General features: G+C 58.3%; 52 protein-coding genes (1 of these 52 running past the window's edge). 18 read left to right on the forward strand and 34 right to left on the reverse strand.

Annotated features, from left to right (window positions below; genetic code table 11):
* The first annotated feature begins 78 nt into the window (after positions 1 to 78).
* A protein-coding gene (locus tag B5D49_RS11275; protein ID WP_144019444.1) for an IS5 family transposase occupies positions 79 to 845 on the forward strand; the annotation gives its coding sequence in 2 pieces (ribosomal slippage) (positions 79 to 454 and positions 454 to 845; 768 coding nt in all).
* On the opposite strand, the gene B5D49_RS11280 is transcribed toward B5D49_RS11275, so the two are convergent.
* From B5D49_RS11280 to B5D49_RS11305, 6 genes are all read right to left on the reverse strand, one after another.
* Positions 811 to 2,805, reverse strand: a complete 1,995-nt coding sequence (locus tag B5D49_RS11280; RefSeq protein WP_078717811.1) for a PAS domain S-box protein — start codon at positions 2,803 to 2,805, stop codon at positions 811 to 813. The genes B5D49_RS11275 and B5D49_RS11280 overlap by 35 nt on opposite strands.
* A 265-nt stretch (positions 2,806 to 3,070) precedes the next feature.
* Complete coding sequence (locus B5D49_RS11285; protein ID WP_078717812.1) at positions 3,071 to 3,409, reverse strand: hypothetical protein; 339 nt, start codon at positions 3,407 to 3,409, stop codon at positions 3,071 to 3,073.
* A 157-nt stretch (positions 3,410 to 3,566) separates the two neighbouring features.
* Positions 3,567 to 4,445, reverse strand: a complete 879-nt coding sequence (locus B5D49_RS11290; protein ID WP_159447214.1) for a FecR family protein — start codon at positions 4,443 to 4,445, stop codon at positions 3,567 to 3,569.
* 217 nt (positions 4,446 to 4,662) lie between these two features.
* Positions 4,663 to 8,151 carry an MSCRAMM family protein gene (locus tag B5D49_RS11295; protein ID WP_078717814.1) on the reverse strand — a complete coding sequence of 1,163 codons (3,489 nt, stop codon included), beginning with the start codon at positions 8,149 to 8,151 and terminating at the stop codon, positions 4,663 to 4,665.
* A gap of 184 nt (positions 8,152 to 8,335) precedes the next feature.
* The gene (locus B5D49_RS11300; RefSeq protein WP_078717815.1) at positions 8,336 to 8,980 is read right to left on the reverse strand and encodes a YigZ family protein; all 645 of its coding nucleotides are present in this window, start codon (positions 8,978 to 8,980) and stop codon (positions 8,336 to 8,338) included.
* A gap of 45 nt (positions 8,981 to 9,025) precedes the next feature.
* The gene (locus B5D49_RS11305) at positions 9,026 to 9,469 is read right to left on the reverse strand and encodes a cereblon family protein (protein WP_144019447.1); all 444 of its coding nucleotides are present in this window, start codon (positions 9,467 to 9,469) and stop codon (positions 9,026 to 9,028) included.
* A 110-nt stretch (positions 9,470 to 9,579) separates the two neighbouring features.
* Between B5D49_RS11305 and B5D49_RS11310 the strand changes: the two genes are divergently transcribed.
* Complete coding sequence (locus B5D49_RS11310) at positions 9,580 to 9,972, forward strand: hypothetical protein (protein WP_078717817.1); 393 nt, start codon at positions 9,580 to 9,582, stop codon at positions 9,970 to 9,972.
* 189 nt (positions 9,973 to 10,161) lie between these two features.
* Here B5D49_RS11310 and B5D49_RS11315 read toward each other — a convergent pair whose 3' ends face one another.
* The 3 genes from B5D49_RS11315 to B5D49_RS11325 all read right to left on the reverse strand — a co-directional run bounded on the left by B5D49_RS11315 (position 10,162) and on the right by B5D49_RS11325 (position 13,803).
* Complete coding sequence (locus B5D49_RS11315; RefSeq protein ID WP_078717818.1) at positions 10,162 to 11,826, reverse strand: NAD+ synthase; 1,665 nt, start codon at positions 11,824 to 11,826, stop codon at positions 10,162 to 10,164.
* Between the two features lie 3 nt (positions 11,827 to 11,829).
* Complete coding sequence (locus B5D49_RS11320) at positions 11,830 to 12,807, reverse strand: glycosyltransferase family 2 protein (protein ID WP_078717819.1); 978 nt, start codon at positions 12,805 to 12,807, stop codon at positions 11,830 to 11,832.
* A gap of 159 nt (positions 12,808 to 12,966) precedes the next feature.
* Entirely contained in the window at positions 12,967 to 13,803 is an 837-nt protein-coding gene (locus B5D49_RS11325; RefSeq protein WP_078717859.1) for a ChbG/HpnK family deacetylase, read from the reverse strand.
* A 129-nt stretch (positions 13,804 to 13,932) separates the two neighbouring features.
* Between B5D49_RS11325 and B5D49_RS11330 the strand changes: the two genes are divergently transcribed.
* The 4 genes from B5D49_RS11330 (at position 13,933) to B5D49_RS11345 (ending at position 17,426) form a co-directional block, all read left to right on the forward strand.
* Positions 13,933 to 14,835, forward strand: coding sequence for a MarR family winged helix-turn-helix transcriptional regulator (locus tag B5D49_RS11330; RefSeq protein ID WP_159447215.1), 903 nt, complete (start codon positions 13,933 to 13,935; stop codon positions 14,833 to 14,835).
* Between the two features lie 174 nt (positions 14,836 to 15,009).
* Positions 15,010 to 16,608, forward strand: coding sequence for an ArnT family glycosyltransferase (locus tag B5D49_RS11335; RefSeq protein ID WP_078717821.1), 1,599 nt, complete (start codon positions 15,010 to 15,012; stop codon positions 16,606 to 16,608).
* Between the two features lie 159 nt (positions 16,609 to 16,767).
* The gene (locus B5D49_RS11340) at positions 16,768 to 17,019 is read left to right on the forward strand and encodes a helix-turn-helix domain-containing protein (protein ID WP_078717822.1); all 252 of its coding nucleotides are present in this window, start codon (positions 16,768 to 16,770) and stop codon (positions 17,017 to 17,019) included.
* 5 nt (positions 17,020 to 17,024) lie between these two features.
* The gene (locus tag B5D49_RS11345; RefSeq protein WP_078717823.1) at positions 17,025 to 17,426 is read left to right on the forward strand and encodes a hypothetical protein; all 402 of its coding nucleotides are present in this window, start codon (positions 17,025 to 17,027) and stop codon (positions 17,424 to 17,426) included.
* Between the two features lie 187 nt (positions 17,427 to 17,613).
* Here B5D49_RS11345 and B5D49_RS11350 read toward each other — a convergent pair whose 3' ends face one another.
* From B5D49_RS11350 to B5D49_RS11365, 4 genes are all read right to left on the reverse strand, one after another.
* The gene (locus B5D49_RS11350) at positions 17,614 to 20,787 is read right to left on the reverse strand and encodes a PAS domain S-box protein (RefSeq protein WP_078717824.1); all 3,174 of its coding nucleotides are present in this window, start codon (positions 20,785 to 20,787) and stop codon (positions 17,614 to 17,616) included.
* Positions 20,788 to 21,270: 483 nt separating this feature from the next.
* The gene (locus B5D49_RS11355) at positions 21,271 to 22,644 is read right to left on the reverse strand and encodes an ATP-dependent 6-phosphofructokinase (protein ID WP_078717825.1); all 1,374 of its coding nucleotides are present in this window, start codon (positions 22,642 to 22,644) and stop codon (positions 21,271 to 21,273) included.
* A gap of 278 nt (positions 22,645 to 22,922) precedes the next feature.
* Positions 22,923 to 23,924, reverse strand: coding sequence for a D-glycero-beta-D-manno-heptose-7-phosphate kinase (rfaE1, locus tag B5D49_RS11360; protein ID WP_078717826.1), 1,002 nt, complete (start codon positions 23,922 to 23,924; stop codon positions 22,923 to 22,925).
* 151 nt (positions 23,925 to 24,075) lie between these two features.
* Complete coding sequence (locus tag B5D49_RS11365; RefSeq protein WP_078717827.1) at positions 24,076 to 24,996, reverse strand: ParB/RepB/Spo0J family partition protein; 921 nt, start codon at positions 24,994 to 24,996, stop codon at positions 24,076 to 24,078.
* A gap of 96 nt (positions 24,997 to 25,092) precedes the next feature.
* Between B5D49_RS11365 and B5D49_RS11370 the strand changes: the two genes are divergently transcribed.
* A complete protein-coding gene (locus tag B5D49_RS11370) occupies positions 25,093 to 25,521 on the forward strand; it encodes a hypothetical protein (RefSeq protein WP_078717828.1) in 429 nt (142 codons plus the stop codon).
* 160 nt (positions 25,522 to 25,681) lie between these two features.
* Here B5D49_RS11370 and B5D49_RS11375 read toward each other — a convergent pair whose 3' ends face one another.
* The 6 genes from B5D49_RS11375 to B5D49_RS11400 form a co-directional block, all read right to left on the reverse strand.
* Positions 25,682 to 26,449 (reverse strand): ParA family protein, encoded by a 768-nt coding sequence (locus B5D49_RS11375; protein WP_078717829.1) that lies wholly within the window; start codon positions 26,447 to 26,449, stop codon positions 25,682 to 25,684.
* 226 nt (positions 26,450 to 26,675) lie between these two features.
* Positions 26,676 to 27,683, reverse strand: a complete 1,008-nt coding sequence (locus tag B5D49_RS11380) for an NAD-dependent epimerase (RefSeq protein ID WP_078717830.1) — start codon at positions 27,681 to 27,683, stop codon at positions 26,676 to 26,678.
* An 80-nt stretch (positions 27,684 to 27,763) separates the two neighbouring features.
* Entirely contained in the window at positions 27,764 to 28,519 is a 756-nt protein-coding gene (locus B5D49_RS11385; protein WP_078717831.1) for a hypothetical protein, read from the reverse strand.
* Entirely contained in the window at positions 28,495 to 29,712 is a 1,218-nt protein-coding gene (coaBC, locus tag B5D49_RS11390; protein WP_078717832.1) for a bifunctional phosphopantothenoylcysteine decarboxylase/phosphopantothenate--cysteine ligase CoaBC, read from the reverse strand. Before coaBC ends, B5D49_RS11385 begins: the two co-directional genes overlap by 25 nt.
* Before the next feature lie 24 nt (positions 29,713 to 29,736).
* Positions 29,737 to 30,240: a hypothetical protein gene (locus B5D49_RS11395; RefSeq protein WP_078717833.1), complete on the reverse strand. Its 504-nt coding sequence runs from the start codon at positions 30,238 to 30,240 to the stop codon at positions 29,737 to 29,739.
* 356 nt (positions 30,241 to 30,596) lie between these two features.
* Positions 30,597 to 31,313, reverse strand: a complete 717-nt coding sequence (locus B5D49_RS11400; protein WP_078717834.1) for a helix-turn-helix domain-containing protein — start codon at positions 31,311 to 31,313, stop codon at positions 30,597 to 30,599.
* A gap of 163 nt (positions 31,314 to 31,476) precedes the next feature.
* Here B5D49_RS11400 and queA point away from each other — a divergent pair, with 163 nt between their 5' ends.
* The 6 genes from queA to aroE all read left to right on the forward strand — a co-directional run bounded on the left by queA (position 31,477) and on the right by aroE (position 36,312).
* Positions 31,477 to 32,556, forward strand: coding sequence for a tRNA preQ1(34) S-adenosylmethionine ribosyltransferase-isomerase QueA (gene queA, locus B5D49_RS11405; protein ID WP_078717835.1), 1,080 nt, complete (start codon positions 31,477 to 31,479; stop codon positions 32,554 to 32,556).
* 20 nt (positions 32,557 to 32,576) lie between these two features.
* Entirely contained in the window at positions 32,577 to 32,813 is a 237-nt protein-coding gene (locus B5D49_RS11410; protein ID WP_078717836.1) for a 4Fe-4S binding protein, read from the forward strand.
* A complete protein-coding gene (locus tag B5D49_RS11415; protein WP_078717837.1) occupies positions 32,810 to 33,871 on the forward strand; it encodes a 3-methyl-2-oxobutanoate dehydrogenase subunit VorB in 1,062 nt (353 codons plus the stop codon). Before B5D49_RS11410 ends, B5D49_RS11415 begins: the two co-directional genes overlap by 4 nt.
* On the forward strand, positions 33,872 to 34,642 hold the full coding sequence (locus tag B5D49_RS11420; protein ID WP_078717838.1) for a thiamine pyrophosphate-dependent enzyme: 771 nt from the start codon (positions 33,872 to 33,874) through the stop codon (positions 34,640 to 34,642). It begins immediately after the preceding gene.
* Positions 34,642 to 35,187 (forward strand): 2-oxoacid:acceptor oxidoreductase family protein, encoded by a 546-nt coding sequence (locus B5D49_RS11425; protein ID WP_078717839.1) that lies wholly within the window; start codon positions 34,642 to 34,644, stop codon positions 35,185 to 35,187. The genes B5D49_RS11420 and B5D49_RS11425 overlap by 1 nt, the downstream gene beginning before the upstream one ends.
* A gap of 318 nt (positions 35,188 to 35,505) precedes the next feature.
* Positions 35,506 to 36,312, forward strand: coding sequence for a shikimate dehydrogenase (gene aroE, locus B5D49_RS11430; protein ID WP_078717840.1), 807 nt, complete (start codon positions 35,506 to 35,508; stop codon positions 36,310 to 36,312).
* 591 nt (positions 36,313 to 36,903) lie between these two features.
* Here the strand turns inward: aroE and B5D49_RS11435 are convergent.
* The 3 genes from B5D49_RS11435 to B5D49_RS11445 all read right to left on the reverse strand — a co-directional run bounded on the left by B5D49_RS11435 (position 36,904) and on the right by B5D49_RS11445 (position 40,443).
* On the reverse strand, positions 36,904 to 37,413 hold the full coding sequence (locus B5D49_RS11435; RefSeq protein ID WP_078717841.1) for a PocR ligand-binding domain-containing protein: 510 nt from the start codon (positions 37,411 to 37,413) through the stop codon (positions 36,904 to 36,906).
* A gap of 245 nt (positions 37,414 to 37,658) precedes the next feature.
* Positions 37,659 to 38,345: a response regulator gene (locus tag B5D49_RS11440; RefSeq protein ID WP_078717842.1), complete on the reverse strand. Its 687-nt coding sequence runs from the start codon at positions 38,343 to 38,345 to the stop codon at positions 37,659 to 37,661.
* Between the two features lie 475 nt (positions 38,346 to 38,820).
* Positions 38,821 to 40,443: a LysM peptidoglycan-binding domain-containing protein gene (locus B5D49_RS11445; protein WP_234990716.1), complete on the reverse strand. Its 1,623-nt coding sequence runs from the start codon at positions 40,441 to 40,443 to the stop codon at positions 38,821 to 38,823.
* A 180-nt stretch (positions 40,444 to 40,623) separates the two neighbouring features.
* On the opposite strand from B5D49_RS11445, the gene rlmB reads away from it, so the two are divergent.
* Positions 40,624 to 41,622 (forward strand): 23S rRNA (guanosine(2251)-2'-O)-methyltransferase RlmB, encoded by a 999-nt coding sequence (gene rlmB, locus B5D49_RS11450; RefSeq protein ID WP_234990718.1) that lies wholly within the window; start codon positions 40,624 to 40,626, stop codon positions 41,620 to 41,622.
* Positions 41,623 to 41,688: 66 nt separating this feature from the next.
* Here rlmB and fliQ read toward each other — a convergent pair whose 3' ends face one another.
* The 12 genes from fliQ to B5D49_RS11510 all read right to left on the reverse strand — a co-directional run bounded on the left by fliQ (position 41,689) and on the right by B5D49_RS11510 (position 53,308).
* Positions 41,689 to 41,958 carry a flagellar biosynthesis protein FliQ gene (fliQ, locus tag B5D49_RS11455; RefSeq protein ID WP_078717843.1) on the reverse strand — a complete coding sequence of 90 codons (270 nt, stop codon included), beginning with the start codon at positions 41,956 to 41,958 and terminating at the stop codon, positions 41,689 to 41,691.
* A gap of 88 nt (positions 41,959 to 42,046) precedes the next feature.
* Positions 42,047 to 42,754, reverse strand: a complete 708-nt coding sequence (fliP, locus tag B5D49_RS11460; protein ID WP_078717862.1) for a flagellar type III secretion system pore protein FliP — start codon at positions 42,752 to 42,754, stop codon at positions 42,047 to 42,049.
* A 129-nt stretch (positions 42,755 to 42,883) separates the two neighbouring features.
* Complete coding sequence (gene fliO, locus B5D49_RS15055; protein WP_234990720.1) at positions 42,884 to 43,795, reverse strand: flagellar biosynthetic protein FliO; 912 nt, start codon at positions 43,793 to 43,795, stop codon at positions 42,884 to 42,886.
* Positions 43,788 to 44,354, reverse strand: coding sequence for a flagellar motor switch protein FliN (fliN, locus tag B5D49_RS11470; protein WP_078717844.1), 567 nt, complete (start codon positions 44,352 to 44,354; stop codon positions 43,788 to 43,790). Before fliN ends, fliO begins: the two co-directional genes overlap by 8 nt.
* 110 nt (positions 44,355 to 44,464) lie before the next feature.
* Entirely contained in the window at positions 44,465 to 44,965 is a 501-nt protein-coding gene (locus B5D49_RS11475; RefSeq protein WP_078717845.1) for a flagellar basal body-associated FliL family protein, read from the reverse strand.
* A gap of 107 nt (positions 44,966 to 45,072) precedes the next feature.
* On the reverse strand, positions 45,073 to 45,801 hold the full coding sequence (locus B5D49_RS11480) for an OmpA/MotB family protein (protein WP_078717846.1): 729 nt from the start codon (positions 45,799 to 45,801) through the stop codon (positions 45,073 to 45,075).
* Positions 45,798 to 46,655 (reverse strand): OmpA/MotB family protein, encoded by an 858-nt coding sequence (locus B5D49_RS11485; protein ID WP_078717847.1) that lies wholly within the window; start codon positions 46,653 to 46,655, stop codon positions 45,798 to 45,800. The genes B5D49_RS11480 and B5D49_RS11485 overlap by 4 nt, the downstream gene beginning before the upstream one ends.
* A gap of 19 nt (positions 46,656 to 46,674) precedes the next feature.
* Complete coding sequence (locus B5D49_RS11490) at positions 46,675 to 47,436, reverse strand: motility protein A (RefSeq protein ID WP_078717848.1); 762 nt, start codon at positions 47,434 to 47,436, stop codon at positions 46,675 to 46,677.
* A gap of 66 nt (positions 47,437 to 47,502) precedes the next feature.
* A complete protein-coding gene (locus B5D49_RS11495) occupies positions 47,503 to 48,231 on the reverse strand; it encodes a YggS family pyridoxal phosphate-dependent enzyme (protein ID WP_144019450.1) in 729 nt (242 codons plus the stop codon).
* 95 nt (positions 48,232 to 48,326) lie between these two features.
* Positions 48,327 to 49,238 (reverse strand): GTPase Era, encoded by a 912-nt coding sequence (gene era, locus B5D49_RS11500; RefSeq protein ID WP_078717849.1) that lies wholly within the window; start codon positions 49,236 to 49,238, stop codon positions 48,327 to 48,329.
* A gap of 475 nt (positions 49,239 to 49,713) precedes the next feature.
* Positions 49,714 to 52,122 carry a type I DNA topoisomerase gene (gene topA / locus B5D49_RS11505; RefSeq protein ID WP_078717850.1) on the reverse strand — a complete coding sequence of 803 codons (2,409 nt, stop codon included), beginning with the start codon at positions 52,120 to 52,122 and terminating at the stop codon, positions 49,714 to 49,716.
* A gap of 118 nt (positions 52,123 to 52,240) precedes the next feature.
* Positions 52,241 to 53,308: a tetratricopeptide repeat protein gene (locus tag B5D49_RS11510; protein WP_144019453.1), complete on the reverse strand. Its 1,068-nt coding sequence runs from the start codon at positions 53,306 to 53,308 to the stop codon at positions 52,241 to 52,243.
* 339 nt (positions 53,309 to 53,647) lie between these two features.
* Between B5D49_RS11510 and B5D49_RS11520 the strand changes: the two genes are divergently transcribed.
* From B5D49_RS11520 to B5D49_RS11535, 4 genes are all read left to right on the forward strand, one after another.
* Positions 53,648 to 54,217, forward strand: a complete 570-nt coding sequence (locus B5D49_RS11520; protein WP_078717852.1) for a helix-turn-helix domain-containing protein — start codon at positions 53,648 to 53,650, stop codon at positions 54,215 to 54,217.
* Between the two features lie 12 nt (positions 54,218 to 54,229).
* On the forward strand, positions 54,230 to 55,876 hold the full coding sequence (locus B5D49_RS11525) for an AMP-binding protein (protein ID WP_078717853.1): 1,647 nt from the start codon (positions 54,230 to 54,232) through the stop codon (positions 55,874 to 55,876).
* 94 nt (positions 55,877 to 55,970) lie between these two features.
* Entirely contained in the window at positions 55,971 to 56,522 is a 552-nt protein-coding gene (locus B5D49_RS11530) for a helix-turn-helix domain-containing protein (RefSeq protein ID WP_078717854.1), read from the forward strand.
* Between the two features lie 121 nt (positions 56,523 to 56,643).
* Positions 56,644 to 57,671, forward strand: partial view of an AMP-binding protein gene (locus B5D49_RS11535; protein WP_078717855.1) — the 5' portion only. It continues 640 nt past the right edge of the window; 1,028 of the gene's 1,668 nt are visible here — the first part of the coding sequence; its start codon is at positions 56,644 to 56,646; the stop codon falls past the right edge of the window.

A 57,671-nucleotide genomic window follows, 5' to 3' on the forward strand; every position in this document is an offset into this window, starting at 1 on the left:
TAGACAGTGTAGTCACGAGATTGTCTAGAGTTTGATTTTGTGGCATACTTTGCTTGTCAAAACACAAGCGAGGATGCAATGCCGAAACCAGCGCATAGACGCCACGACATCTCCAACAAGGTTTGGAAAAAACTTGAACCACATCTCCCTGGGCGCAAGGGGAGTTGGGGCGGACTTGCCCGCGACAACCGCCAGTTTATCAACGCCGTATTTTGGGTAATGCGGACGGGTGCACCTTGGCGAGACCTGCCTCCTGACTTTGGTGGGTGGAGCAATACTCATCGGAGATTCATTCGTTGGCGAGACAAAGGTGTCTGGGAGAAATTGTTAGAAATTCTGATAGATGAACCCGATTATGAATGGCTAATGATTGATGCAAGTCATTGCAAAGTTCACCCACATGCCGCAGGAGCGAGAGGTGGAAACCAAGATATGAGCCGCACAAAAGGGGGCTCAACACAAAACTGCATTTGGCCGTGGATGCGCATGGTATGCCGCTCAGGATCATTGCTACAAAAGGTACAGCAGCAGATTGTTCTCAGGCAATCGCTTTGATTGAGGGATTCTCCGCGCAAAAGCTGCTTGCTGATCGCGGCTATGACTCCGATAAGATCGTCACACAGTCCATGCTACAGGGCATGGAGCCCGTGATACCTCCTCGAAGGCATCGTAAAAAGCCTCGGCATTACGATGCCGAGGCTTACAAAATAAGACATTTGGTTGAAAATGCTTTCCTTTATCTGAAGCAATGGCGCGGCGTTGCAACTCGCTACGCCAAGAATACAGCATCGTTTCTCGCCGCAGTTCATATCAGGTGCATCTTTTTGTGGGCTTCAATCTCGTGACTACACTCTCTAAGACCTTATCGGTCATGCCCACGCCGTTGTCGCCGACATGCAGCAGCACCCGCAGGCGACCTTTTCGCAACGAGGGAAGCGCCTCGGCCCGGACCGCCACCCTGCCGCCCACGGGCGTAAACTTCACGGCGTTGCCCACCAGATGCATCAACAATTGCCGCAGGCGGACTGCATCGCCCACCACGTTTTCGGCTATGTGTTCATCACAATGCACGTGAAAATGCAGCCTGCGATCCCGGGCCGTCGGCTCGTACAATTCCCGGATAGCCTCAAAAACTGTCCGAATTTGGAACGTCTTGTGCTCCACCGAAACCTTTCCGGCTTCAAGCAATGCCAAGTGCAGCACGTCCGCCAGCAGCTGCCCCAGTCGGCGCGTTGAACCGATCGCCTTTTCAACGTATTCTTCCTGATCCGCACTCATCCCCGTTGTTTGCAGCAATTGCAACATTCCTTGAATGCCGTTCAGCGGTGTACGGATTTCATGGCTCATATTGGCCAGAAACTCGCTTTTTGCTGCGCTGGCGGCTTCGGCCGCGTTTTTGGCGCGAATCAATTCTTTTTCTGACTTTTTCCCTTCCGTGATATTTTCCACCAACGAGAGCACGGACACCAACCGTCCCTGCGTATCGCGCAACGCCGAATTATACCAGCGGCAATGCAGTACGCTGCCATCCTTGGCATAATTCCTGTTCTCACTCATGGTCTGGGAAACGCCTCCATGCAAGAGGGACTGAATTCCCTTGCGCACCTCGTCCATGTCCTGCTCATGCGTAAAGAGCCAGTCCTCATTGCGCTTGCCGATCACCTCGGATTCCGTCCATCCGAAAATCGCCTCGGCACGGGGGGACCACCCCTTGACGCGGCCTTCACTGTCCCATTCGATGACGCCCAGCGGCGTGTTGTGCACATGAAAGGTCAGACGCTCCAACGCGTTCCGCAGTTGGGATTCCTGTTCCCGAAGCGCTTGCTCGGCACTTTTGAGCCGTTCGTAATCCTGCCGAATGGTCACGGTCTGCCGACGGACCGTGGCCCGCAGGGATTGCAGCAGCACCCAGAATAAAACGCCGCTGGCCACCACCAGCACGAACGCCGCCCACAAAAAATTCACCGTCTGCTCAGTGAGATGCACATACCCTGGTCCGCGGTACACCCATTCCCGAAACAGCTCTCTGTGCCGATCCTCAGGAATGTGGTCTACTGCCTTGGAAACAATGGAAAAAAGCATGTCATCGGTGCGCGACGTGGCCGCGGACAGGTAATTTATATACCCGCTGTCCCCGGAAAGGCGCAGGTTGGTCAAGGCCTGCTCCTCGATCAGATAGGAAGCGTAGGCCTGATTCACGATCATGGCTTCGTATTTCCCGGAAGCCACGGCCCGCAACCCGGCCAGATTGTCCTTCTCCCCTGCCACGGAGATTTCCGGATACCGCTGCTCCAGGTACTCGTTCACGGCATAGCCGCTTACTGTGCAGACGGTTTTGCCGCGAAGGTCGGCCATGGTCTGCACGTTTGAGGAATCTCTGACCACAATAATGTACGGAACCTTGAGAAACGGCTTGGTAAACTTGAGATGCTTGCGTCGCTCCGCGGTTTCCGCAATGCCGACCACCAGGAATCCGCCGTTTTCCCTGGAATAGACCATCATCTCTTCCCAGGTTTCAAACATGCGGAAACGGATGCTCACCCCGATATTGCTCTCAATCTCGCGGAAATAATCCACCAACAAACCGACATACCGGCCCTTGTCGTCCGTGTAGGCATTGGGCGGCGCCTGATATCCGGAGAGGATTTCCAGTTTATCCCCGTGCAGCCGCAGCCAGTCCCGCTCCTGCGCCGTGTAATCCGGGGCAGGATTTTGCACTCCCAGGAAGAGCACGTAAAGCAACCCCGCCAGCAACAGCGATAAGAGGAAAACGATGACCTTGATTCGCGGTACGATACGCGGCACGCGCCTCTCCCTTGCCGTTTCCTTTCATGTTCCCTTGGCGCAGAAAATTCCTGCTTTGGATATTCATAACATGAAAAGTAAACACTGTTCAACAAATGGAGGGACTTCTCATTGAAATTCGACACCGGGAGTGCTTGCCCCCGGTGCCGGTCGGTTCGGCGGGTCTGGCTATGGCTGTATCCAACAAAAGGAGCGCGGCAGAGCGAAAAGGGACCGAGGCGTAGCGTCCCTTGTCTCGGGATACGCTGTCCGCGACCCTTTTTCCTCACTCAAAAAGCAAGGCCTTTCCGGAGTGGATCTGTAGGTCGCGTACACACACTTCTCTGGCGGATTCACTTGATTCCGGCAGCACGAAACAGCTGTTCCACAACACGGCTTGATCATGGTCCAGAGGCACTTGGCTTTCCAGCGCATGGCGCATGTCCTCGGCCTGAAGGATGGTCAGGGGATGGACCTGCCATCCGGCCAGATGTCCACGGGGATGGGTATAGGCCAGGATGAAGATACCCGGCCCGGACGGCAGGCCCGCACTTTTCGGGTAAATGGAAAACCGGTATTCCTTGCCTGACGCGCCGATAAACGGCCATTCTTGTTGCTTGAACATCGGTGCCTGATAGCATTGCTCGTGCAAAACCCCAAGTGTCCCCCTCCCGAAGCCACGGCTCCACGCTGAAAACAAAACGTTCCAGGGGACGCGCTGATTTGCTGCGCATCACCTGGAACGTCCTGCATCACAGGGCTAATCGCCCATTCCGCCGGTTCTATGGGCCTGTTCCTCCGCCTTGCCCGCCGCCATGTCCGCCGCCGTGACCGGAGCCAGAACCACCCGGGCCGTCGCCGCCGGATCCGCCCCCGGGTTTGTTGGACGCTCCGGGACCGGACCCGTACCCGTCAAACGTGGCGCGAAACGCCTTGGGGGTCGTGGCCGAGGTATGAAAATCCGACCCGGAATACGTATCCCGGTCTCGCTGATTCATGCTCCGCGGCTGCCCGGCTCCCTGTTGTGCGTCCGCATCCAGGGACCGCCCTCTTTGCACCTCCTGCTGTTTGCCGAACAAATCCGTAAACTGCATGGGCCGGTTCACGGAGCCGTTGATATGCGAAATCGTTTGTCTTTGCACGTCCGGGGAGGGTTGATCCCACCCGGTTCCTGCGCTGCCTATGTTTCTATCCAATTGTGGACCGTAGGCCGGATTACCCGCGGGCGCGTGCACGCCCCCCTCGGTTCCGCGAATGCCGATGGTGCCGAGCGGCGTACCCAGCTTGAAGTTGTTCGGCTCAAACCGCGTTATCCTGCCGGTCAAAAACCGGCATGTTCCGGCCACCACATCCGCATCAAACCGTCCCTGATCCGCCTCGCCGGGTTCGTACACAACCTGGTTCACGGCCAGTTGGGTATGAGCGTCCATGGTGATTACCGTGCCGTCAAGGAACATCACCTGGAGAAAACTGTCCGCGCCCGTGGTCAGCAGGTCGGAACGATACAGCGCCTCTCCACGGTCCAGTGGATGAGCGGTTTCGCCACGAACAGCCACAGCGGTCCCCTTCAAACTCTGCACTTCCCCCACCGGTTCCTGCGCCGCTGAAGCCAGGCAGGGCATCAACAGAAACAAGAGGAGAACCAACCATCGGCACCACATGAACACCACCTCCGTAGGGAACAACCATTGTCCCGAGTCCATTGGATTATTCAGTACAGTATCAAGCACACCCTATAGTAGAGACCAAGGCTTCCACGCAAGCCGAATCCCGACATGGACCGGCCGCAACTGCGGCAATTGACCTGTGGATTTGCCCCTGGGGGATGTTCCATGGCGAGAACACCCCACACTTTTCAATGCCCCCCGGAGCAAACACCTACAACGGCTGGTCCAAGCCGCAAAGCGGGTCATTGGGATCGCAGGGCGCTCCCGCCCCCGGTTCCGGTGCATCCTGGCAACTGATGGCCGTGTACCCCCGGCAGTTGCTCTTGGTTCCGCCCGCATTCTTGGTTTGACAAACCACCTGCCCCTGGGAATCCACCAGGGATCCCTGCCAGTTCTGCACATTCCCCTGCGGCTGGGAAGGTGCCGGAGCCTTGCCGAGATCCGCACAGAACCGCGCCGGAACCTTGCCGTCCAGTGCGGAAGTAACCTGTCCGTTCAGCTTGACATAGCGATAGGTACGGTACGGCCCGTCCCGGCCCGAGGAAGAATAGGTCCATTCCAGCGGCCCGGGCGAGTCATCCTGCGAGTCCGCGTCTTCCGGTTCGCATCCGGGATCCCCGGGTTCGCAAGGCGGATCCTCCACCTCACAGGTGATGGACATATACACGTTGCAGGTTCCCCCGTCCGAGTCTCCCGGGCGACACATGACCTTGCCGCCCAGGTCGATGGTTTCTCCGTTGGTCCAGCCCACAAAGGGCGCGTTCTGGCTCTTGGCGGGCCTGCCGCCCACGCTGGAGCAAAACCGGGTCACCACGCGCAGCTTGTTGGCCTGGGTGAAGCCGAACCCCACAATGCCCTCTTCCGGATCCCGGATTCCCGGGGAATGGTATTGGTAGACATTGGGTTCAATCTGCACTTTTTCCGCGTACACGATTTCACCGCCCACCGTGGCCAGGGTCTGGCCCGATCCATCGGTGTCGTCCTGCGGCTCGGGCGGCGGCTCCTTGCGCAACGTCAGGATGATTTGCCGTGTGGCGCCGCCTTGGGCTGAAACAGTGACATTCTTAGATGCTGCAACATACTGATCCGCATCCGCTTCCACCGTATAGAAACCTTCCGTTACGTTATCGAACACTACGCTGCCGCCCTGCTGCATGCCAAAGGGCTTGGCATTGCGCGTGACCACGACCCTGGCACCGGAAATGGTGCCGCCCTCTTCATTGCGCACACGCACCTGGAGCGACGTGAACGGCGCGGCCAGTTGCAACCGAAGCGTCTGCGTGGTTCCATCGGACAGCCGCACCTCGCGCTCCAGCCGACCAGAGCCTGCATCGGACTCCGCAGTGAACACATGCTTCCCGGGCCGGACGCCTTCAAACCGCGCCGCGCCGGTGGGAGCGGCCTGTTCGTTTTCTCCATCCAGCTTGACGCGGGCACCGGCCACGGGTGACCCGTCCGGTCCCAGCACCATGACCCGCACATCCACACCACTCCGCGGCGACAGCCGCACCTTGTGCATTGGTTCCTCTATGGTGACGATAACTTCACGATCTTCCCCGGCCGGAAAATCGCGTGCTTCCGCGTGGAGATAGTACGCACCCAGGGCAAGATCCTGGAGCCGCACGTACCCATTGGCATCCGCCGCATGGCGCCGGGTCTCCCCGTCCGGTCCCTGCACCACCACCACGGACCCGGCAGGAACACGGCTTTGCGCATCGCGCACCACGGCCAAAATCCCTCCGGAAACCACAAACCGCAGAATATGCTCCAACGGCTCCGGGTCCGGTCCGCTCGGCCTGAGCTGGACATTGCCCGTGGCGGGCGGCAGTTCGGAATACACCGCGCTCACGGTCCAGCCCTCCGGCGGAGACGGCGGCATCCCCTCAAACAACGCCACCCCGTCTTGCCCGCTCACGCGCCGCACATCAGCCATGCGCACCTCGGCTCCGGCCAGCGGAGCGCCGTCCAGCCCGAGCACGGTCACCGCCACATCGGTGCGCCACGGTTCCAGCCCAAGGGTCAGCGGAGCGTCGTCCCGCGGCTCCGGGTCCAGGGCCACGTCCCGGAAGTCCCCGGGTTCATGTCCCTCGGCCTGGGCCTCAATACGCACAATAGACCCGGCAGGCACCTGCCGGAATACGGCTCTGCCGTCGTCCCCTGTCAGGGCGGTGAGGGAGGTTCCGGGCAAACGCAGGGTCAACCTTGCTCCGGCCACTGGCGGACCGGCGCTACCGTCCGGGTCGCCCGATCGGACCAGTACGGCATAATCCTTGGGCGGAAGCGGCTTGAGCACCACTTCATATTCCTCCGGCGAGGTGTCGCCCTTTGCCGGCGGCTGGGAAAAAATACGGATGGTCTCCGGGGCGTATCCCGTGGCCCGGGCCTGCACATCATGCCCGCCGTCCGGCAGGTGCAGCCCAGCCAGACCATAGCGGTTCGTGCCGCAGGGCTTGTTGCCATTGGTCTCCATGGAGCAGAGTTTGCCGTCCACGTACAGCGCCGCCCCCTCCAGAGGAACACTGTCGCCCTGTGGCGTGATTCCCTTGACCGTGACGAGCCGCACCCGGGAAAAAGCCGCGAACTGCACGGCCTCACGCTCCAGCACGGCACGAGCCACAGCAGCCCGCTCCCGGAGCACCCGGTCCGCCAGCTCCTGCTGGTAGCGCATGCGGAAGGTGTGGCCGATGTGTTCCAAGGCCTCTTCCCGCAACTTTTTGCCCATGTCCATGCGCTTCATCCGCTCGAACAAAGCGCGAATTTCCTGCTCCACGGCCCGCTCGTCCGATGCGGTCAGCGGCGTGTATCCGGTGCTATCCTTGTACTTTCGCTGGCGCATATCCCTGGAGCTGATCTCCGCCATGATGTCCACCATGTGCTTCTCATACCCCTGGACGAATCCGGCCTTGATTTCGATCCGGCTGGAAATATCTTTTTGCAGGGTAAAGGCGCGGCCATAATACTCCTTGCCGGGTTCGGCCTGGATGTGAATGACGCGCCCGGCAGCCTTGCCCGTGGCAGTACGGGAAGCCTTGGCAAAGTGCTCTGCGTCGAACTTCACGTCCTCGTACACGCCCGGGTCCACGCCATGGCGCTTCATGACCACGCGCAAGGCCACATCCGCTACCACGGGTTCGGGAATATGCGTCAGATTCCAGGCTGCCTCGTGCTCGAAAGTTCCCGCGCCCAGGCGGTGACTCTTGTAGACGTCATAAAACGTATCCGCCAGACCGGGGATAAAAACCCGGTCCCGGAAAAACTTCAGGGATTCATTGTAAAGGGTGAACAGGGTGTTCACCGTGGCCAGGGGCATGTATCCGGCCTTTTCATACTCCGAGGCCAGATAGCCCAAGCCGAAATCCACGATGGTCTTGAGCGCCTTATGGTAGCGTAACGGGTCGGACGGCCCGCTTGTGAGCGTATCCACAAGCACCATCACCGTCAGCGCGTTTTTAAAATGATCCGCACTGTCCGGCAGACTCTTTTCAAACGAAGTCCAGAGTTTGTAGCTCTGATCCACGGCGTCCACCCCAAGCTGGGTGTATTTGGCCGCGTCCGCCAGGGTCACGTCCCGGCTAAAGACCGTATCCCCCTTGCGCAGAACAACCTGCTGCGCCTGGCACGGCGTGGCGGCACAGGCAATGCCCAAAATAAACAAGGCCGTCAGCAGCCAACATCTTTTGCTTTTCGACCAATGATTCACGGCGTGTCCCTCCGGCTTGCGGGCGCGTACTCCCGGTGCAGAATACGTTCTCTTACCCGTCCTGTGGAACAGGGGTCAATGCCGGGGGAATCCGGGAGAATCCCCCATATCGCTCACATGGAACAATGCGGCTTTCTGCATTGCCGGGGTTGCAAAACCCCCTGTGCTCCGCTTGACCAACGAATCATGGGGAAAAACCGGATGCGGACTCCTTTTCGGCCATGGATTCCAAAAGGGCCAGTCCGGAAGTGATGTCCAGCACAGCTCGCTCCAGGGCGGGCAAATGCTCACGGGGGAGGGTGAGTTGATACTCCGCGTCCGCGCCGTACTGCTCCGCCGTGATTTGCGCTTCAAACTCGGGCAAAAGCCGCTGCACCGCATCCGCGTGCTCATAGGCGAGGATCACGCGCAGGGTCACGGTGTCCACCTTTTCCCGGCAGGGCAGATCCTCAAGGACCATCCGGGTCAGATCCGAATAGGCCCGAACCAGTCCCCCGGTGCCGAGTTTGATTCCCCCGAAGTACCGGGTCACCACCACGACCACTTCGCCAACATCGCCATGCAGCAGCACGTTGAGCATGGGTCGTCCTGCCGTGCCGTGCGGCTCTCCATCGTCGCTCTGCCCGATATGCGCGCTGTCGCCGGGCGGTCCCGCGGCAAAGGCCCAGCAATTGTGTGTGGCGTCGGCATGGCGTTCCCGCACGGATGCGATAAACGCTTTGGCCTGTTCCTGGTCCGGGGCATGCGCGGCCGTGGCCAAAAACCGGCTTCGCCGGATGGTCAGCTCCACCTGATGGGGTTGGGAAGGAATGCGATATCGACCGTTCATGCCCGGCACGTAGCCCCCGGGTGCGTTCCGGTCAACCGCGGGGAATCACTCACCGTCCTGTTCCCGGAGCTTTCCGGGCAATAGACCGTAAAACCCGCCACCGGAACGGGCCGTGAACCGCCAGCCCAGATGCTCGCCGCATCGGGCGCAGAGCATGATCTGCCATTCATGCCCGGGAAACCAGCTGAATTCGGAATACCGTTCCCCTTCGGGCGTCAGGCCCGTGGCCAGGGAAAAACAGCCCACTTCAAAGACCACGCCATGCGGATTGCAGAACACATGCATATGCTTGCCATCCACACGGCAACGGGCTTCAGGGCGCGTCACGGCCTGATCACACAGGGCGCAGCACAGAACTCGCCCCGAAAACCCTTCCAGCTCCGCATCGGTCCCGGTTTCGGGGCATTCGGCCCGCTTTCCCCTGACCAAAGGCAGGCCCGGCCTCGGCTTGAGATCCGCCAATCCCGGCCTCTCCGTCGGCATCATCACGGGCTGTCCTCCTCGCGCCAAGGGTCGTTCATGCGGTCCATCAGGGACTAGGCATCCACTCCATTCCCGCCATACCCGATTTATTTCGCGCTGCATAGGCAACAACGTATATGCCGTTGCATGGTCTTGACCCCGTGGAAGGAGCCGAGCACAATGTGATCATGCCCGATACCAACCGCCACACCGCGCGTCTGCGCCTCTGCGACGCTTGTTGCGACAAGGCCGGCATCCTTAAGGAAATGGTCAAAACCGGGGGGTGCACCTGCGATGTCTGCGGTTTCGCGTGCAAATGCTGCGGCTCCGATCCCGAAGCCCGAGGCAAGCAATACATCAACAATATTGCGGTTCACGTCATACCACAAAGCGCCTGGGCGGTGCTGCAGGAACGCAACCAGCGCAGTTTGCAGCCAATGGACTGGCAACGCCTCTTTGCTGAAGGGCGTTCCCATTCGCAGGAAGCCCACGAGCTGGATGGGACCAACAAGAAGAATAGCATGCGATAGAATATGCGGACAGGCCGAACAACGCGCTCTTTTTGCCTGGCACGCCCTGCAATGGGGGAACCGCACCCTTGCCCCCTCGCACCACGCAAAGCATCCCACGGGGAATGAACCGCGCTGATCCCCGCTGGCCATCCACAGGCGTTTGGCCCGCCGCGCCAGCCTCAGGGAGCCGGGAATAGTTCCAACAGGCTACAATGGATTCTTGCAGGCAACAGGCATGCGCCAGCCCGAGCCAAACGAACGGGCCTGGATCTTCACGCCGGGGACGGCCTGGTGCCGCTTGAATTCCGCCTTTTTGACCATGTCCAGCACTTGATTCACGATTTCTGCGTCAAAGCCCTGGCTGACGATCTCCTGCCGGGCGAGCCGTTCCTCAATGTGCAGATGCAGGATGGCATCCAGGGTGGTGTAATCCGGCAGGGAATCCTGATCGGACTGGTCCGGGCGCAGTTCCGCGGTGGGAGCCTTTTCCAGAATCGGCTGTGGAATGGGTTCGCTGAACTCGCGGTTCATCCAGGAAGCGAGGCGATACACCGCGGTTTTCGGCAAATCCGCTATGGGGGCGAACCCTCCGGCCATGTCTCCGTACATGGTGCAGTATCCCACGGACAGCTCGCTCTTATTGCCCGTGGCCAGCACCATGGAGCCGGTTTTGTTGGAAATGGCCATCAACAGATTTCCCCGAAGCCGGGCCTGGATATTTTCCTCGGTCACGTCGGGTTCATACCCGGTGAACGGCTTTTCCAGCGTGGTCTGCATGCAGTCCATGAGGTTGTCGATGGGCAGGGTGTAGGTGCGGATGCCCAGCCGCTTGGCCAGCTCCAAGGAATCGTCAATACTGCCCTGGCTGGAATGGGGGGAAGGCATGAGCACGCCCATGACATTGCCGCGTCCCAGGGCGTGTACCGCAAGGGCGGCGGTCAGGGCCGAGTCCACTCCGCCGGAAAGCCCGATCACGGCGCGGCTGAACCCGCTTTTGATCAGGTAATCGCGCAATCCCGCCACAAGGGCGCGATAGGTTTCGGATTCCGGGCAAAAATCGTCCGAGTCGAGACGGCCTTCCCGGTTGCCGAGATCCACAACCATGGTTTCCTCGTTGAATCCACTGGCCCGGGCAAACAGTTCCCCTTTCTTGTCCAGGGCCATGCTGCGGCCGTCAAAGACCAGATCGTCGTTGCCGCCGACCTGGTTCACGTAGACCATGGGGAAGTGGTGCTTCTTCGCCACCGCGCCGAGCATGGCCTCGCGCATCTGCTGCTTGCCCACGCTGAAAGGCGAAGCCGCCATGTTGATGACCACGTCGAGCGGTTCCTTGCTGATGCGTTCCACCGGATCGTTGTGATAGGTGCGGATGGCGTGAAAGTCCTTGTCGTTCCAGGCGTCCTCGCAGATGGTCACGCCAATGCGCTTATCCATAAACCGGAAGGTGTTGCGCGGGTGCGCCCCGCCGCTACACGACTCCGCACTCTCAAAGTACCGCGCCTCGTCGAACACGTCGTAGGTGGGCAGCAGGGTCTTGCGGAACGTGCGCACGATCTCGCCTTCCATAAGCAGATAGGCGGAATTGAACATGGGCTTGCCCACGCCGGAAAGGTTGGCCTCGGGCGCGCCCACGATCACAGGCACGGCGTCTTCCAAGGCAATGGCAAGGTTGAGCATCACGCGCTGGGCGCGGCGGATGACCTCGGGATAGAGCAGCAGATCACGCGGGGGGTACCCCAGCAGGGCCATCTCCGGGGTCACGCACAATTGCGCGCCCGAGGACTGAGCCTGCTCCACGGCCAGCTGAATACGCTGGGCGTTGCCTTCCAGGTCGCCCACCACGGGGTTGAGCTGCAACAAACCTATTTTCATTGCTTAGTCGTCCTTTTGAGCGGGGTCGGATTCGTGCTGTACGATTTCGCGGATCACGTACGTTTTTCGGTTCATGACCATGTCCAGGGTGTCGCCCAGGGCTTCGAGAATGAATCCCGTGGACATGGCCCCCATGGACGCGATGTAGAGCAGCACGGCACCGAGGAAAGGCGGCCGAGTGCCCATGTGAACGCCGTGGAAAAGTTTTTCATACAACAGCCAGAGCATGACCAGGGAAGCCACGGAAAACAGCAACAGGGCCACTCTGCCGAACAAATACAGGGGACGTTGTTTGAAGGCGTTCTGAAACCAGAGCATGACGATGTCAAAGAGCACGTCCACGCTGCGGCCAATGCCGTAGTGACTCTTGCCAGCAAACCGGGGCGGGGCCGACGTGGGTACTTCCGTGACCGAACCGCCCATGCTGTGGATCAGCGCGGGAATGAGCCGGTGGTGTCCTTCCCGCAACTGCAGGGAACGGGCCAGTTCACCCTTGAGCACGGAAAGACCGCCCATGTCCCGCACGTCGCATCCGCTGCTGCGGCGCAAGAGCCAGTTGGCAATGCGGCTCGGCAAACGGCGGAGGATCAAATTTTCGCTGCGGTCCGTCCGCTGCCCGGAAACCAGATCCCACCCCTTGCGGATGGTCTCAATGAGCAGAGGAACTTCCTCTGGTTTGTGCTGCAGGTCGCCGTCCATGATGACGACGAACTCCCCCCGGCTCTGCTGGATGCCCGCATAGATGGCCGTGCACTGGCCCCTGTTGCGGGCCAGAAACACGCCCTTGAGGTTCGGGTCGGTCCGTGCCAGCTCCCGGATGATTGTTCCGGTCGCGTCCGTGGATCCGTCGTTAACCAGGATAATTTCATGACTTGCGCCCATTCCGGTAAGCGCGGCGCTGATGCGGGTATGGAATTCGCGGATGCACAGTTCCTCATTGTGCATGGGCGTGACGATGCTGACTTCGATATTCTTGCTCATGAATGGTCCGTGCCTGTTTTACTGAGGTTGTGATCCGGAAACCGCGGCAAAAAGGATTTTCGATCCGGCAGGAGCGTGCGCTCCCCGCGATGCCCCGGCCCATGCCCCGGCCGCCGGATCGGGGCGACACGCTGCAACAAGCCGATCATGGTCGGCGCGTCAGGTCTGGAGCTGTCCGTAGTGGACGAGCTGCGCCTGCATGGATTGCAGAACGTCGCTCCACCGCGGGTCGGCCAGACGGTCATATTCCACCCGCCATTGCTCGCCCACACGCAGGGCGCCGAAATCCGCCGGCAGAGGCGGATCGTTTTCCCGGGGCATCCCGGGGTGACAGACAATCTCCACCACACGGTCACTGCTGCCCGCCATATACGCTTTGAACGCTTCGGGCAACAATTGATCCCCCTGGTCCGCGATTCCCCAGACGTGGTCGGGCCAGCGAACCTGCTCGGGACAACGTTGCCGCAGGGAGCAGACCTTGAGAAACTTGATACGCAGCCCACCCTTGTCCATGCGCCATGCCCAGCCCCGCTCCCGCGGCCGCCGGACCCAGCCGATGCCGTGCCTGCGGGCCAGTCGCGTGGCCACGGTCATCATGCCCGGCCAGGCGTGGATGTGCTTTTCGCTATCCAGGTGGGTCGGCCGCACGCCAAGATCCTGAATCCGGCTGATTTGCGCATCCCATTCCGCCTCCACCTCCCGGAGATCCACCTTCCTGGCCAGGTAGCGGGCAAGGAGCCTGCCATAGTCCCCCAGAAACAGCTTCTGGTCCGAAATGAGCGTGGAGACGCGCCCCGGCTCGGACACGGGCTTGCCGCGCAGCACATTGAGATGCACGCCAAGACCCACGCCGCCCAATTGGGATGCCGCTTCCAGATCCGGCCCATTGGCCATGAGCGTGGAAGACGTAACTATCCCGCGTTCCGACAAATCCGCCACGGCCCGGCGTACCGCCGGGTGCAGCCCGAGATCGTCCACATTCACGATGACAAACATGCGGCGCATCCTAGACGTTCCCCGACATGGCGTAAAGCGCCATATGCCCGGGGCGCTCATTGACAGACATGCATGGACCCGGATATGAATATTCTCGACTATAGAAATCTCCAGCGAGCGAGGTTGCGCATGTCGTCGAGCTACGAAGAGTCTCCCTGTGTCCTGGCTGGCACCCTGGCCCGGCTCTATACCCAGGCTCTGCAGGCACGACTCCTGCCCCACCGGGCAAGCGCCGCGCAATACCCCGTGCTGGAACGCCTCTGGCTGCGCGACGGCCAGACCCAAAGCGAGCTGTGCCGCAGTTTGAACGTGGAGCAGCCCACCCTGGCCAACACCCTGAACCGTATGGTTCGCGATCAACTTGTCCGCAAGGTCAAGGACAGCAACGACCGGCGCCAGATCATCATCCGGCTGACCAAACGCGGACGCGAATTGCGCGACGTACTCTCCGGCAGTGTGGCCGAAGTGGGCGACGCCGCCATCGTGGGACTGGATGCCTCACAGCTTCAGATCTTTCAGGATGTGACGCGACAGATCATCGCCAATCTGCGGTCCGATCTGGAGCAACCACCCATCATGCTGGACGATTCCCTGGTGCTGGACGGGTCCGGCTCCTCGGCTACGCAATCCCCCGGCACCCCGGACACGGCATCGGCTCCGGACTCCCCGGCCGGACTGGCCGCGGCCGGAAACGCCGCAGTGCAGGCGGCCCAGACCCTGGGCAAGGTCAATAAAACCCCGGTTCCGGAACCTGCCCCCGCGCCCTCCTCCTCTGCGCCATCCAATGCGGAGAACAGTGTTTCCGATCCGGCTCTGGAGGCTTCCTCCGCCCCCACCACGCCGGAGCAGGAGGCTCCTGCCGTGAAATCTGACGCCCCCCCTTGGGCATCCGACCCCGCAGCCTTGGAGAACGATGCGTCGGATCCGGAAAACGCGTCACACCAGGGCGTTGCAGAGGACGTGAAGGACGAGGGCGTGAAGGACGAGGACGATGTCCTGGTTCTGGACGATCAGTTCGCACTCAAGGATTGACCCGTTTCTCCATAGCACGCATTCTTTTCATTTTTCCCCGCCCTCCCTGCCCGGCAACGCCCTCGCCCTTGCCCGGACTTGCTTTCCCCCGACGGAGAAGCTACTTGAGCACCAATCCGGGCCGCATGGTCCGAAACGTCCAGCTCCAATCCCAGGCACCGGGAGATTATCCGTATGCGCAGCATGTTTCCGGCTTTTGATAAGCGCCCGCATCTTTGGGCCGCCGCGATTATTCTCACTACCTTCTTGATTCGCGTGGTCTACGTGGCCACGGGCCAGATCACCCTTGTCCAGGACGAAGCCCAGTATTGGGACTGGACCCGGCACTTGCAGCTGACCTACTACAGCAAAGGTCCGCTCATCGCCTGGATCATCCACGTCTGGACCAGTGTGTTCGGCGATACGGAACTGGGTGTGCGCTTCGGTTCCATTTTCGGCTCCCTGCTCACGCAGACGGTGCTCTATCTCGGTGTGGCAAAGCTCTGGAACAAACCGCGAGTCGCTTTGTGGTCACTGCTGATCTTTAATACCACCGCCATCTTCGCGGGTCTGAGCATCCTGATGACCACGGACAACCCGTTCATGCTCACTTGGACCTGCTGCCTTTTTCTGCTGTATCTCGGCTCGCGGTCCCAAGCGGATGGGCGCGCCCCGGTCTGGCCCTTTGTCCTTCTGAGTCTTTGTTTCGGCATCGGCATTCTCGCCAAGTACACCATGCTCGGGTTCATCGGGCTTTCCGGCATGTTCTGGCTGGCCCTGCTGTATCAACGGGCCTGCCCCAAAGGTTTTTTCACTCGACTGGCCGCTTCCCTGCTGGTGGGGCTGTTCCTCGGCTTTTTGCCCACGCTGATCTGGAACATTCAGCATGACTTTGTGGGTTACAAGCACGTGCTGCACTTGATCGGCGCTTCCGGCAAAAAGGCCCAGGCTTTTTTCCATCTCAAGCGGGTTCCGGAGCACCTTTCCGCCCAGATCGGGCTGGCCTTGCCCTGGTGGCTGGTCTTTATGTTCCTTGGTGCCTGGCGCGCCGGCCGCACGGCCCTTGAACGCCGCCCCACCACGGACATGGACCGCATCGAAGAACGCCGCCGCAGCGCCCTGTTGTTTCTCTTTTTCGTCCCGGTCTGGCTGTTCTTTTTTCTCTGGAGCTTTCACGCCAAGATCATGCCGAACTGGACCACGGTGAGCTATGTGGCCGGGTGCATTCTTGCCGCGCAGGCCATGGACCGGCTCTTCCAACGCGGCAGCGGCTTTGCCTGGAAAATCCGCAAGCTCTGGCCCGCCCTTGCCGTGGCCATTTTTCTGCTCATGCACACGGCCCAGCTTTTGCCTCTGCCTTTTTCCATGGACCCGACCCGGCGCGTCAAAGGCTGGCGGGAACTCGGAGAGGTCATTGAGGAGCACCGCCTCCACGGGTTTGATGACCCGGAGCGCGTGTTCATCATGAGCAACCTCTACGACATGACCGCGGCCCTCGCCTTTTATGTCCCCGGACAGCCCCGCACGTACTGTGCCTGGGTGGATTCCCGGCGCATGAATCAATACGACCTTTGGCCTGGGCCGGATGCGGACAAAGTGGGCTGGGACGCGATTTACGTCAAAAAACGGCTGAAAAACGGCGTGGTCAAGGATCTTCAGGCCATGTTCGATTCGGTCAGTGAGCCGATTCATGTGCAGACCATGTACAACGGCGTCCCCTCCCGCACGTTCACCTTGTTTCTTTGCAAGGGGTACAACGGCTTTTGGCCGAAACGCCACAACAATAAATTTTAATTCAATCCCCAATATGCACGCATTGACCCCGCAACCCTGCGGGGTCTTTTTTTATCCGCCTTTCTAGACTTTTTTATGACAACGTATGACAGCTTTGACATTCTATGACGAACTATGACAAATGAAGTACAACCATTGCCAGTATGGGATATGCGAGACATGAGCGACACGTCGAAACAACCGCGACTGCTTACCGTGCGCGAAGTAGCGGATACGCTCCGCGTGCATCGACGCACGGCCTACCGGTTGATCACCCGTGGAGACATCAAAGCCATTAAAATCGGAACGCAATGGCGTGTGTTGGAGGAGGCGCTGCTGGATTTCATTGCTTCGGGCTGGAAGGACGCCGCTCATCGGCCCAAGCCGGAAAAGGGACCGCGCCAGCTGCGGTTGCCTTTGGATGAGGAGTAAAGACCATGACGGACAAACCCCAAGACTCGGTGCGTCGTTTTGTGGACGGCCTGCATCTGCGCAATGACTATGGCAAACCCATACCCGTCAGCGGTGAGATTATTGCCGAAAACATGCACTTCAACGACATTTCCGGCAAGCTGACCGTGGAAAAGGTTTACCGTGTGAACGGGGAAACCATCGCCTACAGCGCGATCTCCGCCAAAGAAGACCAAAAGGACCGTCGCGCCTACCTCATTGAACAGACCGATGACCACTACCGCGTTTCCAATGGGAGCGCCTCGCTGGACCTTGATCCCAACGACCTCATCCACCTGCTCTCCCTGGCATTGGCGGAAGACCAGGCCCACGCCTTCACCGATGCCGACATGGACCACATCCAACGCCGCCTGGCCGCCAACGCCTGATCTTCACATTTTGCCACGGAAAAAGGCCAAAGCAACCTGTTGCGGTTCCTTTGGCCTTTTCCGGTTCAAGGCACGGTTCTAGCCGGCGTCACACTCCGGTCAACACCGCTTGATGGCGTCCATTCGTCATCTTCCCGCACTTTCCCGATCCGTTCAAACGGCACTTCACGGGCCAAGTCCCAACACATCATGCACTGAGCAGTTCGGAAATGACGGAATTCAGTTGGTCTACTTCGACAGGTTTCGCCAGGTACCCATCCATGCCCGCCTTGAGGAAGTGTTCCTTGTCCCCGGACATGGCATACGCCGTAACGGCCACTATGGGTATGGAGGTTTTATCCTGTCCTGCCTTCCCTGACCGAATGGCCCTGGCCGCCTCAACACCATCCATTATGGGCATTTGTATGTCCATCAGGACAAGGTCATAGGCGCATTCGCTCAATTCCCGAATCGTCTCCGCCCCGTTTTCAACGGATTTCACTTTGTACCCGGCTTTTCGGAGAATCGTCTGCAGCGCTTTCCTGTTCACCGTCTCGTCCTCGGCGATGAGGATTGATTGTGGACAAGGCTTGCAATATTCCTTGGGTGCCGACGAGTCGATCTCGTATGAGTCCTCAGCATCGACCTTGAACGTCAGACAGAACGTAAACTCCGTTCCCTTGCCTCGTTCACTTGCAACGGAAACGCTGCCCCCCATCAATTCCACCAATTGGCGCACGATGGAGAGTCCAAGCCCTGCGCCCTGGTAGGCTCGCTTGTATCCTTCATCAGCCTGGGTAAATGGCTCGAAAAGCTGATCAAGCTTTTCTTGCTCAATGCCGATGCCCGTGTCGGATACGGAAAACAGGACGCGTTGGGTCTTTTCCGTTTTCTGGGGCAGCGGGTATGCTTCACACCGGATGGAGCCTGCGTCAGTGAATTTTACCGCATTTCCGATCACATTGTTCAACACCTGCTGAAGCCTGATCTGATCGCCAAGGAACTTTTTGGAAAGCGCGGGGTGAATGGCAAAATGGATCTCCACGCCTTTTTGTCCACACGCAGGACCAAACAACTGCTCTGCCAACGCAAACGTTTCTTGCAAATCGACAGTCGTTTCCACGACATTGAGTTTTCCAGCCTCGATCTTTGTTAAATCCAGGATGTCCCCTAAAAGATTCGTCAGCCGTTTGGCTGAATCCATTGCCAAGGAAACATACCCTTCCTGTTCAGCGTTTAAATGGGTCGCTTTGAGAAGTTGCTGCATTCCCATAATGCCATTCAGCGGGGTTCGCAGTTCATGACTCATGTTGGCAAGGAACATGGACTTGGCATGATTCGCCTGTTCAGCCTTGTGTTTTTCTTCCACCAATCCATGCTCATGCCGCGCCCTTTGGATTGCAAGGCCAAAAAACACGGAAATGTTCTTCATAAACTCTTGATCCGCACTGTCATAGTTGCCGCGTGCGTTGGCAACAGCCACCTGGCCAACCAGTTTGTCATTCAACAGCACCGGGTAGCTTAAAAAATTCTCAATCTCTATGTGTCCCTCTGGGACGCCCGTGGACCGGGCATCCTCCTTCAGATCGTTGACCAGGATTGGTTGCTTGTTTTCCAACACCCAGCCCCATAATCCCCCAAACTTCTCAAACACGATGCTCTTATCTGGAACATTGCAGACGTCCCAAATATCCCTTGTCATTGTATGACACACCAGATTCCCCGTGTTTTCATCAATAACGCCGGCATAGCCGAATTTGCTTCCGGTAATTCTCTTTGAAGCATCGAGAATTGCGATGGAAATTGCTTCGATTGTTGTGGGATTGAGCAGCATTGTCCCCAGGTTGGCAAGCTCGGATTCTATTTCCTGTTTTCTCAACAGCTCTGCAGCCCGGCGCTCTGCTTCCTCCTTGGCTTTGACGAGACCTTCCTGATAGGCCCGCTCTGCTGTGATGTCCCGAAACACACAATGCGTCTGGCGAAACGATCCATCCGGTTCCTTGCCTACTTTTCCCGTGAAGGAGACAAGAACGTACGCACCGTTTTTCTTCTTCATCTGAAATTCTACACCAAGGATTTCACCCACGGCTTTGAATTTCGGAAAGTTTTCCCGAAAATGCCCTGCCCAATCCGGGTGAAGAAACTCTGCGAAATTTCTGCCGATCAACTCTTCCGGGGTATACCCCAGCGTTTGGCAGAACATTTTATTCACCGTGATGAAACGACCTTCGGCGTCCAATGACTGGTAGGGCATCGGCGCATCGTCAAACAACATACGAAACAGTTGTTCGCTTTCTTCGAGCCGTTGTTCGGCTTCTTTTTTTTCAGTGATGTCCGTATGAGCGCCCACGATCTTAACAGGCTTTCCAGCGTCATCCCGTAGAACGATTTTTCCCCTGGTAAAAATCCATTTGTAGGATCCGTCTTTGGTTTTGATCCTCAATTCAACGGCATACGTATCACTGGCTCCGTTGAGGTACGAACGAAATGCGTCGTCGAATATTTTCCGATCTTCCGGATGAATATTCTCATCGCAATAGCAACCGAACGAGGGAACCTCGTCCCTGGTGTACCCCAGCATACCGGCCCACCGCTCGGAACAATGAAATTCGCCAGTAGCGAGATTGTATTCCCATATTCCGTCATTGGTGGCTTCCAGCGCTTGCTGGAGTTTTTCCCTATTTTGAACCGCTTCCTGATGGATTGAATTCGTGGCCTCAACATTGGCAAGCCACAAATCCAGCTCGTTGCCCCCATTGTTCTCTGAAAAAAACACCTCCGGGGGAACAAAATACATATTGTGTTTGAATATCTTTGTTCCATACACCATCATGGGATGGGACTGCACCGCCGCCCTGAGGACTTTTTCCGAATATCTGTTCTTGTCGTACACGCACAAGGACATGAACGGGAAATTGGGGAACAGTTCTTCATTGATTATGTTTTCATAGTAAATGATCTTGTCCTCAAGACCATTTCCTCCAAGACAGAATGTTGCCTCGCCCACGGCCCGTACATTATCGAAGCCTTTTCCAACAGCAGCTTCGGTAAGCCCTTTCCAGCCGTTCATGGTTTCATCGGGATTAAATCCATCTCCATGGGAATAATGCTGGTTCACATCAATAAGCGTCAGACGGCCCTCAGCAATCTTTTCCTGAGGCGATACATCAAGTTTTTCCAAATCCTGGAGTACCAGCTTGTGCGAATACGCATCCGTGGCCATGACACAGCAATCATTGGAGGTAAGTCCATCTGCAATGAATCTTGAAGCAACAAACCTATAGTCTTCAATATCCTCATACATCATGAGAATATGCTTCTGTTCCTTCATATAGATAAGAAATTCTTGTTTAAAGACACTGATGTCGGTCAAGTCTTTCATTGCTTCGCCCCCGCGATTCTGACATTCGGTCTTTTTCAATAGCAGTATAACAGATTTATAGAGAAAAAAATACGTCTATTGCATGACTCATTATATCAAGAGATTGAAACTATTTCGGGCGTCTCTGGGTCAGATTGGATTCGAGGGGATGGTCCAGGGGAGGAAATTCCGTCAAAACATCTTCGGCCGTTGCTCCCCTTTTCAGGCCCGGCTTGTTTTCGTGATCATGTATAGCAGGCTGTTGAAAAGCCCTACGATTGCTGCATCATGTCAAAAAGTATTCCATATATAGAGAGTACGTTTCGAGCCTCGCCCCCCCTCACAGCCTGCACACGCTTATTGTACACAGCCTGCAATATATTTCTTTTCTCCCGCGTGAAGAAAGAAACCACGCCCTCGGGTTGTCTCAGCCTATCCAGCACTCCCTAACATTCCGAAGATCCATGCTCGCCCTCTGTGGGTATGTGAGCGACCGCAAACCCCTTAGGATTCGCCTTCCCCGGCACTGAAATGGGGGATCCCGTTCACGGTTCCGCTAGCGCAGGCATAAAGTTCCTGGCCCGTGCTTTCCAACACCGCATGCCAGAAATCAGACCGCACATTCACGGTCTTGCGCTTGCGCGTGACCAGGTGCAACGGGAGATGTACGTAGCGGGATTGCAGTTGCGAAACCACCATGGCGGTTTTCCCGGCCATGGCCGCGTGGACGGCATGCTGACCCAAAAAGCCGCAATAGACCCGATCATTGGCATTGGCCGGAACCGACCGGATAATGTAGCTTGGGTCGATAAACTTCAACGGCACTTTTTTGCCCCGTTCGCCGAAATAGTCCTTGATGCGCTGCTTCAGCAATGCGCAGATATCGCAGAGCACCGGATTGCCGGAGGCATCGGTCTGATTGGAGGACCGGCAATATTCCTGGCCTGCTCCCTCCGCGCAGACGATCACGGCATGCCGGCGCGATTCCAAACGCCGCTCCAGGTTGGCAAGCAGTCCGTCGGGACCGTCCAGGTCGAACGGGCATTCCGGAATGAGCACGTAATTCACTTCCTTGAGGGCAAGGGCCGCCTGCCCCGCGATGAACCCGGACTCGCGGCCCATGACCTTGACCAGCCCGACACCCAGGTCCACGCCCGTGGCCTCCACATGCGCGCATTGGATGGCCTCGGTCGCCTTTTCCACGGCCGTATCGAACCCGAACGAGCGGGTTACAAAGCTGATATCGTTATCAATGGTTTTGGGTACGCCAATGACTGCGATCTTCAGACGACGATCATTGATCTCGCTGACAATGCTCTGGGCCGCACGCATGGTGCCGTCGCCGCCGATGATGAACAGGCAGTTGATATTCCGGCGCTCAAGGGTATCTACTATTTTGGAGGGATCCTGCGGCCCGCGGGACGATCCAAGGACGGTTCCGCCAAATTGGTGAATATTGGCGACGGATTCGGGCGTCAATTCACGGACTTCGTGTCCATACTCCGGGATAAACCCCTGCAGTCCAAAAGGAATGCCCACCACGGACTGGACGGTATAGTTGTGATGAGCCTCCAGGACAATGGCGCGGATCACGTCATTGATGCCAGGACACAGCCCGCCGCAGGTAACAATGGCACAGCGGGTCTTGGACGGGTCAAAGTACAATTTTTCCCGCGGCCCGGCCTTTTCCATGGTGATGGGTCGGCCCGGTTCCTGTTCGGGCAGCTCATCATCCAAATCCTCATCCGTGAGATTGATCCAATACTCTTCACAGGCTCCCACAAAACGGCAGTACCCCACGCGGTTCGTGACCTTTGCCGTACCAAGGGTTGGGATGGCCGTATCCAGCTGCGGATTGTTGCTCGGCGTAGCACTCATATGAATCAGACTCCTTGTGGCGCTGAATGCATGGTATGCCCGGTCCCTTGCGTTCGGGGTCCGGGATTCACTGTCCATGGTACGCCATGGCTGAACCAAGGGCAAAGAAAACCCCGGGAATTCCCGGGGTGATCACGGTTCACTTTGGCGCGAAGGGATTTTGGGGCGTCCGAAGGTCGCCATACGGGAGCAGACTCACGGGATCATCATGAATCCGCAAATTTCCACAAATGGAACCGCAACCATCATCGACCTTTTTTGAATGTGAAATAATCCCATTATTTCATCCAGGTGGTTACTTCAGGCTCCGGCAACGAACGCATGACGTCCACAATAGAATCCAGTGTCGCCACGGCAGCACCGACCTGCCCCACAACAATGCCGGCGGCATAGTTGGCCAGAATACTGGACGTGAGCAGGTCGTTACCGCTGGAAAGACTCAAAGCCAAGGTTGCGATAACCGTGTCTCCGGCTCCTGTCACGTCGAAGACTTTCTGAGCGAATGTCGGAATGTGATACACTTCGTTACTTGATGTAAACAGCGCCATTCCCTTGCCGCCAAGGGTGATCAAAAGATGTTCGCAGTTCAGACGGCGGAAAAGCGCCTGACCAGCGGCGATGATCTCTTCCTGGCTTCCCACCGGCAAGTATGCACCTTCACTGGCTTCTTTGGCGTTGGGCGTGAGCAGATCAACCCCGTCATACAGATCATAGTTACGGGTCTTGGGATCAACCAAAACCAAGGGGCGCTCATCACAGTCATTGAGCAGCTGATGCAAACTATCCATAAAGGCTCGGGACAACAACCCTTTCCCATAGTCAGAAAGGATGATCACCTTCTTGCCGGGCAATTCCCTGGCGATCATGGATAAAACGGCCTGATTGTCCGACTGGTCCAAGAAATCCGTACACTCGTGATCGACTCGGACGACCTGTTGATTATGTGCAATAATCCTGGTTTTTACCGTGGTCGGACGGTTGTTCATGCGGTGTACGCGCAGCTTGATGCCCGCTTGATCACAATGCCCGCAGACACAGGATGCGTGGTCATCATCGCCGGTCACGGCCACCAACGTAGGCATACCGCCGAGTGCCGCAATGTTTCGGGCCACATTGCCCGCCCCACCGAGAAGGTATTCCTCGCGGGAGACCGCCACCACAGGCACGGGCGCTTCCGGAGAAATGCGCTCCACACTGCCCACAAGGTAATGATCCAGCATTAGATCACCGACGATGAGCACCTCGTGCCCGGCCAAACGCTTCACTGCTTCGCTGTTCACGCTTTTGCAACCTTTTTACGAATTGTATGCTGCTTCGTACAACCGCAGACACCACAATCCCCGCAAAAAATCATGACCCCAAGGTGATAATTTCTTGGCGGCCATGATTCCTGATTTGATCAAACGGTGATTGGAGCCAAGATTTCCGACGTCATCCTTGTTCGCCACCAAGCATTTCCGCCAGGCGGCGTAAATCGTCCAATGAGGAGAACGGAAGCGTCAACTTGCCCTTTGAGGCCGTACCACTGACCGAGACTTTTCGACCCAAGGTTCGGCTGATCATGCTCTGCACCTCAGCCAGATCAGGGTCAACATCCTTTTTGCGCTTGCCCGCAGCACGTCGTGGAGCCTGATCCGCGGACTCTCCCTGGCCATGAGAAGGAAGCGTTCCGTGTTCCTTCCAGAATCCGGCTTCGGCTTCCGCCTGCCGCACCGACATACCCTGCTTAAGGATGCGAGCGTGCAATTCATTGGCTACGGTTTCATCCGTCACCGACATGATTGCCCGGCCATGACCAGCCGTAATCCGACCCTGCCGGATGTCATTCTGCACTGGTTCGGGCAGGTTCAGCAACCGCATGGAGTTGGCCAGCGCGGACCGGCTCTTGCCCAGGCTCTTGGCCAACGCCTCCTGATTCACGCCAAACTGGTCCATGAGCTGACGATAGCCCAGCGCCTCTTCAATGGCGTTCAGGTCTTCTCGTTGCAAATTCTCGATCAAGGCGATGGCCAGGCTTTCCTGATCATCCATCTCCCGAACCAGGGCCGGAATCTCCCGCAAACCAGCCAGTTTGGAAGCTCGCAGGCGCCGTTCACCAGCCACAAGCTCGTACTGGTTATTCTCCAGGGGGCGCACCAAAATCGGCTGCAACACGCCCTGTGTTTTGATGCTGGCTGAGAGATCCGCCAACCCCTGTTCCGAAAATTCAATCCGGGGCTGATGCGGGTTGGGACAAATGGAAGCAATAGGCAATTGCCGCACTTCCGAAGGGTTCACGGGTTCATCTTTCTGCTGTGTACCGCCAAGCAAGGCGTCCAGGCCGCGCCCAAGTCCTCTGGAACCTGCAGACATGGTCATCTCCTCTTGATTCTATGCCACACCTAGCCCTTGCCGCCCATGGTGGAGCCGTATATATTGCCGCCACCAATCATCAAAGGAGCAAACTGCATGAGCCAGGATCACGTTATTGAAATTTTCGACGCCGAGGGCAATAGTCTGGGCGCCATTATCGACGCCGAGGCATGGCCCGCCATTAAGCCGATACTTGCCCGCGAATTCGGCTTGTTCTCCGACATCAAGCAGGAGCAGCGCCCCGAGCCGGTCGAAGATTGGGAGAACCTCCTGCAATATTGGGACTTCCCCTATCCGCCGGACTACGATGTCCACTGCGAACAGTGCGGCGAGCGGACCGAAAATTGGTCCAAGGATGAGCCTCGCCGTTTTCGTCTCAGCGCCGCGAGTCTGTCCGGGCTTGTGACCTTCACTTGCGCCAATTGCCAGGCCCGCATCATTAAGAAACACTTCAAAGATGAAATCGTCAGCGAGACACACCCGTACAAGGACGATAAAGACCCCAACAAGGAAGCTCGCTACTAACGTTTTTCACCCCTGCGCCCCGGGGCTTTTCTTCGGGGCGCGGTCTTATCCACGCCCCTTTCCTGCATCGCACCCTCTCATGCCGCCAAGCCCCCGACGAACACGATCGGGGCCGTATCGACCCCGGGCCAGACAGCAGCGGCTCGACACAGCCGGAGCATCACACGGTATGACTGTTTTCCACTTCTTGCGCCAACTGTAAATACGCCTCTGCGCCCTTGGACTTGATGTCATAGGTGATCACCGGTTTGCCAAAGCTCGGTGCTTCCGACAGGCGAACGTTCCGGGGGACCACTGCTTCAAAAAGATGCTGCGGGAAAGCGCGTCGGACCTCGTTCTTCACCTGCCAGGAAAGGCGGTTGCGAGAGTCATACATGGTCAGCACCACGCCAAGCATGGCCAGATCCGGATTCAAACGCTTACGAACCAGCTCATACGTCATCAAGAGCTGGGCGATACCTTCCAGAGCATAGTACTCGCACTGGAGCGGCACTAGCAATTCCTTTGCCGCACAAAGCGCGTTCACAGTCAAGATTCCCAAGGAAGGCGGACAATCCAAAAGAATGTAGTCGTATTCCTCGTCCAGCGGCTGCACCAGATCCCGAACGTAATACTCACGTCCGATTTTATCGGCCAACTCCACTTCCGCACCAGCCATATCCGGGGTTCCGGGAAGCAAAGAGAGGTACGGCAACTCCGTTTTGCAGATGGCCTTGCGGACATTTTCCGGCGAAAAAAGACTTGTATAAATGTTGTCCCGCTGGTCGCTAGGATAAAAACCCAAGCCGCTTGACGCGTTTCCCTGGGGGTCGCAATCCACCAACAGGACTTTCTTTTCCATGACAGACAAGCACGCCCCAAGGTTGACCGCTGTGGTCGTTTTTCCAACACCGCCCTTCTGGTTCGCCATGACAATAATCCTGGCCACTTCAACACCCCCTGAAGATGAAATTTCAGCTGTTTCGCACGCCACCGACTGGAGCCAGACCCGCTTTTACACCTGTTTCACGTGAAACAAATCATGCAACAGATCGTCATACACGCTCTGTTTCACGTGAAACAGAGGCTTTCGCAGTGCAAAACAGGTAAAACGAATGGGAGAGGATTGCAATAGCGTGGAGGCGAAAAACCGCCTCCACGATCAAAAAAAGACGTCAAACGTTGTAGTATTCACGATACCACGCCACAAATTTACGAATCCCTTCATCAATAGATGTGTTCGGCTGAAAATCAACATCGTTGACAAGGTCATCCACATCGGCCCAGGTGGCAGGGACATCGCCCGGCTGCATGGGCAGGAGATTGCGCTCCGCCTTCATGCCGAGCTGTTCTTCCAGCGCTTCAATGTACCTGGTCAAACGGACCTTGTTGTTGTTGCCGATGTTGTAGACGCGATACGGCTTCGGGCTGGACGCCGGGTCAGGATTATTTCCGTCCCAGTCGGGGTTTCCTTCCGGAATGTTGAACATCACGCGGAAAACGCCCTCAACAATGTCATCCACAAAGGTGAAGTCCCGCTCCATGTCCCCATAGTTGAAGACGTTGATCGGCTCACCAGCCAGGATCGCCTTGGTGAACAAAAAGAGCGCCATGTCCGGACGGCCCCAAGGACCATACACCGTAAAGAACCGAAGCCCTGTCGTGGGAAGATCAAAAAGATTGCTGTAGGAATGGGCCATCATCTCATTGGATTTTTTGCTGGCCGCATACAGGCTCATGGGGTGATCCACCCCATCATGCGTGGAAAGCGGCATCTTCGTATTCATGCCGTACACCGAACTGGACGACGCATAGCAAAGATGCTTGACCTTGGTGTGTCGACACCCTTCAAGGATGTTGAAAAACCCAACGATGTTCGAATCAATGTAGCTGCGAGGATTTTCAATGCTGTAGCGCACGCCGGCCTGGGCCGCCAGGTTCACGACAATATCAAACCCTTCATCCGCAAACAGCTGCTGCATGGCCGGAGCGTCGGAAAGATCAACCAGCGCATGCCGAAACGCTTCGCTCTCCTGAAGGATGGACAACCGATCCTTCTTCAGGTTCACGTCATAATAGTCGTTAAGAATGTCCAGGCCCACAACCGTGTGGCCCGCGGCAAGCAGTTTCCGAGACAAATGAAAACCGATGAATCCAGCGGCTCCAGTAACAAGTACTTTCATGCGTACACCTTGATTGGGGTTGATCGATGGAGGTCTCATACGCCAGGCCACCCCGAAGGGCAAGCGCGGCGAACTGCGGGTTAAAATGGTAATTGCTTGAGGCTGTCCAGAGCGATCAAGCGCTCATGCGGCAGCATGGGTTCCAACTCCGCAAGGGTCGGAAGCAAATGGACCTGCGTGCCTCCGACCTTAACGACATCTGTGGCAAAGGTGCCATCCGACACTAAATGCGAAACAGCATCCCGGCCAAACAAGGCCACGTGGCCACATCCCAGCAGGTCCACGCCACGCCAGAACATGTCCCTATTGGGCTGAAGCTGCTCATCCACAAGCTCGGTCATGGGCCAAAACGCAATGGTGCCTTTGGGCCAGCGGAAATAATAAATGATGGACTGGAGAAGCTGGGCAATGGCTTTGTCCGGCTGCCCGGCCATGTGCGCGCCCAGATCATAATACGTCCAAACGATTTTGGGATCATGTGGGGTGCGTAGCCAAAGCTTTTGCCACAATTCGGGCCAAGTGGTGTGGGAATCGTCGGCGACTTTGGATGCGCGCTGGGCGGTCTCCTGTGCGTCGTTCTGGGGCGTGGCGGCCTGTCCTGGGCTGGATGGAGAGGAACTGGGTTGTTGATTGTTCGAACGGGCTGGGACCGAGCATGGGGGCATGGAACGCGCCGCGGTTTGCGTGGGAGCACTTCCAGCACGGATGGACGCGGCATCAGGAGCAGCCTGCCCGGCTTCGCAGCTACGTCCAGGCAGGAAGAAATGATGCACTCCCGCTTCATACCAGCCACGCAGGTGCTCGGGTACGTTCAGATTGCGGCCAGGTGATCCCATATCCGCCACGCTACTTCGGTTTTATCGAGTTGCGGCCAGGACTCATCTCCGCCGCAACGATCAAAAACACGGACTTGATTCGTGCCGGAAGCAAACCCAGACCCAGGAACATTGACCAGATTGGCAACGATCATGTCCAAATGCTTGCGCTGCATCTTCCCTTGGGCGTTGGCGGCGAGATCGTGGCTTTCAGCGGCAAAACCGATCAAGCGTTGATCAGGACGTTTGAGCGTACCAAGACCGGCCAGAATATCCGGATTCTCGTCAAAGGAAACCACAAGACCGGATGCTCCCAAAGCGTCCTTTTTCATCTTGGCATCGCCAAAGGCAATGGGCCGAAAGTCCGCCACTGCGGCCGTGCAACACCCAACATCCATGCTTGGCCATAGATCACGACAGGCGGAATCCATTTCCAGCGCGGTTTGTACATCCACACGCCGCACGCCCGGGGGCAAGGCCACACTACAGGGTCCGGCCACGACCGTCACTTCGGCGCCACGAAGCCAGGCTGCTGTGGCAAGCGCAGCGCCCATGCGACCAGTGGAAGGATTGGACCAAAAGCGAACAGGGTCGAAACGCTCACGAGTTGGCCCAAGCGTCACAAGCACACGTTGTCCGGACAAATCGTCAGGGGATATGGCGCGACAGATATGTGCCAAAATGGCGCTCACAGGCGCGAGACGGCCATTTCCCTCATCCCCGCAGGCCACCTTGCCAGACGCGGGCAAAACCACCTCTACGCCGCGACTACGGAGCCGGTCCACATTCTCTTTGGTGGCCGGGGCTTCCCACATGGCCGGGTTCATGGCAGGAGCCACCAGCACCGGCCCGGAATGCGAAAGCGCCTGGCAGGAGAGCATGTCATCGGCAATGCCATTGGCCATCTTGGCAAGAATGTTGGCCGTAGCCGGAACCACGGCCAAAACATGACTGGTTCGCCCGGGGGCAAGATGCGCATAGGGCGCATCGCCGGTTTGGAACAATTCCCCAAAAACAGGGTCCGCCCCAAGAGAAGCAAAGGTCAAGGGTGTGATGAATTGTGCGGCCGAACGGGTCAACGTGGCAGAAACCGCAATATGACATTCCTGCAGACCGCGAAGCAACTCAACGGCCTTGTAGGCGGCCACACTGCCGCATACGCCCAGATGGGCGCGACGCCCGAGTAAGCCCTTGAACAGCAATGCCGTATCCATCACATTTCTCCGAAAGGCAGCGCCTTATTGCGGCAGTTCCTGCTGCGAGAAACCCTGGGAATCGGACTCCCAGCTCCCTACGTCCTTAAATTCGATGGCAAAGACCGTAACGCGGGTTTTGAATCCGTCCTCAATCTGGATGGTGCAGCTTTTGTTCTGCTTCTCAAAGGCCAGCACGGATTTCTCTGCCTTAAGGGAAAATTTCTTGGTCCAGTTGTCTTTGGCCATATTGTTCACAAAGAAATTGAAGACATCCTCGGCAACAACCCGACCCGAAAAAATACGGAATCCGGCAAGAAAGCGAGGATCGTCAAAGACGTACTTCTCATCATCCACCGGGTCCAACTCACGGGGAATCAAAATATCGTTGAAGTCATAGTAATAATTAGGATTTTCATACGTCTGTTCGTATGCGGTGGGCTGGGATTCGCTGGTGGACTGGGCCGGTTCCGTGCCCGTGGATTTGGTGGCGCATCCGGTGGCGGCAAGGGCCAAGACAAGCAATACAGCGGTAAGGCTACGACGCATGGGAAACCTCCTGACGGAAAGATGTGTGACGGTCAACGCGGTCAAGGCGGCGCACCAGGGCCGCGACCCGACGTGTTGCCTTGGTACAACACCGGAGCACGGACCGCAAACATTACGAACAAGGGGACTTGGGAATCAACGCACAAAAACTTGCGCCCACAGAGGGCAAAGCGCACGGCCAGCAGTGAAGCAAAAATGCCGGGAAGGTGTCTGGCCGATGGGAAAACCCTCTTCAGGCTGCTTCATAAGGCGCACGCGTAAGGCGCGCAGAACAACAAAGCCGACGGGTACTGCCTGTGCGGGAAAACCTGCCAATTCTACGGTAGGCAGCAACCTTGCGTTTTTTCGACAGCCTGCTATTCGTCGTCACGCAGACTGTTGATCTTGGAGGAAAAGAACTTCTCCATGTCGCGCCGATCCTTGCGCAACCGGACCAATTCGGATTCCAAAATTTGCAGCTTGGCCTTGATATCCGAGGTGTCAAAGGAAAGGTTCAGCGTCATTTCCTCAAGCTCGGCATCCTTGCGCAACAGCTGGGCCGTGCGTTGCTCCAACTCGGTCATATCTTGCTCGGGCGGAGCCTCGGCCACGGGCGCCGCGGGCAAACGGCGAAGCCGCTTCTGACTGCGGGAAAGCAGCACAAACGCGGTCTTGAGCTTTTGGATGTCCTCACGCTGCTGCTCAATGGTGGTTTTTTGATCCGCAATGATCTGCAGGCACTGACTGAATTTATCCATGACCTGTTGGAAAGACCGGGCAAATTCATTATCCAGGGCCGGAGCCGCGTTTCCCGATGCAGCCAAGACCCCCTGGAGCACGGGAGAATCGTCGGCAGGCTCGGCCGAGCGGGAATATTCCTGCTTGAGCGCGTCTTCGATCTCCGTGGTGACGTGTCCGTCCTGATACAATTTGGAAATAGCCTGAAAGATCTGAACCGCGTCTTCAGAATATTTTGTGACACGCCCGACTTTTTTGCTCGGCAAAAATTCACGGAACAGCGAGGCGTACCGCCTCGCCGTGGGCGCGGGTATCTGCGTGATCTTGGCGATTTCCGCCACGGACAGCCAGTTCATGACTGCACTATGTATCAGGATTGCCGTTGGAATCAAGTAAAGATACGCATTCGTCCATGGGCGACTTGCCAACAGGCGGCGCAAACCCTAGGATGCTGGTCCGAATTGACCCTGACCACGCGCCCTGCCCGACCCGGACACCCGCGCGACCAGACGAGGAATCATGCATCCAGACCACGCCCTGGCGAGCTACACCTACGAGCTTCCCGAGGAAAATATCGCCCAGACCCCGGCGCAACGCCGCCAGGATTCAAAGCTCATGACCGTGAACCGGGAATCCGGTGCCACCGGAATTCACGGCTTTTCCGCTCTGCCTGAATTGCTGCCCAAGGGCGCGCTCCTGGTGGCCAACAACTCCAAGGTGATTCCGGCGCGGCTCTTCGGCACCAAGCCCACAGGCGGACGCGTGGAATTTTTGCTGCTCACCCCCCTGCCCCTGCTGGAACCGATTCAGGACGCGGACGGTCTGCACATGGCTGAGGCATGGGGACTTCTGCGCGCCAGCAAAGCGCCGAAACCCGGGCAGATCATCACGTTCGGCCCGGAATTTTTTGTACGCGTGCTGGAGCGTGGAGCGTTCGGCCGCAGCCGCGTGAGCCTGTTTTGGCGGGGTAACCTCAAGGAACGCATGGAAAGCCTGGGAAGCATGCCCCTGCCCCCGTACATCCGGCGCGAGGCTGATCAATCAGATATGGCCCGGTATCAAACGGTCTACGCAAAGGACGACAAAGCCGGGAGCGTGGCCGCCCCCACAGCCGGCCTGCACTTCACCCCGGCGGTGCGCACGGCGCTGCAGGAACGCGGCTGTGAATGGGCGGAGGTGACGCTCTACGTGGGCTACGGCACGTTCAGCCCAGTGCGTGAACCCGACATCCGCGACCACGTCATGCACGAGGAATATATTGAAGTTCCACGTGAAACAGCCGAAGCCGTGCAGCGCGCCAAGGACCAGGGCCGCCCCGTGGTTGCCGTTGGCACCACCAGCGCCCGCAGTCTGGAAGGAATGCACCGCGCCCTGGGGCATATCGGACCCTACAAGGGCATGACCGACATCTTCATCAAGCCCGGATATACCTTTCAAGTGGTGGATAACCTGCTGACGAATTTCCATTTGCCAGAATCTTCGCTTCTGATTATGGTTTCAGCTCTCGTCGGTAGAGAAGCCATCCTCAACGCCTACAGTGAGGCGCTCCGTAACGATTTTCGCTTTTTTTCGTACGGCGACGCCATGCTCATCTCGTGAAGCCGCAACAGGAGGGCCACATGTCCCGAATCGAAGTGTTGGAAGACCGGTGCAAGGGCTGTCTGCTCTGTACGACGGTCTGCCCCGTGCAGATCATTGTGCAGTCGCAGCGGTTTAACCAAAACGGCTACAAAGTGGCCGAGGTGCCGGAAGAGAACAAGGAAAAATGTACCGGATGCGCCTCCTGCGCGCTGATCTGCCCGGACCTGGCCATTCGCGTATACAAAACCCCGAAGGCCAAAAAAGGGGGGAAATGATGGCGGACAAGATCTTCATTAAGGGCAACGAAGCCGTAGCCCGGGGCGCTCTTGCCGCGGGATGCAAATGCTTTTTCGGCTATCCCATCACGCCCCAGAACGACATCCCCGAATTCATGAGCAAAGCCATCGTGGACGCGGGCGGCGAATTCGTGCAGGCCGAATCCGAAGTGGCGGCCGCCAACATGCTGCTCGGCGCAGGAGCCACGGGCGTACGCGCCATGACGTCTTCTTCTTCTCCGGGCGTATCCCTGAAGCAGGAAGCCATTTCCTACATGGCGGGCAGCGACATCCCCGCCGTGGTGGTAAACATGAACCGCGGCGGCCCGGGTCTGGGCGACATCGGCCCGGCTCAGGGCGACTACTACCAGTCCACCCGCGGCGGCGGACACGGCGACTACCGCCTGCTGGTCTTTGCCCCGGCCACGGCCCAGGAAGCCTACGACCTGACCATCAAAGCCTTTGACATGGCCTTCAAATACCGCAATCCGGTCATGATTCTGGGCGACGCTATTCTCGGCCAGATGAAAGAACCCATTGAACCATGGGCTCCGGAACTGCCGGGCGACACAGAAGGCGGCGACTGGCGGCTGGATGGGGCCAAGGGCCGGGAAAAGCGGCTCATTAAGTCCCTGTTCCTGGAAGAAGGCGCCCTGGCCGGACAAAACCAGCGCCTCCAGGCCAAATACGAAGCCATGCAGGGCGAAATCCAGTACGAGGCCTTTGAGACGGAAGACGCGGATCTCATCGTCTGCGCGTACGGCTCCATCGGCCGCATTGCCAAAAGCTCGGTGCGCAAGCTGCGTCAGGCCGGACACAAGGTCGGCCTGTTCCGGCCCATCACCCTCTACCCCTTCCCGGCGGCTCCGCTGCTGGAAATGGCCAAGCAGGGCAAGCGGTTTTTGACCATCGAACACAACCTTGGCCAGATGGTGGATGATGTGCGGCTCTCGGTGCGCACGGTGGCGGATTCCGACTTCTTCCCGGTCTATCCCGGCAACCTGCCCACCCCGGACGAATTCGAGGCACCGATCCTCAAGAGCCTGGAGGGTAAATAAATGTCTGAAATGCAAGAAAAACTGGTCTTCGATAGGCCGGAATCGGTCATTGACCGGCCCACCCACTACTGCCCGGGTTGCCACCACGGCGTGGCCCACCGGCTCGTGGGCGAGCTGCTGGACGAAATGAAGCTGCGCGAAGAGTCCATCCTCATCGGCTCCATCGGCTGCTCCGTGTTTTTGTACAATTACCTGGACATCGACGCCGTGGAAGCGCCGCACGGCCGCGCCCCGGCCGTTGGCACCGGAGCCAAGCGCGCCCGGCCCGACAAGTTCGTACTCACCTACCAGGGCGACGGCGACCTGGCCTCCATCGGCATGGCGGAAATCATGCATGCGGCCAACCGCGGCGAACGCATCTGCGTTGTGTTCGTGAACAACACCGTCTACGGCATGACCGGCGGACAAATGGCCCCCACCACCCTGGTGGGCCAGCGCACCACCACCTGCCCGGGCGGTCGCTGCCGCGACAAGGAAGGCCTGCCCATCAAAATGACGGAAATCATCTCCCAGCTCGGCGGAGTGGCCTTTGCGGGCCGTGCCTCCCTGGACAGCGTGAAGAACATCCGCACGGCCAAAAAGTACCTGCGCAAGGCCTTTGAGTGTCAGACCCAGGACCGTGGATTCGGATTCGTGGAGCTGCTCTCTGCCTGCCCCACGAACTGGAAAATGCCGCCGGTCCAGGCCAACGAGCGCATCCGCGAGGAAATGATCCCCTACTTCCCGCTGGGGGTATACAAGGACGTGACCGAGGAAGGAGGTGCCTGCTGATGTCCACCTATCTCGACGCGATCATCGCCGGTTTCGGCGGCCAGGGCGTCATGCTCATCGGTAACCTCCTGGCCTACTCCGGCATGAACCAGGGACTGAACGTGACCTACATCCCGGTGTACGGCCCGGAAATGCGCGGCGGCACAGCCAACTGCACCGTGGTGCTTTCCGACGAAGACATTGGTTCGCCCATCATTCACCGGCCCAAAAGCCTGATCATCATGAACCGCCCCTCCCTGGACAAATTCCAGCCCCGACTTGAGGACGGCGGCGTGCAGATCATCAATTCCTCGCTGGTGGACGCGGAACTCGCCGAGACCGACAGGGTCAAAAGCGTGTTTGTTCCCGCCAACGACATCGCCGATGAAATCGGCAACACCCGCATGGCCAACATGGTGGCCATCGGCGCATTCCTGCAGGCAACGGGCGTCATCCCGATCCAGGCCGCCATCGACAGCCTGGAAAACGTGATCTCCGCCCATTACAAAAAGCTCATTCCCATGAACGCCAAAGCCATCCAAGCGGGCGCAGCCCACGTGGGCTGACCGGGCTGAAAGCGTACCTTCCGACAGGGCCGGGGCAGGCGTCCCGGCCCTTTTTCGTGTACAATCACAGCAGGCAATGGATACCACAGACTGTGCAACGAGCTGGTAAGGAAAAGGCACCCTGTGACCGCTCTCCCCGGCTTGGAACAAAGATAAGGCAACCGCGCCCACACCCTGCCAGCCAGTGGTGACGTACGTCACATGCAGGTGACAAATGCAGTCCAGACTGGATAACCGCAAACAGGTCCGATAACGTCCCCCGGATCACTGTATCCGAAAACAACAAGCGGCCGCAACGCACGACGCCGGAGGAATGTCATGGAACAATACGGAATCATCGGTCATCCGCTGGGGCATAGCCTCAGCCCGGCACTGCACAACTGGGGATTCGCCCGTTGGAGCATGGACGCGGTGTACGACTTTTGGGACACCCCGCCGGATTCCCTGGCCGCGTTTGTGGACCGTGTGCGTGCCGAAAACATCCGCGGCGTGAGCGTGACCATCCCGCACAAACGCACGATCATGCCCTTGCTGGACCGGGTATCCACCACGGCGCGCGCCATTGGTGCGGTGAACACCATCTGCTGGGATGAACACGGACGGCTGCGCGGCACGAACACGGACGTGGCAGGCTGTCTTGAGCCGCTCCGCCGTGTGATCCCAAAACCAAAGACCGCTCTGGTACTCGGAGCCGGGGGCGCGGCCCGGGCCGCCATTGCCGCGCTGAACCAGCTCGGCGTGGAATGGGTGGGCGTGAGCAACCGCAATCCGGAAAAAGCCGATGCCCTGGCATTGGAATTCAGCATTCATGCGGTCCGCTGGGATGAACGGCACAAGAATCCCTGTGACGTGCTTGTGAACGCCACACCGCTAGGCATGAGTGGTCCGTACCAGGGGCAAAATCCCTGGCCCATGAAAGCCCTGCCCCAGGACACCACGGTGTTTGATCTGGTCTACAATCCGCTGGAAACCCCGCTTCTGGCTCTGGCCAAAACCTGCGGATGCGGTCGCATCTCAGGGCTTGAGATGTTCTTGCATCAAGGCTTGAAGCAGTTCCACATCTGGACCGGACAGGATCTTGACCCAGACGCGGCCAGAGAACGATTGCTGCAGGAACTGGGCTGAAGAGCCAAGAAAGCGCGCTTCAGCACCCTGGACAAAAATCGGAAAAGGTTTCCGTGGAGCATGTGCATAGCCTGCTATTCCAAGTCGAACAGACAAAAAGGACTGGCTCGTGCTGTGGCTCATGCCATGTGATGTTCTCTCCCATCCATGCGCTGAACACTGATGACGCTGCGTCATACCGCTTGCTGAAAGTGGCGCGGGCAATCCGGACCACGAAGCAAGAAAGCCCCAACCCCTTGGGGTATCGGGACCGTGGGAGATATTGCATGGTTATGGATCAAGTCCCACCAACCTGGTCCCAACGTTCATAGCCGGGAATAGACCGCTGTAGCGACAGTTACCCACGGCACCAACCAAGGCAAAACGCATAGCCCGCAATCCATTCTGATAGTGATCCACGGAAATCAGGAGATGGCCTGTCCACCCTTCGTAGGACACAACGAAAACGGATGCATAGCAGCCAATAGAACGCGGACCACACGATTCCAATGAACCCAAAAGCATGGGCTGGACCAGAAACAAAAAAAGCGCCCTTTCGCAAAAAGGCGCTTGTAGTTTTTGTCAGGGAATCGGCCCTGCCGGATGAACGGGTCAGGCCTGGGGAACGTCCGCACCCAGTTCCTGAAGCCGCTTCCACAGGTACGTCACGATTTCGTCCGCCTTTTCACGGCTGATCACAGGCACGGTTTCGGCCAGGCGCTGCACTTCTTTTTCATCCATATCCAAGGATTTGGCTACCATAAAGGTCTCCACTTCCTCGCCCTCCATGAGCACGCCGCAGCCTCCGGCACAGCCAAGATACTGGCCGTCCTTAAGTACGGGGACCGCAATCTTGGTCAGGCAAGCGTCGCATTCATCCACCAGGGGACTCTGTTCGCTGGTACAGTATTGGGTGAAATGCTTCCCGGCTACAGCGCAAATAGCGCTCAACCCCTTGGGATCGCCCTTTACCCGGGGACACAGTTCATTGCCCCAGTTTGCATAGCTGGTGATGCGTACACCCTGCTCGTCGGCCACACTGGCATTGAGACCGAATTTCTCGTGCAGTTCCTTTTCCAGACCTTCCCAGGTCTCTGTGGATGCCAGATCCGTGATTTTCATGCTCGTCTCCTGAAAAAAAATTGTAGCAATGGTGGTCAGTTCACGTACGGATGCTCCCTTGGGTACGCCTGTTTCCAAACCCTTGCAAGGGGATCGGCACGCAGAAGCAGGAGCCGCAAAAACCGAAATTGAACGAAAAGCAGGAGAATGAGCAGAAAAAAACGCGCCGATCCGCCCACAGGGAGCAAACCGACGCGTCCGTCACAACCAACGCATCGTCGAAACGGCAAAAAACAGCAGTGCGCTCAGCTCTTGAAGCGGTAGCCCACGCCGCGAACCGTTTCAATCCAATCCGCATACGCGCCGAGCTTCTGGCGAAGACGACGAATGTGCGTGTCCACGGTGCGGGAATAGCCTTCAAAATGCGTATCCCAGACCGTATCCAGAAGGTGGTCGCGGGTCTGGACCTTGCCCTTGCCCTTAATGAGTTCGGAAAGAAGCTTGAATTCCGTGGCCGTGAGCTGGGCACTTTCGCCGTCCACTTCAATAGTGTGGGCCTCAAAGTCAACACGCAGGCCTTCCCGCTCCCAGGGCTGCCCGGACCCCTCGTCCACCTCGGGAGCACGGCGCAGCACCGCCTTGATGCGCAGCATGAGTTCCCGGGGAGAAAAGGGCTTGACCACATAGTCATCGGCTCCAAGCTCCAGACCAACAATACGGTCCACTTCCTCGCCTTTGGCCGTGAGCATGATCACGGGCATGGACGAGGTTTCCGGACGCTTCTTCAGACGGCGGCAAATCTCCAGCCCGTCCATGCCCGGAAGCATCAAATCCAGCAGCACCAAATCCGGCTGAAACGTGCGCACCAGATCCATGACCGAAGTGCCGTCCTGGGCGGTGCGAACCTCAAAGCCTGCCGCGGATAGGTTGTAGTCCAACAATTCTCGGGTATCCTGGTGGTCTTCCACGACCAAAATCTTGTTACCGGCCACGGCATCGCTCCTTATGGGCTATGATGACTGGGGGGGATATACCCGCTGGGACAAGAACCGTGAAGCTCTTGTTGTTACATTATTGTGAACAAATCAAGAGAACAAGAAAAAAAGGGTCAATGCTAAACGCATTATCACAAACCCAAGCACAAGGGTATCTGACCGGATATCGCCCACAAGGGCAACAACCTTGAGGAATAAAAAAAAGGGGAACGGTTGGGCCGTTCCCCCTGGGTAGATTCGCATTCACCCGGCAGTTTACGAACCGGGTCAGCAAGGCGGTACAGAGTCAGACAACGCGTTCACGCCGAATCCCGAAGGGTTTTGCAACACGCATCCTCGCTCCGGTAACACGGGACCGGTCACAAGCGCCTCGGCTCCCCCATTCCGGCACGTACAGGCGTGGCGAAACAAAGAATCGGCATCCAAGCTCGCATAACCGGAAAACTCTTTTCAGCAGGCCACTGGGAGCGTTTTACGGCACAAAGACCTTGAGATACTGATTCACGTAAATCGTGCTCCGACGCCCCATGTTGTTCCAGGCCCGAAGCTGGGTGATGCTCACACCGAAGCGCCGGGCAATGTCGGACAGGGTGTCCCCGCGGCGGACCTTGTAGCGAACCAGTTCCGCATGCACAGATTCGGCCTGGGCCTTGGCCACACGCTGGGTCTTACCCGAGGCGTCCGGGATGTAGAGCCTGTTTCCGACCCGGAGCGTACTGCGCCGGGACAATCCATTGGCCTGTTGCAGCGTGCTCACGCTCACGTTGTAGCGCTGGGAAATGTCCCAAAGCGTGTCACCGGGCTGGATCACGTAATTGCTGCGCGACTGGGCGACCTGCCGTGTTTTGGTACGCGATCCCGGGCTGGCCTTTGCCGAAGCAACGGCGCGACCGCGACCATGGCCGGGTACCATGACCACCTGCCCGGGATGCAGGGTATTGGAACGACGATTATTCACGCGCTTGAGCACGCTGATGGGCACGCCGAAGCGACGGGAAATGCGCCACCAGGAATCGCCGCTGCGGATGCGGTAGGCCTGATACCCGGCATAGGGCCGGGTTCCGGGGTCTTCCAGATAGGCGATCATCTTGGGCGCCTTGTCCTTGGGCAGGTGCGCCGTGGTGCTCAACTTGGGCGGGCTGACCTGCCGCCGGTACGCGGGGTTGAGGCGATGGAATTCCGCCCACTTCATGCCGCCCGCCTGAGCCAGGGCAAGCAGGTCCGTGCCGCCGGGAACATCCACGTGCTCCAGGTCCGGCTGTTTGTCCCAGCTTACAGGGTCAAATTCAAGGGCTTCCAAATTCTGGAAGATGCGCGAAATAGCGATGAACTTAGGAACGTATTGCAATGTTTCGCGGCGCAAACGGGCCTTGTACACAAGGCGGCGGTTGCGGGCCGCGAGATCAAAGAAATTGTCCACTTCCAGGGCGTCCACAGCGCGTTTGATCTTGCCCTCTCCGGCATTATACGCGGCCAGAGCGAGATACCAATCGCCGAGCAGCCCATGCAGATACTTAAGGTAGCGGGCGGCAGCGTCCGTGGCCAGATACGGGTCGCGCCGTTCATCAATCCACCAATCCACGTGCAGACCGTATTTGCGACCGGTATAGGGCATGAACTGCCAAAGCCCGCCAGCGCCGGCCCAGGAATAAGCCTTGACGTTGTAGCCGCTTTCGGCGAATGGCAGGAGCACCAAGTCCTGCGGCAGGCCGTATTTGGTGAAGACCTCGCGGACCATGGGCAGATGCTGCTCCGAACGCTTGAGCCACTTTTCAAAGGTGCCGCGCGCCCGATGCGTGAAGTAGGAGAAAAAGTGCTCCACTTCCTTGGTGCTGTGCAGGTCGAGGTCAAAGAAAATGCCGTTCTTGGAATACAGGATGGAGCGTTCGCGGGAGGTCAGTTCGGTCCCCTCGCCGGGCTGAGCCGTCAGCTCAGGGTCGAGGGGTTCGGCATCCTCGGACATGATCAGGGTGTCAGGGTCGTTGACGCTGTCCACCACCGGGGACGTGTTCTTTTGGGCACATGAAACGAGTACCGTGGTGAGCACCACAATCCACATGGCCCAGGCAAGGCATCGAGCAGCCAGATAGGACAAGGAAACCTCCGCGATATGTTACCGTTCTTAGGTCTGAAGCATATTTTATGCCGCGTGGCAAGGGGTATCTAGACATTCTCTACGTTTGAATCGCCCCTGGACAGAGCGCGAATGCAGCGTAGAATGGTTTTGAAAAAATGGAAAGCGGCCAACCCGCCGGAATTCTTAGATGGAGAAAAAATGCACAAATCAAAACCCGACAAAAGTGGGATGAAACGCCGTTTCGACCGTGAAAACCGGAACGCAGCAGGCCGAAAAGAGCAATCCCAACAACGTCCGCCCCGGGACCGGGATACCGAGCCGCAAGACCGATCCAAGCCGGAACAACGCCAAAAATTCGACGCTCGTGGCGACAGGCGCGCCAATGCAGACAAGGGAGCCGCACCGCGTGGACCCAATACCCGCCAGGCCAAACGTCCCAAAGGCGCGGATAAGAATTACGTGGCCGGACGCAAGCCCGTGGCCGAACTGCTGGAGTCCGCTCCCGGCCGGGTGGATATGGTCAACATCCGCAAAGGACGCGTGGACGCAAAGATCAGCGCCATCGTGGATCTGTGCGCGGACAACGGCATACGCTATAAATTCGTGGACGCGGCCAGTCTGGAGCGCCTGCACAAAGGCAACCACCAGGGCGTGGTGGCCCAGGTCGCGGGCTTGGAATACACGGACCTGGACACGCTGCTGCAACGCGGTTTGGAAGCCCCACTGCCCCTGATCATCGTGCTGGACCGGGTGCAGGACACGGGCAACGTGGGCGCGCTGGCGCGCACGCTCTACGCCCTGGGAGGCGCGGGCATTGTGGTGCCGCAGCATGAAGGCGCATACATCGGTTCCGGAGCCATCAAAGCCAGCGCCGGCGCCCTGACCATGCTGCCCGTCAGCAAGGTGGTCAATGTGGCGCGCACCGTGGAGCAACTGGCCCGGCAGGGCTGGACCACCTATTGCGCGGACCAGGGCGAGGCATCGGAAAACGTGTTCGCCCCGGACACGGACCTGACCCTGCCCGGCGTGCTGGTGTTGGGCAATGAGGAAAAAGGCGTGCGTCCGGGCGTGGCCAAGGCCTGCGATCGGAGCCTGCACATCCCGTTTGCCCGACGGTTCGACTCACTGAACGTGTCCTCGGCCGGCTCGTCGCTGATGACCCTTTTTGCGCTGCAAGCCACAAAAAACAACGGGTGACGATCTAACATCGTCGCCCGACGAAAGGACAACACGCCGAAATAAAGTCGTATTCAGACGACGATATTATTTGATATAGTTGGGAAGGTTCAAAAAGATTTCCCGTGTATATGTGACCATTTTATCCATGATCCACGGGAAGGAGATAAGCAGGGCAAGGAAGATGGCAACGATTTTCGGGACCATGGTCAGGGTCATTTCCTGAATCTGCGTGGCGGCCTGGATCACGCTGACCACGATACCCACAATCATGCCGATGCCGAGCATGGGCAGGGCAATGGTCAAGGTGGTTTCAATGGCCTGGCGCGCAAAACCCACGATAAATTCCGGGGTCATCTCCGTAGCCTCCTCTTCTCCAGCAACTCAAAACCCTGCAATGGCCCGGACAGCGGACGCACCACTCCGGGGCCGACCGCCAAGCGGGTCAGGCAAAGGTGTTCACCAACGATCCCACAAGCAGACTCCAGCCGTCCACCAAAATAAACAGCAGCACCTTGAACGGAAGGGAGATCATGACCGGGGGCAACATCATCATGCCCATGGAGAGCAGGATGGAGGCCACCACCATGTCCAGGATGAGAAACGGGATATAGATCATGAACCCGATGGTGAATCCGGTCTTCAGCTCACTGATGGTGTAGGCGGCCACCAGCATGATGGTGGGTACGTCTTCCTTGGTCTGGGGGCGCTCCATCTTGGTGATGGAGTAAAAAATGGAAAGATCCTTTTCCCGGGTGTGCTTGAATAAAAACTCCCGGATGGGTTGCTGGGCCACATCCAAGGCCTCGTCAAAGCCGATTTCCTCATTCAGATAGGGCTGCAAGGCCTGATCGTTCACAGCCTTGCCCACAGGCATCATGATCACGAAGGTCATGAACATGGCCAGACTCGCCAGCACCTGGTTCGGCGGAACCTGGGGCGTTCCCATGGCCTGACGCAAAAAGTGAAACACAATGATGATGCGGGTAAACGAGGTCATGGTCAGGGCAATGGCCGGAGCCAGAGAGAGCACGGTGAGCAGGAAAAGGATTTCCAGCAAGACCGAAACCTTTTCCGGTTCCGCCTGGCCCGCGGCCAGCTCCATGGTCAGGCTGGGAACGGTCTGCGCTAGTGCGGGCAACACGGGCAACATTGCTCCAAACCCGAGAAAAAGCGCCACGCGCCACCACATGCCCCGGGGCAGCGCCCCTTGTTGCGGCACGGCCACAGGGTATTTCGGCAACGCGCCTCGGGAGCGCCGCACGCGCCGCCAGAACCGCATCTACTTGGCCCCCCCGTCCGTATCGGGATCAACGGCGTCCAGCTCGGGGAGCAGGTAGGGTTCGTCCTCGGTGGACGACGCCTTGGCCGCGTCCGCAGGCCCGGATGCATCCGAAGCACTGGATCGCGCCTGGGCGCGCTTTACGGCCAGTTCTTCCGCAAAACGGGTGAAATCATCCTCGTCCTCGTCATTGTCACAGCCTTGCGGCGCGGAACATTCCGTGAGCAGGTTCACACGCTGTTCCGTAACACCGAGCACGAGATCGCGGCCTTTGACGCGGACCACGCAAACACTCTGCTTGGCACCGAGCATGAGCCGGCCAAGCAGTCGTGGATTTTCCGAGCCTTTGGGCTTGGCAATACCGGCCGGGCCAAAGCGGCGCAACAGCCAGACCGCCAGAAAGATGACTCCCAGGATCAGGCAGAGGTACGCGGCCGTCACCAGGGTGGTGCTCAAAAGGGAATGCCCGGAATCCACCATGCCGGGATGCAGCAGGGAAGGATCCATGGCCGAGGCATCAGGGGGTGTTGCATGCGCTACAGACGGATCCACGCCAGTGGATTGCATGACATGGGACGCAGCAGCGCCTGGATCGGTTCCGCCGGAAGCCAAAGACCCCGGATCAGGTGCGGAGGAAGCCCCGGCAGGATCCACAGCCGGAGCCTGAACCGCGGAAGGATCCATGGACCCCGGGTCGGTCGGCAAGCTATCGGCAACCGCAGCAGAACCCTCCGGCATGGAAGGAGATGAACCGGCAGAAGCCGCAGACTGCGAAGCTCCCCCAGCATCCGATGGAGCAAGGTCCGAAACCGTGCGGACCGCATCCCCGGTCAGGTCGGACGTGGCCTGCGCGGCTTGATCCGCAGCGAGTTGGGGATCAGCGGACAAAGGCTGCATGGTGGCGTCAGGCAAGTTGCTTCACCCTCTCAATGGGGCTGATGATGTCGGTCAGCCGGATTCCAAATTTCTCGTTGATGACCACGGCTTCGCCGCGCGCCACCAACTTGCCGTTGACGTAAATTTCCAAAGGTTCGCCCGCCAGCTTGTTCAGCTCCACCACGGAACCCTGGCCGAGCTGGAGCAGCTCGTTGATGAGCAGCTTGGTGCGCCCGAGTTCCGCGGAAACATCCAGCGGAATATCCAGGATAAAGTCCAGATCGCGTTTGGAGCCTTCAGGCTTCGGTCCTTTGGCCTGGGCCGTGAAATCCTGAAATTCCGCGTCCTTCATCTGGGTGGACAGGTATTCCTGTTCCTTTTCCTTTTTCAGGTCCACTTCCTCGGACTGGGCCAAGGCCGCAGCCCACTCATTGGCCAGCGCCTCATCCCCGGGGTCCATGTCGCCCGGGTCATCGGCGGGGGCAGCCGGAGCGGGATCCGGAGCCGAAGCCGGAGCCTCCTCCGGGCCGTCGCCTTCATCCTGCAGTGCCTGTTCCCATTCCTGGGCCAGCTTATCCTGATCGTCGGGACTCATACCATTGAACCTCTTGGATTGCGCTTGACGGAGTATTGACGCCGATCCACCCGGGGACCGGCCCACCCGTCATGAAGCAAAAATCATGCTCAGGGGGGTGAAAATCCGTCCTATTGGAGAATATAAACGGAAAAATACACCTGCAATACCTTGCCTTCCCCAATGATCTGATTGATACGATCCACGATTTCCTGCTGCAATTGCAACTGGTTCTTAGGGCCGAGCATCTCCTGGGGCTTTTTGCTGCCCAGGAGGATCAAAAGCATGTTTTTGATTTTGATCTGGGAGGAGTCGAATTCCGAAACAGCCTTTTCGTTGATCAGCTCCACTTCCAGCCCGAGCTTCACATACCGTTTGCCCAGGGGATCGTTGAGGTTGGCGACAAATGGCTCCACAGAGGCCATTTCGCCCTTGAATCCGGGCGCGTCTGCCAGGGGCTGTTCCTCGACCTGCTCCTCGGTGGCGTCTCCGCCCATGCCGACCATATCCATGATCGTATCCTTGAAAAAGAACGCGGCGGCGCCGATGCCGAGCAGGAGAACAAGGATGATGATCCACTTCAGAAGGCCTTTTTTCTTTTTCGGCTCTTCCTGTGTGATTTCGTCCGCCACGAAGCACCTCGTTTAGATAGTCGGTTGATAGCTCATACAATGATACAACGAACCAGTCGGATTATCCAGGGCTAACAGATTGCGGCCCGGGAGCCAACACCCCGAAGTCAGGAATAACTGCCAATGGCCCGTGTGGTGCGGATGAGAATTTCAATACGCCGGTTCATGGCGCGGTCCTCGGGTTCATCTCCGGCGCGCAGGGGCTTGGTATCCCCGTAGGCAGCCAGGGAAAAACGCTCGTCCGGCAGGCCGGAACGGACAAAATACGCCAGCACGGCTTCAGCCCGGGCCGCGGAAAGCGCAAAGCCCTCGGTCCCCTCTGCCTCCACCCCGTCGGTATGCCCGGAAATAAAAACAGGTTCATTGGCATATCCGAGCAGCGGAATGATCTGGTCGAGCAATTGCCGGGCTGTATCGTCCAGCTCGGATCCGCCTTCGGGGAAAAGCAGTTTGTCGGTCATGACCAGGGCCAGACCGTCCTGTCGCTCAAGCACACGCAGGTTTTCATTCAGGGTGGAGCGGGAAACATCGGGCGGAAGATCCTGATCCGGATAAAGCAAATCCTTGATGCGACGCGGCTTATCCACTGCCTCGGATGGTTCCTCGATCAATTCCAGCACAGCTTCCAGGGCAATGGAGATGCGGCCCGCCCCCTTGAAGTTCAATTCGCCCGCATCCTGAGGCTGCACAGTGACTCGGGTGATGAAGCTCTGGTCCATGGAGGACATGGTCAGCAGCAGGACGAAAAACGTGAGCAACAGGGTCACCAGATCGGAAAACGTGACCAACCAGAGCGCCAGAGGGGGACAGGCTTTTTTCTTCTTGCGAGGACTCATGGCGCCTCCACAGGGGGCGGCACGGTCTCCTCCTCCAGAGGGTCAGGCAGGGAAAACTCGAATCCGTCCACGTCATACGTGTCGGGACGCACTTCGGGCTGGGCCTCCTGAATCGCCTGCTCCACCTGCATGGGCCGCTCCGGAGCGCTGCGCCGGTCCAGCACAAGGTCCACACGACGGTTCCAGGAACGCATATCCGGGTCGTTGCTATTGTAGAGCGGACGGAACCGGCCAAACGCCTCCAACCGGAGCATTTGCGAATCCATGCCCTGCTCCAGCAGGTAGGAATACACGGAAAGGGCGCGGTTCAGGGAAATGCGCCAGGAAAGATCGGGTATCTGTTTGCTGTCCTGTGGGCGGTACTCCACGCCCAATTCCTCACGCAGATTGCCGCTGTGCCCGGCAATAAGCAGCGGATACTCCAGGTCCAAGAGCACAGGCAGCATGCTGTCAAGCAGCGCCCGCCCCTGATTGGAAAGACCGGTTTGTCCGGGATTAAACAACAGTTCGGCATTGATGGTCAAAATCTGCACGAACCGGTCAGACTGGAAATTGAGATCCTGTTCAATGTCCTCCCAGAGCATGGGCTTGAGCGCGGCCAGATCCTCTTCATCCTCAAAGACGCCTGGCTCCACGGTCTGCTTGGTCCGCTGGGTGGTCATAACATCGCTGCTCTGCCCCCAGCCGAACGCGCCCACAATGGACCCGAGCACCACGAGCTTGCGGCGTTCGTCGATCTTGGACATGGAGACCAACAGCACGAAAAAGGTCAGCATCAGGGTCATCACGTCGGAGAACGTGATCATCCATGGCGCCATTTCCTCGCAGATCTGTTTTTTTTCGCGCTTGGCCATGTCCGCTCCGGTGCGGCGATCACTCGCCCTGCTTGCGGTCCTTGGGTGCCAGGTAGCTGTTCAGCTTTTCTTCGATAATCCGGGGGTTCTCCCCTTTGCAGATGGAAAGGATGCCCTCAAGGACCATCTCGCGGATGAGCTGTTCCTGCTTGTGCCGGACCTTGAGCTTGCCGGAAATGGGGTTGAACACGAGGTTGGACAAAATCGCGCCGTACAGCGTGGTCAGGAGGGCCACGGCCATGGCCGGGCCGATGGTGGACGGGTCGGACATGGTCTGCAGCATCTGCACCAGACCGATGACCGTACCGATCATGCCCATGGCCGGAGCCAGGGTCCCCATGACCGCCACCACATCCGCGCCGGACTGGTGCCGCTCATCCAGGTAGGAAAGTTCAGTCTCCATGATTTCCTGAATGGTCTCGGGATCCAGACCATCCACTGTAAGCTGGAGTCCTTTGCGGAGAAACTCGTCGTCCACTTCCTTGACCACTGGTTCCAGGGAGAGGATGCCCTCACGACGGGCGCGGTTGGAAAAATCCAAAAACTGGGCAATGACCTCGGCCGGAGGCTGGATGGAGGTGAAAAAGGCGTTTTTGATCACGCCCACCACGCCCACCACATAACTCATGGGGTAGTTTACCAGCGAAGCGCCGATGGTGCCGCCGATGACGATAAGAAACGACGGCACGGAGATGAAGATCGTAAGGCTGGATCCGGTTAAAATAGCCGAAACCACAAGCCCGAAGGAAAGCACAATGCCTATTACGCTTGCCAGATCCATAGCTGTTCCGTTCGCTAGTGTTGTATCCGTCTACGATGCATCACACGGGCCGCAGCCCCACAGCACTCACAGACGCGGCCCAAAGATCCGCGTACCGATGCGTACCAGGGTCGCGCCTTCCTCCACGGCCTGAACAAAGTCCCCGGTCATGCCCATGGAAAGCTCGGGCAGGGACACGCCGAAACGCTGCTCCAGCCCGTCGCGCAAGCTGCGCAACCGCGCAAACACGGGACGCACGGCTTCGGGATCGTCCCCGGCAAAGGGCATGGTCATCAGCCCGCAAAGCCGAAGATGCTCCAATCCCAAGACCTCTTCAACCAAGGCGTCCAGAGCGTCCGGCTCCACGCCGCACTTCTGCTCCTCGCCGCATAAGCTGACCTGCAGCAACATGGACTGCGTACAGCCCAAGGACTGCGATTTATTATGCAATACACGGGCCAATTTCAAAGAATCCACACTGTGGATCAACTCGAACCGCCCGGCCACGAATTTGGCCTTATTGCTCTGGAGTCCGCCGATAAAATGCCAATGCACAGGAAGATTCTGCAATTCCTCCTGCTTGGAGGCGACCTCCTGAACGTAGTTTTCCCCAAAGTCCACCTGCCCGGCGCGGGCAAGGGCCGCGATATCCGAAGCGGGATGCCGCTTGGAAACCGCCACAAGCCGCACCTCGGCAGGGTCGCGCCCGGCATTGCGGGCGGCAAGGGCAATATCTTCCCGCACGGCCCGCCAGTTCGCAGCGAGCCGTTCGGCTCGGGAATCCACCGCCTCGTTCGTTTCGTCCGACTCGATCATGTCGCCTTATCCAGTGCTTGCGCCGCGGTTAACACATGTATCATCGGCATGCCGCAAAAACGCTTTATTGAAAAAAGAAAATCAACCGAAAAAAATCACTCGCCAAGCCCCAGGGAACGAAGGAAGCCCGGATGCTCGGTCCAATCTTCCTTGACCTTGACCCACAGCTCCAGCATGACCTTGCGCTCCAAAAGCTCTTCCAATTCCTCGCGGGCCTGCTGGCCGATGAGCTTAAGGTTTTGCCCGCCCCGGCCGATGATCATGCCCTTGTGGTTCTTGCGCGAAGCATAGATGGCCGCGGCAATGCGCACGGACGGACCGCTCTCGTCAAACAATTCAATTTCCACGGCCGTGGAATAGGGCAGCTCCTGACGCAGGGACATGAACAACTTCTCACGGATGATCTCCGAGGCCAAAAAGCGCATAGGCACCGTGGAGATCTGGTCCTCCGGGAACATGGGCGGACCATCGGGCAAATGCTCCAAAACGCGGTCCAACAGTTCGTCCAGCCCCTGGGAACGCAACGCGGAAAGGGGCATGACCTCGCACCCCGGGAATTGTTCGGCAATGCGCTGCATGAACGGCAACAGCTGCGCCTTGTCCTTGACCTTGTCCACCTTGTTCAAGGCAACGATGACCGGACGTCGGCAACCGCGCACCGGCTCAATGAGCGGCTCGGCTTCCTTGTCGAACATCTGCGGCTTGGATGCGTACAGCGCGGCATCAAACAGCAGCACCACGGCGTCGCATGATGCGAGGGCGTTCCATGCCGAGTCCAACAAGAACCGATTCATGCGCCCGCGCAGCCGGTGCACGCCCGGGGTATCCAAAAAAACTACCTGGGCGTCGTCCCGGGTCAGGATACCGCTGATGCGGTTGCGCGTGGTCTGCGGTTTTGGGGTGACAATGGCCAGCTTCTGCCCGAGATAGGCGTTCATGAGCGTGGACTTGCCCGCGTTGGGCGGACCAAGAAGCGCCACCATGCCGAATTTGTGTTCCTGGGTCATCCAAGCCTCCAGACGCGGAGACACTCTTGCCCCACGACAATGTATCGAAAAGTTACCAACACTATATCCCTATGAAAAACATGGGTTCTACAAAAATCCTTACAACCGATCCTGCACGGGATTCCCAAAGGAACCAAAGGCAACCGCCCCAAACAGTCCGCTGACTCCCGGACGCGTAAGGCGGAGTATAGCACGGCTTGGACCGAGCCGCCATGCATGGCCAAAAGTAATCAATGGTAAAGATTGATCAATAGTTCCGCATGCGGGGTTTCACTCTCACCACGGATGAAAGAGCCTGCAACAGATTTCATTGTCCGGCCAATGCGGGCCATATTCGCGCCCATTGACCTGAATAACCCCACGCCCCCGGCCGCGCGCAAGCGCGAGACCGGTAAACGGGGGTCCAGGGGGGGCAGGCCTCCTGGTTGCCGAAGGCATGCCTTTCAGCCCGACAGGGCCAGCAACCCTGACTCGCCTAGGATTCTTCCTGCAAGAGCACGTATCCGCATCCTTTTTGCGGACACGCCACATGGTCGCCTTTGGCCTTGGTGCGCTTTTGCACCAGCACAGGGTGGCCACATTCGGGACACGGTCCAGGCAGAGGATAATTCCAGAGTGCGTAATCGCATTTGGGGTAGCGTGAACAGGAATAAAAGATCTTTCCGCTGCGTGAGGAGCGTTCCACGAGTTCGCCGTCGCATCCTTCGTTGGGGCAGGGAACGCCGGTGGAATACGGCGCGGTGTGCTTGCACTTGGGATAGTTGGAACAGGCAATGAACCGGCTGCCGGTGCGCGCCCGTTTGATGATCAGATCATGTCCGCAATCCGGGCATTTGCCCACGACTTCGGGTTCCTCCTGGGCCAGGGGTACGATTTTTCCATCGTCATCGCGCTTAAAATTCAGAATATTACGGCAGTCCGGATACCCGGAGCAGCCAAGGAATTCACCGCGCCGACTGCTTTTGACAACCATGGGCTTGCCGCATTTATCGCAGGTCACGCCCGTGTCTTCATCTTCCAGGGAATCCACGACCTTGATCTCGCCGCGTTCATCACGCACGAAATTCTTGATGGTCTTACAGTCGGGATAGCCGGAACACCCCAGGAATTCGCCGGTGCGTCCAAACTTGACAACCATGGGCTTGCCGCAATTTTCACATTTGATGCCCGTATCCATGACCGCCTTGGCCATGCCGGTACGGGCTTTTTCCAGGGTGGGATAAAACCCTCCGGCAAACCCGTTGAGCAGGTCGGTCCAGTTCTGGTTGCCCAGGGCCACGTCATCAAGCTGGTTTTCCATGTTGGCCGTGAATTCCACGTCCATCAATTCGGTGAAATGCTGGGAAAGCTGATCGCTGACCAAAAAGCCCAATTCTGTGGGCGCAAAGCGCTTTTCCTCCATACGCACGTAGTCGCGGTCGCGCAGGGTGGAAATGATGCTGGCATAGGTGGACGGACGGCCAATGCCCTTTTCCTCCAATTCCTTGACGAGCGAGGCTTCGGAGTATCGGGCCGGAGGCTGGGTGAATTTTTGTTCCTTGGTCAGTTCCTGGACTGCAAGTTCCTCGCCCTGGGCCAATTTGGGCATTTCCACGGCCTGTTCCTGGCCGGTGCGCCCCATGGCCTGAAGGTGGCCGGGGAAAAGGAGCCGCTCGCCTTTGGCACGCCAGAGGGTGGAGCCGGCCTTGACCGTGACCACGGTATCCTTGAACACGGCCGGGGCCATCTGGGAGGACATGAACCGTTGCCAGATCAGGGTATAGAGCTTGTATTGCTCATCCGGCAGGAAGGGACGCACGGTTTCCGGGTCCAGGGAGGCGTCAACAGGGCGCACGGCTTCGTGGGCGTCCTGGGCCGAGCCTTTGGACTTGAAGGCGTTGGGCTTGGCCGGATAGTACTCCTTGCCCCAACGCTGGAGAATAATATCTTTGGCCTGGTCGCGGGCGTCCTTGGCGATGCGCACAGAGTCGGTACGCATGTAGGTGATCAGCGCGGTAACGCCCTTGTCGCCCAGTTCCACGCCTTCATAGAGGCGCTGGGCCACGCCCATGGTGCGCCGGGCCGAGTACCCCAGGCGGCGGTTGGCGTCCTGCTGAAGGGTGGAGGTGATGTACGGCGGCAAAGCGCGCTTTTTGCGTTCTTTCTCCTCGACCTTGTCCACCAGAAACGGGCTTTGGCGCAGCTGCGCATCCAGTTTTTCAGCCTGCTCAGCATTTCGCACGGGATGGGATTTCACGGCTTTGCCGGAAATCTTCCACAGATCGGCCTGGAAGGGAGGCGGATTGGCTCCGGCAAGCCGGGCCTTGAAGAGCCAGTACTCCTCAGGCTTAAAGGCACGGCGGGCCTTTTCGCGTTCCACGATGATCTTCAGGGCAACGGACTGCACGCGTCCTGCGGAAATGCCCCGCTTCACGTTCTTCCAAAGAATGGGAGAAATCTTGTAGCCCACGAGCCGGTCCAGAATGCGGCGGGCCTGCTGTGAATCAAACAGGTTGCCGTTCAGATCCTTGGGGTGCTCCAGGGCTTCCTTCACGGCCCGGGCCGTGATTTCGTTGAACTGGATGCGGCTGACGTTGGGGTTTTGTTTACGGATCAACTCGGCCACGTGCCAGGCAATGGCTTCCCCTTCCCGGTCCGGGTCAGGTGCGAGGAAGACGTGCTTGGCCTTTTTTGCGGCCTTCTGCAACCGCTTGACCACATCTTCCTTGCCGTTGATGACCTGGTAGCGCGGTGCGAAGCCGTTGTCTTCGTCCACGCCCAATTCCTTGGTGGGAAGGTCGCGGACATGGCCCACAGAGGCTTCCACAAGGTAATCCTTGCCCAGAAACTTGCTGATGGTCTTCACCTTGGCGGGAGACTCTACGATGATGAGATCCTTTGTCATGACGGTTCGCCTATACCCATCCCCCGGCCGCATGGCAAGGCCGGGTCCGCAGTGGAACAAAGCGCCCGAAACGGTTCGGCAAAGGGAACCATCCGTCGGCATTGGAAAAAGAATCACGTCACGCCGAGGAATCGTCCTGAACATGATCGGAGGTTTTTTCTAGATCCCCCAGCTCGTCGCCCAACCGTTCCAGAAGGCGAACCACATACGTTTGCAGCTCCAGGGCCGCCTCGTGCCGGGGGTTCATCTCCAGGCAGAAAGTGAGATTCTGCAGGCAGCGGTCGGAATCCCCCTGCTCAAAATACGCGCGGGCGATGTTGTAGAACAAATTCTCATCAAGTGGCGCCATGCGCTGGGCGCGTTCATAATACTCCACGGACTGTTCGATCAGACCGTTTTTCCGCAATTTGATGCCGAATTCGTTAAAGAGATGCTTATGTTCCTCATTGAAGGAGGCATCGAGCTGCACCAGACGCTGAAAAATATCGTCGGCCCGGGCCGTGTCGCCCCGATCCAGATACGTCAGCCCCAGCCCGAAGTTGGCCCGGACATTGTCCTCGTCAATGGTCAGCGCCTTGCCGTACTCGAATTCGGCGCTGTATACCTGCCCTTTTTTCCGGGCCGACTCGGCGCGGCTGATGGTCTGCTCCAACTCACGCATGCGGGGATAGACCTTTTCCAGATAAAATTCCGGTTCCGTGCTGAAATCACGCAGGAACACGTCCCGCTGGATTTCAGTAATGGTTCCGGAAGGAACCAGCGAAGCGTTGAGGCGTTGCAGTTGCACGGTGCCATGTGGTCCCTCCGCGGCAAACCAGTAAGACTTGGCAATGCTGCGGCGTTTGGTGGTGCCGGTACCCACGTTCTGGATTTCCTGGTTGGAAAAAACGCCCTGGATCACGCTCTTTGGATTCGTCTTGAGGGGCAGGGCCGGCTCCTCGCCAGCGGCGGGGCGGTTCGGCTGACCCGAATCGCCTGCATCGGATGGGGATGCGGGTGCGGCGTGGATGTCGGAACGCTCCTCCAACGCGTCACCAGTCCTGTCCGAGGCGGCGGATGGCGAATCAGCCGTGTGGGATGCGGTATTGCCGGACGCCGGATCAGGATTGGCAGAGGAAGGCGGCTCCGACGCAGAGGCGACCCGCGGGGACCGGGAATCAGCAGCGGGATCGAAAGAATCTTCCATGGGAACGCTCCAGCGGCAAAACGAAAAGGACAAGAACAACAAGCACGTGCAAGACGGTACCCTCGGGCCGTACACAAGGCAACCATATCCTATGCTGAATCAACGGGTTGTGAACAGCGATCACAAAAAAATCGGCAAGGAGGCCAAGGTTTTATGTGACAAGCAAGAGCATATCTGATAAGCGCGCATACTATTGGGATACACTCCCGACCCGGTCAGTTTTCTTTGCCTGGAGGCCGCTGGTCCCTTTACAAGCAGACCGGGTTTGAGAAAAGGTGAGGCACGGCACGCCCCGACTCGGCGGAAAGGGCGGCCAACAACACGCGAAAGGAGGATTTCATGCAAAACGGGAAAGTCGGGGGCAGAGTCCGCTCCTACCGGGAAAAAGCGGAACTGACGCGCGCGGATCTCGCAGAGCGCACCGGACTGGACGAGTCCTTTATCAGGGCCATTGAAGAAGAAGACCTCTACCCCTCGCTGCAACCGCTCGTGAAGATCGCCCGCGCCCTGGATGTGCGGCTCGGCACCTTCATGGACGACCAAGTCTCACGCGACCCCCTGGTGGTGCGGGCTGCGGAGCGACGCGAGGAACTGACCATGCACCACACCGGCGAGGACAAGGCCGCCCTGCGCTTCCATTCGCTGGGACGCGGCAAGTCCGATCGCCATATGGAACCGTTTTTTATTGAAATCCTACCCGAATCCGCCGAAAACGTAAAACTATCCTCCCACGAGGGAGAAGAATTCATTGTGGTTGTCTCCGGCCAGGTGGAAATCCGCTACGGCCAGGAAACCACCATTCTGACCGAGGGCGACTCCGTCTATTACAACTCCGTGGTGCCGCACCACGTGAGCGCGGCCGGAGGAGAACCCGCCCAAATTTACGCCGTGATCTACTTCCCGGAATAGGAGGACGCGATCATGAGCCAACTCAAAGAACGAACGCTCGGCCAGCTGCTGGACGAGGCCGTGGAAAACTACCCGGACAACGAAGCCGTGGTCTACGTGGACCGCGACTACCGCCAAACCTACCGGGAGTTTGCCGAAAAAGTGGACACCCTGGCCAAGGGGCTGATGGCCCTGGGCGTGAAACGGGGCGAGAAAGTAGCCATCTGGGCCACCAACGTACCGTATTGGGTGGCCTTTCAATTCGCCACCGCCAAGATCGGCGCTGTGCTGCTCACGGTGAACACCTACTACCGCAACCATGAGCTGGACTATCTGCTCAAGCAGTCCGAAACAGAGAACCTGATTATTATCGACGGGTTCCGGGACGTTGACTACGTCAGCACCATCTATGAGCTGGTGCCGGAACTGCGGACCATGGAACGCGGACGACTCAAAAACAAGACCTATCCGCATCTCAAGCGGGTGCTCTTCCTGGGACAGGAGAAACACCGCGGCATGTACTCCATGCCCGAGCTGGAAGCCATGTCCGTGATGATCTCGGACGAGGAATACCAGGCCCGGCAGGACGAACTGGACCCGCACGACGTGGTCAACATGCAGTACACCTCGGGGACCACGGGCTTTCCCAAAGGAGTGCAGCTCACGCACTACAACATCGGCAACAACGGGTTCTGGATCGGTGAGAACCAACACTTCACTGAAAAGGATCGCGTCTGCCTGCCCGTGCCTCTGTTCCACTGTTTCGGCTGTGTGCTCGGGGTGCTTGCCTGCGTGAGCCACGCCTCCACCATGGTCATCCTGGAAGGGTTTGACCCGTTCCTGATCATGGCCAGCGTGGATTCCGAACGCTGTACCGCACTCTACGGCGTACCCACCATGTTCATCGCCGTGCTCGAACACCGCAGTTTCAGCCGGTTCGACTACTCCAGCCTGCGCACCGGCATCATGGCGGGTTCGCCCTGTCCCGTGCCGGTGATGCGGCGGGTCATGGACGTGATGAACATGAAGGACATCACCATCTGCTACGGCCTGACCGAGTCCAGCCCGGTGATGACCCAGACGCGCATCGGCGACCCCATCGAAAAAATGACCGAAACCGTGGGCAAACCCATGCCCGAGGTGGAGGTTTCAGTGGTGGACCCGGAAACCGGAGAGCCTTGTGCGCCGGGCGTGCAGGGCGAGGTCTGCTGTCGGGGCTATCTGGTTATGAAAGGGTACTACAACAACCCGGAAGCCACGGCCAAAACCATCGACAAGGACGGCTGGCTCCACTCCGGCGACCTGGGTACCTTTGATGAAGACGGCTACCTCGTGATCACGGGCCGACTCAAGGACATGATCATCCGCGGCGGGGAAAACATCTACCCCCGCGAGATCGAGGAATTCCTCTACACCATGGAAGGCGTTCAGGACGTGCAGGTCGCGGCCGTACCCAGCCGAAAATACGGCGAGGAAATCGGCGCGTTCATCATCCTCAAGGACGGGGTGGACATGATCCCCGAGGATGTGCGCGACTTCTGCCGAGGCAAGATATCACGTTACAAGATACCAAAATACATTGCTTTTGTGGAAGAATACCCCATGACCGCCAGTGGTAAGATCCAAAAATACAAACTGCGCGAAATGGCGGAGGAACTCTTCCCCCAAGCCATGCAATAGACGGTCCGCGGGCGGCTCCAGACGGGCCGCCCGCGACAATCATATCCGGACCCCGGGCCGAAACCGCCCGAGAGACCCCGGCACAGGAGGAACAATGCAAGACGCCTTCAAGGAAATCGCACCGCGACTCGCGGGCCTGCGCGACGCCCTCGACCTCTCCGTGGAAGCCTTCGCGGACGTGGTGGGTACTGACGCGCAAACCGTGCAGCAACACGAAGCGGGGCAATCCGAAATCCCGGTGGGCTACCTGATGCAAGTGGCCAAAGCCACGGGCGTGGAACTCAATACGCTCATCGCGGGATCGGAATCCCACCTGCTCTCCTACAGCGTGGTGCGCAACGGCAAGGGGCTTACCGTGGAACGGCGCAAGGACTACGATTACAAGAATCTGGCCTACCGTTTCAAAGGCCGCGCCATGGAACCCTTCAAGATCATGGTCCCGCCCAAGGAGCAAAAAGACGTCACCTTTACCAGCCACTCCGGTCAGGAATTCATCTACATGCTGGAAGGCCGCCTGGAAGTGAGCCTCGGCGACAAGGTGGAAGTGCTTGAACCGGGTGACAGCCTCTACTTCGACTCCCGCACCCCCCACGGACTCCGCGGACTGGACGAAAAGCCCGCCCACTTCCTCGACGTGATTCTCTAGGGTTGGTCAGGAGACTTGACCAGCCCCGGCGTTGCCGCCCGGAACGGTACGATCACCCCGTGCGCCCCTCCCGCGCCCGGTGCCAACCCGACACATCACAACGCTCCACGGAGTATCCGTCATGGAAAAACAAACATTCACCGATTACGACCAATTTGTACAAGATTTCAAGCTCAACGTCCCGGAGAACTACAACTTTGCCTTTGACTTCGTGGACGCCGTAGCCCAGGAAGATCCGCACCGCCCCGCCCTGGTGCACCTGGACCCGGAAAAAAAACGCCGCGACCTGGACTTTGCCTGGCTCAGTGAACGGTCCAGCCGACTGGCCAACTCCCTGGCCGAGCAAGGCATCAAAAAGGGCGACCGCGTCATGCTCATCCTGTTCCGGCGCGTGGAGTTCTGGGAAACCATGCTGGCCCTGCACAAACTCGGCGCACTGCCCATTCCCTCCCCCTCCCTGCTCACGGCCAAGGACATTGCCGAGCGGACCGAATACGCCAACATCAAAGGCCTGATCTGTGAAAACAGCATCACCGCCCGTGTGGAAGAAGCCCGCACACGGGGCGCGGATTTCCGCGTGCTCGTGGAAGTGGAAGGCGATACCCCGCCCCAGGGCTGGAGCGACTACGAAGAGCTGATGCAACGCGGTGCGCCGGAATTACCGCGCCCGGCGGACGCGGCCGGTGGAAACGATCCCATGATCATCTTTTTCACCTCCGGCACCACAGGCATGCCCAAAATGGTGACCCATTCGCACACCTACCCTCTGGGACACTACACCACCGCCGCCTACTGGCATGACCTCAACCCCGGCGGACTGCACCTGACCCTCTCGGACACGGGCTGGGGCAAGGCGCTTTGGGGCAAGTTTTACGGTCAGTTCCTGGCGGGAGCCACGGTCTTTGTCTGGGACTTCCGGGGCAAGTTCGATCCCGCGGAATTGCTGGACGTGATCAGCGAACACAAGGTCACCTCCTTTTGTGCGCCGCCCACGGTGTACCGCTTTCTGATCCGTGAAGACCTCTCCCAATGGGATCTTTCCAAACTCCGGCACTGCAACACCGCCGGGGAGCTGCTCAACGAATCCGTGTTCACCACCTGGAAACAGGCCACCGGGCTGCCCATTTATGAAGGATACGGCCAGACCGA

The sequence above is a fragment of the Paucidesulfovibrio gracilis DSM 16080 genome (assembly GCF_900167125.1).
Taxonomy (GTDB): domain Bacteria; phylum Desulfobacterota; class Desulfovibrionia; order Desulfovibrionales; family Desulfovibrionaceae; genus Paucidesulfovibrio; species Paucidesulfovibrio gracilis.

Excerpts from the sequence above, each read along its gene's own strand:
- B5D49_RS11285 (WP_078717812.1), bottom strand. The coding sequence starts at position 3,409 with ATGTTCAAGCAACAAGAATGGCCGTTTATCGGCGCGTCAGGCAAGGAA.
- B5D49_RS11290 (WP_159447214.1), bottom strand. The coding sequence starts at position 4,445 with ATGTGGTGCCGATGGTTGGTTCTCCTCTTGTTTCTGTTGATGCCCTGC.
- B5D49_RS11300 (WP_078717815.1), bottom strand. The coding sequence starts at position 8,980 with ATGAACGGTCGATATCGCATTCCTTCCCAACCCCATCAGGTGGAGCTG.
- B5D49_RS11310 (WP_078717817.1), top strand. The coding sequence starts at position 9,580 with ATGCCGTTGCATGGTCTTGACCCCGTGGAAGGAGCCGAGCACAATGTG.
- B5D49_RS11315 (WP_078717818.1), bottom strand. The coding sequence starts at position 11,826 with ATGAAAATAGGTTTGTTGCAGCTCAACCCCGTGGTGGGCGACCTGGAA.
- B5D49_RS11320 (WP_078717819.1), bottom strand. The coding sequence starts at position 12,807 with ATGAGCAAGAATATCGAAGTCAGCATCGTCACGCCCATGCACAATGAG.
- B5D49_RS11325 (WP_078717859.1), bottom strand. The coding sequence starts at position 13,803 with ATGTTTGTCATCGTGAATGTGGACGATCTCGGGCTGCACCCGGCGGTA.
- B5D49_RS11330 (WP_159447215.1), top strand. The coding sequence starts at position 13,933 with ATGTCGTCGAGCTACGAAGAGTCTCCCTGTGTCCTGGCTGGCACCCTG.
- B5D49_RS11335 (WP_078717821.1), top strand. The coding sequence starts at position 15,010 with ATGCGCAGCATGTTTCCGGCTTTTGATAAGCGCCCGCATCTTTGGGCC.
- B5D49_RS11340 (WP_078717822.1), top strand. The coding sequence starts at position 16,768 with ATGAGCGACACGTCGAAACAACCGCGACTGCTTACCGTGCGCGAAGTA.
- B5D49_RS11345 (WP_078717823.1), top strand. The coding sequence starts at position 17,025 with ATGACGGACAAACCCCAAGACTCGGTGCGTCGTTTTGTGGACGGCCTG.
- B5D49_RS11350 (WP_078717824.1), bottom strand. The coding sequence starts at position 20,787 with ATGAAAGACTTGACCGACATCAGTGTCTTTAAACAAGAATTTCTTATC.
- B5D49_RS11355 (WP_078717825.1), bottom strand. The coding sequence starts at position 22,644 with ATGAGTGCTACGCCGAGCAACAATCCGCAGCTGGATACGGCCATCCCA.
- B5D49_RS11365 (WP_078717827.1), bottom strand. The coding sequence starts at position 24,996 with ATGTCTGCAGGTTCCAGAGGACTTGGGCGCGGCCTGGACGCCTTGCTT.
- B5D49_RS11370 (WP_078717828.1), top strand. The coding sequence starts at position 25,093 with ATGAGCCAGGATCACGTTATTGAAATTTTCGACGCCGAGGGCAATAGT.
- B5D49_RS11380 (WP_078717830.1), bottom strand. The coding sequence starts at position 27,683 with ATGAAAGTACTTGTTACTGGAGCCGCTGGATTCATCGGTTTTCATTTG.
- B5D49_RS11385 (WP_078717831.1), bottom strand. The coding sequence starts at position 28,519 with ATGGGATCACCTGGCCGCAATCTGAACGTACCCGAGCACCTGCGTGGC.
- coaBC (WP_078717832.1), bottom strand. The coding sequence starts at position 29,712 with ATGGATACGGCATTGCTGTTCAAGGGCTTACTCGGGCGTCGCGCCCAT.
- B5D49_RS11395 (WP_078717833.1), bottom strand. The coding sequence starts at position 30,240 with ATGCGTCGTAGCCTTACCGCTGTATTGCTTGTCTTGGCCCTTGCCGCC.
- B5D49_RS11400 (WP_078717834.1), bottom strand. The coding sequence starts at position 31,313 with ATGAACTGGCTGTCCGTGGCGGAAATCGCCAAGATCACGCAGATACCC.
- queA (WP_078717835.1), top strand. The coding sequence starts at position 31,477 with ATGCATCCAGACCACGCCCTGGCGAGCTACACCTACGAGCTTCCCGAG.
- B5D49_RS11410 (WP_078717836.1), top strand. The coding sequence starts at position 32,577 with ATGTCCCGAATCGAAGTGTTGGAAGACCGGTGCAAGGGCTGTCTGCTC.
- B5D49_RS11415 (WP_078717837.1), top strand. The coding sequence starts at position 32,810 with ATGATGGCGGACAAGATCTTCATTAAGGGCAACGAAGCCGTAGCCCGG.
- B5D49_RS11420 (WP_078717838.1), top strand. The coding sequence starts at position 33,872 with ATGTCTGAAATGCAAGAAAAACTGGTCTTCGATAGGCCGGAATCGGTC.
- B5D49_RS11425 (WP_078717839.1), top strand. The coding sequence starts at position 34,642 with ATGTCCACCTATCTCGACGCGATCATCGCCGGTTTCGGCGGCCAGGGC.
- aroE (WP_078717840.1), top strand. The coding sequence starts at position 35,506 with ATGGAACAATACGGAATCATCGGTCATCCGCTGGGGCATAGCCTCAGC.
- B5D49_RS11435 (WP_078717841.1), bottom strand. The coding sequence starts at position 37,413 with ATGAAAATCACGGATCTGGCATCCACAGAGACCTGGGAAGGTCTGGAA.
- rlmB (WP_234990718.1), top strand. The coding sequence starts at position 40,624 with ATGCACAAATCAAAACCCGACAAAAGTGGGATGAAACGCCGTTTCGAC.
- fliQ (WP_078717843.1), bottom strand. The coding sequence starts at position 41,958 with ATGACCCCGGAATTTATCGTGGGTTTTGCGCGCCAGGCCATTGAAACC.
- fliP (WP_078717862.1), bottom strand. The coding sequence starts at position 42,754 with ATGTTGCCCGTGTTGCCCGCACTAGCGCAGACCGTTCCCAGCCTGACC.
- fliN (WP_078717844.1), bottom strand. The coding sequence starts at position 44,354 with ATGAGTCCCGACGATCAGGATAAGCTGGCCCAGGAATGGGAACAGGCA.
- B5D49_RS11480 (WP_078717846.1), bottom strand. The coding sequence starts at position 45,801 with ATGAGTCCTCGCAAGAAGAAAAAAGCCTGTCCCCCTCTGGCGCTCTGG.
- B5D49_RS11485 (WP_078717847.1), bottom strand. The coding sequence starts at position 46,655 with ATGGCCAAGCGCGAAAAAAAACAGATCTGCGAGGAAATGGCGCCATGG.
- B5D49_RS11490 (WP_078717848.1), bottom strand. The coding sequence starts at position 47,436 with ATGGATCTGGCAAGCGTAATAGGCATTGTGCTTTCCTTCGGGCTTGTG.
- B5D49_RS11495 (WP_144019450.1), bottom strand. The coding sequence starts at position 48,231 with ATGATCGAGTCGGACGAAACGAACGAGGCGGTGGATTCCCGAGCCGAA.
- era (WP_078717849.1), bottom strand. The coding sequence starts at position 49,238 with ATGACCCAGGAACACAAATTCGGCATGGTGGCGCTTCTTGGTCCGCCC.
- topA (WP_078717850.1), bottom strand. The coding sequence starts at position 52,122 with ATGACAAAGGATCTCATCATCGTAGAGTCTCCCGCCAAGGTGAAGACC.
- B5D49_RS11510 (WP_144019453.1), bottom strand. The coding sequence starts at position 53,308 with ATGGAAGATTCTTTCGATCCCGCTGCTGATTCCCGGTCCCCGCGGGTC.
- B5D49_RS11520 (WP_078717852.1), top strand. The coding sequence starts at position 53,648 with ATGCAAAACGGGAAAGTCGGGGGCAGAGTCCGCTCCTACCGGGAAAAA.
- B5D49_RS11525 (WP_078717853.1), top strand. The coding sequence starts at position 54,230 with ATGAGCCAACTCAAAGAACGAACGCTCGGCCAGCTGCTGGACGAGGCC.
- B5D49_RS11530 (WP_078717854.1), top strand. The coding sequence starts at position 55,971 with ATGCAAGACGCCTTCAAGGAAATCGCACCGCGACTCGCGGGCCTGCGC.